At 73.4% G+C, this 56,211-nt stretch carries 49 protein-coding genes (1 of these 49 running past the window's edge); 29 read left to right on the forward strand and 20 right to left on the reverse strand.

All coding sequences use genetic code 11. The annotated features are described in order from the left end of the window. The 3 genes from ACN28G_RS02600 to ACN28G_RS02610 form a co-directional block, all read left to right on the forward strand. Positions 1-672: the 3' portion of a hypothetical protein gene (locus ACN28G_RS02600; RefSeq protein ID WP_421478305.1), read on the forward strand. The gene continues 72 nt to the left of window position 1, outside the view; only the last 672 of its 744 coding nucleotides appear in the window; its start codon lies off the left edge, out of view; it ends in the stop codon at positions 670-672. Positions 673-964: 292 nt separating this feature from the next. Further along, positions 965-1,621: a DUF6642 family protein gene (locus ACN28G_RS02605; RefSeq protein ID WP_091435065.1), complete on the forward strand. Its 657-nt coding sequence runs from the start codon at positions 965-967 to the stop codon at positions 1,619-1,621. 63 nt (positions 1,622-1,684) lie between these two features. After that, positions 1,685-2,149 (forward strand): PPOX class F420-dependent oxidoreductase, encoded by a 465-nt coding sequence (locus ACN28G_RS02610; RefSeq protein ID WP_421478306.1) that lies wholly within the window; start codon positions 1,685-1,687, stop codon positions 2,147-2,149. A gap of 136 nt (positions 2,150-2,285) precedes the next feature. On the opposite strand, the gene ACN28G_RS02615 is transcribed toward ACN28G_RS02610, so the two are convergent. The 3 genes from ACN28G_RS02615 to ACN28G_RS02625 all read right to left on the reverse strand — a co-directional run bounded on the left by ACN28G_RS02615 (position 2,286) and on the right by ACN28G_RS02625 (position 5,822). Continuing rightward, a complete protein-coding gene (locus tag ACN28G_RS02615) occupies positions 2,286-3,713 on the reverse strand; it encodes a M28 family peptidase (RefSeq protein ID WP_421478307.1) in 1,428 nt (475 codons plus the stop codon). A 125-nt stretch (positions 3,714-3,838) separates the two neighbouring features. Next, complete coding sequence (locus tag ACN28G_RS02620; protein ID WP_421478308.1) at positions 3,839-4,480, reverse strand: NAD(P)-dependent oxidoreductase; 642 nt, start codon at positions 4,478-4,480, stop codon at positions 3,839-3,841. 109 nt (positions 4,481-4,589) lie between these two features. Then, entirely contained in the window at positions 4,590-5,822 is a 1,233-nt protein-coding gene (locus ACN28G_RS02625; protein WP_421478309.1) for a serine hydrolase domain-containing protein, read from the reverse strand. Between the two features lie 83 nt (positions 5,823-5,905). Between ACN28G_RS02625 and ACN28G_RS02630 the strand changes: the two genes are divergently transcribed. After that, positions 5,906-6,514 carry a pentapeptide repeat-containing protein gene (locus ACN28G_RS02630; protein ID WP_091435075.1) on the forward strand — a complete coding sequence of 203 codons (609 nt, stop codon included), beginning with the start codon at positions 5,906-5,908 and terminating at the stop codon, positions 6,512-6,514. Positions 6,515-6,539: 25 nt separating this feature from the next. On the opposite strand, the gene ACN28G_RS02635 is transcribed toward ACN28G_RS02630, so the two are convergent. Further along, a complete protein-coding gene (locus ACN28G_RS02635) occupies positions 6,540-9,320 on the reverse strand; it encodes a hypothetical protein (RefSeq protein WP_421478310.1) in 2,781 nt (926 codons plus the stop codon). A gap of 553 nt (positions 9,321-9,873) precedes the next feature. Here ACN28G_RS02635 and ACN28G_RS02640 point away from each other — a divergent pair. Both ACN28G_RS02640 and ACN28G_RS02645 read left to right on the forward strand, forming a co-directional pair. Continuing rightward, positions 9,874-10,665 (forward strand): hypothetical protein, encoded by a 792-nt coding sequence (locus ACN28G_RS02640; RefSeq protein WP_421478311.1) that lies wholly within the window; start codon positions 9,874-9,876, stop codon positions 10,663-10,665. Positions 10,666-10,793: 128 nt separating this feature from the next. Then, positions 10,794-11,099 (forward strand): hypothetical protein, encoded by a 306-nt coding sequence (locus tag ACN28G_RS02645; protein WP_091446035.1) that lies wholly within the window; start codon positions 10,794-10,796, stop codon positions 11,097-11,099. A gap of 24 nt (positions 11,100-11,123) precedes the next feature. Here the strand turns inward: ACN28G_RS02645 and ACN28G_RS02650 are convergent, their stop codons facing one another. Continuing rightward, positions 11,124-11,834, reverse strand: coding sequence for an MIP/aquaporin family protein (locus tag ACN28G_RS02650; protein WP_091435079.1), 711 nt, complete (start codon positions 11,832-11,834; stop codon positions 11,124-11,126). Positions 11,835-12,005: 171 nt separating this feature from the next. Here ACN28G_RS02650 and ACN28G_RS02655 point away from each other — a divergent pair, with 171 nt between their 5' ends. Both ACN28G_RS02655 and ACN28G_RS02660 read left to right on the forward strand, forming a co-directional pair. Beyond that, complete coding sequence (locus ACN28G_RS02655; protein ID WP_091435081.1) at positions 12,006-12,287, forward strand: adhesin; 282 nt, start codon at positions 12,006-12,008, stop codon at positions 12,285-12,287. Positions 12,288-12,450: 163 nt separating this feature from the next. Then, positions 12,451-13,338 carry a sulfotransferase domain-containing protein gene (locus tag ACN28G_RS02660; protein ID WP_421478312.1) on the forward strand — a complete coding sequence of 296 codons (888 nt, stop codon included), beginning with the start codon at positions 12,451-12,453 and terminating at the stop codon, positions 13,336-13,338. Positions 13,339-13,419: 81 nt separating this feature from the next. Here the strand turns inward: ACN28G_RS02660 and ACN28G_RS02665 are convergent, their stop codons facing one another. From ACN28G_RS02665 to ACN28G_RS02675, 3 genes are all read right to left on the reverse strand, one after another. Next, entirely contained in the window at positions 13,420-13,977 is a 558-nt protein-coding gene (locus tag ACN28G_RS02665; protein ID WP_421478313.1) for a PepSY domain-containing protein, read from the reverse strand. 91 nt (positions 13,978-14,068) lie between these two features. After that, positions 14,069-15,385 carry a sensor histidine kinase gene (locus tag ACN28G_RS02670; RefSeq protein WP_421478314.1) on the reverse strand — a complete coding sequence of 439 codons (1,317 nt, stop codon included), beginning with the start codon at positions 15,383-15,385 and terminating at the stop codon, positions 14,069-14,071. Continuing rightward, positions 15,382-16,077 (reverse strand): response regulator transcription factor, encoded by a 696-nt coding sequence (locus tag ACN28G_RS02675; protein ID WP_091435092.1) that lies wholly within the window; start codon positions 16,075-16,077, stop codon positions 15,382-15,384. The genes ACN28G_RS02670 and ACN28G_RS02675 overlap by 4 nt, the downstream gene beginning before the upstream one ends. A 102-nt stretch (positions 16,078-16,179) precedes the next feature. On the opposite strand from ACN28G_RS02675, the gene ACN28G_RS02680 reads away from it, so the two are divergent. From ACN28G_RS02680 to ACN28G_RS02700, 5 genes are all read left to right on the forward strand, one after another. Then, the gene (locus tag ACN28G_RS02680; protein ID WP_421478315.1) at positions 16,180-16,722 is read left to right on the forward strand and encodes a septum formation initiator; all 543 of its coding nucleotides are present in this window, start codon (positions 16,180-16,182) and stop codon (positions 16,720-16,722) included. A gap of 53 nt (positions 16,723-16,775) precedes the next feature. Then, entirely contained in the window at positions 16,776-17,657 is an 882-nt protein-coding gene (locus tag ACN28G_RS02685) for a hypothetical protein (protein ID WP_421478316.1), read from the forward strand. A gap of 210 nt (positions 17,658-17,867) precedes the next feature. After that, positions 17,868-18,260: a cupin domain-containing protein gene (locus ACN28G_RS02690; RefSeq protein WP_091435099.1), complete on the forward strand. Its 393-nt coding sequence runs from the start codon at positions 17,868-17,870 to the stop codon at positions 18,258-18,260. A 39-nt stretch (positions 18,261-18,299) separates the two neighbouring features. Continuing rightward, on the forward strand, positions 18,300-20,084 hold the full coding sequence (locus tag ACN28G_RS02695) for a glycoside hydrolase family 15 protein (protein WP_421478317.1): 1,785 nt from the start codon (positions 18,300-18,302) through the stop codon (positions 20,082-20,084). Positions 20,085-20,143: 59 nt separating this feature from the next. Beyond that, the gene (locus tag ACN28G_RS02700) at positions 20,144-20,929 is read left to right on the forward strand and encodes an aldo/keto reductase (protein WP_421478318.1); all 786 of its coding nucleotides are present in this window, start codon (positions 20,144-20,146) and stop codon (positions 20,927-20,929) included. Positions 20,930-20,989: 60 nt separating this feature from the next. Here the strand turns inward: ACN28G_RS02700 and ACN28G_RS02705 are convergent, their stop codons facing one another. Continuing rightward, entirely contained in the window at positions 20,990-22,117 is a 1,128-nt protein-coding gene (locus ACN28G_RS02705) for a GH12 family glycosyl hydrolase domain-containing protein (RefSeq protein WP_091435105.1), read from the reverse strand. Positions 22,118-22,397: 280 nt separating this feature from the next. Here ACN28G_RS02705 and ACN28G_RS02710 point away from each other — a divergent pair, with 280 nt between their 5' ends. Next, positions 22,398-23,519, forward strand: a complete 1,122-nt coding sequence (locus ACN28G_RS02710; RefSeq protein ID WP_421478319.1) for an FAD-dependent monooxygenase — start codon at positions 22,398-22,400, stop codon at positions 23,517-23,519. Positions 23,520-23,659: 140 nt separating this feature from the next. Next, complete coding sequence (gene ctaD, locus ACN28G_RS02715; protein WP_091435109.1) at positions 23,660-25,420, forward strand: cytochrome c oxidase subunit I; 1,761 nt, start codon at positions 23,660-23,662, stop codon at positions 25,418-25,420. A gap of 65 nt (positions 25,421-25,485) precedes the next feature. On the opposite strand, the gene ACN28G_RS02720 is transcribed toward ctaD, so the two are convergent. From ACN28G_RS02720 to ACN28G_RS02735, 4 genes are all read right to left on the reverse strand, one after another. Then, the gene (locus ACN28G_RS02720; RefSeq protein WP_421478320.1) at positions 25,486-27,039 is read right to left on the reverse strand and encodes a hypothetical protein; all 1,554 of its coding nucleotides are present in this window, start codon (positions 27,037-27,039) and stop codon (positions 25,486-25,488) included. 186 nt (positions 27,040-27,225) lie between these two features. After that, entirely contained in the window at positions 27,226-28,443 is a 1,218-nt protein-coding gene (locus tag ACN28G_RS02725) for an MFS transporter (protein ID WP_421478321.1), read from the reverse strand. A gap of 64 nt (positions 28,444-28,507) precedes the next feature. Beyond that, positions 28,508-29,089 carry an isochorismatase family protein gene (locus ACN28G_RS02730; RefSeq protein WP_091435115.1) on the reverse strand — a complete coding sequence of 194 codons (582 nt, stop codon included), beginning with the start codon at positions 29,087-29,089 and terminating at the stop codon, positions 28,508-28,510. Positions 29,090-29,132: 43 nt separating this feature from the next. Next, positions 29,133-30,419, reverse strand: a complete 1,287-nt coding sequence (locus ACN28G_RS02735) for a nicotinate phosphoribosyltransferase (RefSeq protein WP_091435117.1) — start codon at positions 30,417-30,419, stop codon at positions 29,133-29,135. A gap of 184 nt (positions 30,420-30,603) precedes the next feature. Here ACN28G_RS02735 and clpS point away from each other — a divergent pair, with 184 nt between their 5' ends. Together clpS and ACN28G_RS02745 are read left to right on the forward strand one after the other, a co-directional pair. Continuing rightward, positions 30,604-30,894: an ATP-dependent Clp protease adapter ClpS gene (clpS, locus tag ACN28G_RS02740; RefSeq protein WP_421478322.1), complete on the forward strand. Its 291-nt coding sequence runs from the start codon at positions 30,604-30,606 to the stop codon at positions 30,892-30,894. A gap of 2 nt (positions 30,895-30,896) precedes the next feature. Further along, positions 30,897-31,391: a DUF2017 domain-containing protein gene (locus tag ACN28G_RS02745; RefSeq protein WP_175440742.1), complete on the forward strand. Its 495-nt coding sequence runs from the start codon at positions 30,897-30,899 to the stop codon at positions 31,389-31,391. 122 nt (positions 31,392-31,513) lie between these two features. Here the strand turns inward: ACN28G_RS02745 and ACN28G_RS02750 are convergent, their stop codons facing one another. Then, complete coding sequence (locus ACN28G_RS02750) at positions 31,514-32,383, reverse strand: aldo/keto reductase (RefSeq protein ID WP_091435119.1); 870 nt, start codon at positions 32,381-32,383, stop codon at positions 31,514-31,516. Positions 32,384-32,535: 152 nt separating this feature from the next. Between ACN28G_RS02750 and ACN28G_RS02755 the strand changes: the two genes are divergently transcribed. The 7 genes from ACN28G_RS02755 to ACN28G_RS02785 all read left to right on the forward strand — a co-directional run bounded on the left by ACN28G_RS02755 (position 32,536) and on the right by ACN28G_RS02785 (position 39,684). Further along, on the forward strand, positions 32,536-33,024 hold the full coding sequence (locus ACN28G_RS02755) for a Mov34/MPN/PAD-1 family protein (RefSeq protein ID WP_091435121.1): 489 nt from the start codon (positions 32,536-32,538) through the stop codon (positions 33,022-33,024). A gap of 64 nt (positions 33,025-33,088) precedes the next feature. Further along, entirely contained in the window at positions 33,089-33,463 is a 375-nt protein-coding gene (locus tag ACN28G_RS02760; RefSeq protein WP_091435124.1) for a MoaD family protein, read from the forward strand. 12 nt (positions 33,464-33,475) lie between these two features. Continuing rightward, on the forward strand, positions 33,476-34,441 hold the full coding sequence (locus ACN28G_RS02765; RefSeq protein WP_091435126.1) for a PLP-dependent cysteine synthase family protein: 966 nt from the start codon (positions 33,476-33,478) through the stop codon (positions 34,439-34,441). Between the two features lie 252 nt (positions 34,442-34,693). Next, positions 34,694-35,440, forward strand: a complete 747-nt coding sequence (locus ACN28G_RS02770) for an MBL fold metallo-hydrolase (protein WP_091446042.1) — start codon at positions 34,694-34,696, stop codon at positions 35,438-35,440. Positions 35,441-35,488: 48 nt separating this feature from the next. Next, positions 35,489-36,217, forward strand: coding sequence for a ribonuclease PH (gene rph / locus ACN28G_RS02775; protein ID WP_091435130.1), 729 nt, complete (start codon positions 35,489-35,491; stop codon positions 36,215-36,217). After that, positions 36,214-36,831, forward strand: coding sequence for an RdgB/HAM1 family non-canonical purine NTP pyrophosphatase (gene rdgB, locus ACN28G_RS02780; RefSeq protein ID WP_091435131.1), 618 nt, complete (start codon positions 36,214-36,216; stop codon positions 36,829-36,831). The genes rph and rdgB overlap by 4 nt, the downstream gene beginning before the upstream one ends. Before the next feature lie 810 nt (positions 36,832-37,641). After that, positions 37,642-39,684, forward strand: coding sequence for a glycosyltransferase family 39 protein (locus ACN28G_RS02785; RefSeq protein WP_421478323.1), 2,043 nt, complete (start codon positions 37,642-37,644; stop codon positions 39,682-39,684). A 151-nt stretch (positions 39,685-39,835) separates the two neighbouring features. Here ACN28G_RS02785 and hutH read toward each other — a convergent pair whose 3' ends face one another. From hutH to ACN28G_RS02815, 6 genes are all read right to left on the reverse strand, one after another. Beyond that, positions 39,836-41,377 carry a histidine ammonia-lyase gene (hutH, locus tag ACN28G_RS02790; RefSeq protein ID WP_421478324.1) on the reverse strand — a complete coding sequence of 514 codons (1,542 nt, stop codon included), beginning with the start codon at positions 41,375-41,377 and terminating at the stop codon, positions 39,836-39,838. Further along, positions 41,374-42,567 (reverse strand): imidazolonepropionase, encoded by a 1,194-nt coding sequence (hutI, locus tag ACN28G_RS02795; protein ID WP_421478325.1) that lies wholly within the window; start codon positions 42,565-42,567, stop codon positions 41,374-41,376. Before hutI ends, hutH begins: the two co-directional genes overlap by 4 nt. A 232-nt stretch (positions 42,568-42,799) precedes the next feature. Beyond that, positions 42,800-44,263, reverse strand: coding sequence for a formimidoylglutamate deiminase (locus ACN28G_RS02800; RefSeq protein ID WP_421480848.1), 1,464 nt, complete (start codon positions 44,261-44,263; stop codon positions 42,800-42,802). A 2-nt stretch (positions 44,264-44,265) separates the two neighbouring features. Then, the gene (locus ACN28G_RS02805; RefSeq protein WP_421478326.1) at positions 44,266-45,483 is read right to left on the reverse strand and encodes an allantoate amidohydrolase; all 1,218 of its coding nucleotides are present in this window, start codon (positions 45,481-45,483) and stop codon (positions 44,266-44,268) included. An 11-nt stretch (positions 45,484-45,494) separates the two neighbouring features. Continuing rightward, on the reverse strand, positions 45,495-47,138 hold the full coding sequence (hutU, locus tag ACN28G_RS02810) for a urocanate hydratase (protein WP_421478327.1): 1,644 nt from the start codon (positions 47,136-47,138) through the stop codon (positions 45,495-45,497). Positions 47,139-47,150: 12 nt separating this feature from the next. Then, positions 47,151-48,002 carry a MurR/RpiR family transcriptional regulator gene (locus tag ACN28G_RS02815; RefSeq protein ID WP_421478328.1) on the reverse strand — a complete coding sequence of 284 codons (852 nt, stop codon included), beginning with the start codon at positions 48,000-48,002 and terminating at the stop codon, positions 47,151-47,153. 755 nt (positions 48,003-48,757) lie between these two features. On the opposite strand from ACN28G_RS02815, the gene ACN28G_RS02820 reads away from it, so the two are divergent. Genes ACN28G_RS02820 through ACN28G_RS02840 form a run of 5 tightly spaced genes read left to right on the forward strand, consistent with a single transcriptional unit; the run spans position 48,758 to position 55,150 of the window. After that, positions 48,758-50,155 carry a hypothetical protein gene (locus ACN28G_RS02820; protein WP_421478329.1) on the forward strand — a complete coding sequence of 466 codons (1,398 nt, stop codon included), beginning with the start codon at positions 48,758-48,760 and terminating at the stop codon, positions 50,153-50,155. Between the two features lie 6 nt (positions 50,156-50,161). Then, the gene (locus ACN28G_RS02825; protein ID WP_421478330.1) at positions 50,162-51,355 is read left to right on the forward strand and encodes a glycosyltransferase; all 1,194 of its coding nucleotides are present in this window, start codon (positions 50,162-50,164) and stop codon (positions 51,353-51,355) included. Then, positions 51,342-52,523 (forward strand): glycosyltransferase, encoded by a 1,182-nt coding sequence (locus ACN28G_RS02830; protein ID WP_421478331.1) that lies wholly within the window; start codon positions 51,342-51,344, stop codon positions 52,521-52,523. Before ACN28G_RS02825 ends, ACN28G_RS02830 begins: the two co-directional genes overlap by 14 nt. A 6-nt stretch (positions 52,524-52,529) precedes the next feature. Then, on the forward strand, positions 52,530-53,690 hold the full coding sequence (locus ACN28G_RS02835; RefSeq protein WP_421478332.1) for a glycosyltransferase family 4 protein: 1,161 nt from the start codon (positions 52,530-52,532) through the stop codon (positions 53,688-53,690). 8 nt (positions 53,691-53,698) lie between these two features. Next, the gene (locus ACN28G_RS02840; protein ID WP_421478333.1) at positions 53,699-55,150 is read left to right on the forward strand and encodes a hypothetical protein; all 1,452 of its coding nucleotides are present in this window, start codon (positions 53,699-53,701) and stop codon (positions 55,148-55,150) included. Positions 55,151-56,211 lie beyond the last annotated feature (1,061 nt).

Here is a 56,211-nt window from a genome sequence, read left to right on the forward strand (position 1 = left end):
ACCCCCGAGGATGTCCGGCTCGCGGTCCGGGCGGTGGTGGTGCACACCGCCGAGGAGTGGCCGACCGGACCGCTGTGCCGCAACGACGGCGCGTCGTACCCGTGCCGGTTGCACCGCTGGGGACGGCGGGTGCTGGAGACGCACGGGCTCAACGAACGTCAGATCGACGCGTTGATCCGGCACGGCAACCCGTTCGTGCACGTACCGTTCCCGTTCCTGGTGAACGGCCCGTCGACGGCGCGTACCTCGACGGTCCCGGCCCGCCCCGGCATGGCCCCGCCGCCGCGTCCCGGCTCCGCGCCGCCACGTCCCGGCTCCGCGCCGCCACGCCTCGGCTCCGCGCCGCCGCGTCCCGGGGCGATGACCGCGCGCACGGGCTCCATGCCCCCGCGTTCCGGCTCCATGCCCCCGCGTGGCGGGTCCGTGCCGGCACGCAGCGCGTCCGCAGCCCCGCGTGGTGGTGTCGTGCCGCCGCGTGGCGGGTCTGTTCCGCCTCGGCCCGGTACCGCCCTGGGCCGGGACGGCCGGCCGGCGCCAACCTCGTACCAGACGCGTGGCCAGGTCGGGTCGCGAGCCGCCACGACCCCAGCGCGGCCCGTGACCCGGTCCGGCGTCCCCGGCCGGCCGGTGGCACCCCCCGCCACCGCGCCGCGCTGGCCCCGGGCGAGCTGAGCGGTGCGGCTCCGCGCCCTGGGGAGGTGACCGACGCCGGTCGGAGGCGGGACCCCCAACCCGCCCCCGGCCGGCGTCGGCGTACCCGGTGGTGACCGTGCCGGCGGCCCCCGCGCTGCCGCTGTCCGCTGGCGGCGGCCCCCGCGCCGCCGCTGTCTGCCGGTGGACGTCGTGCGCTGGCCGGCGTCGTGAGCTGGCCGAAAACCGCCAACGGGCGCACTCTGGCTGATGTCGCCACCGATGTCCGGCCCGGTAACCTCAGCGCCGGGCCGGCGAACGGGGGAGGTGGGCCGTGGCGCGCGGAGGGGTGTTCTGCGTCGAGGGACAGTGGCACCGCGACCTGAACGAACGGGGCTCGGTCCTGCCCACCCTGGAGCTGCTCGAACGACTCGGCAAGATCCGGTTCATCCACAAGGACGCGGCCACCCGCGACGAGCTGTTCTACTTCCTGGACCGGTGGCTGCTCAAGCAGTACGCGGACTACCGGGTCGGGTTCTTCGCCATGCACGGTGAGCCGAGCCGGCTCTGCCTGACCGACTGGGACTCCGTCGAGCTGGCCGACGTGGCCGAGCGGATGGCCGGCCGGTGTGACGGGCGGCGGCTGTACTTCGGCAGTTGTTCGGTGCTGCGCGCCTCGGACGCCACGCTGCGGGACTTCCTGGCGGTGACCGGAGCGGCGCTGATCTGCGGCTTCACCCGCGAGGTCGACTGGGTCGAGTCGGCCGCCTTCGAGACGGTGCTGCTCGACGTGCTGGCCAACGGTCAACGGCACAACGCCGCCGAGTTGCGGATGGGATCGGCGCACTGGGCGCCGCTGGCGTCGTACCTCGGCTTTCGGGTGATCTATGCCAACGGCCGGGCCTGGCGGCCGACCGCCCGGCCCCGGGTGCCCGCCCAACCGGCACCCGCGCCCGCCGCGGCCCGCGCGCCCCGGCCCCGCCGGGCCTGACGCCCGCGTCGCCGCTTCGGCGGTGGTGCGTGGCGGGCTGATCAGCGCTGGTAGGAATGTGGGATGGCACGCCGCATCGCAACCAACGTCCGAGCGGACCGGGAAACGCTTGTCGAGTTCGTCCGTACCCGGCACCGGGTGGTGCTGATGACCACCCGCGCCGACGGACGGCCGCAGTCCTCACCGGTGTCGGCCGGGGTCGACGCCGAGGGGCGGCTGGTGATCTCCACCTACCCGGAGCGGGCCAAGGTCCGCAACGTCCGTCGCGACCCGCGGGTCTCGGTCTGCGTGCTCTCCGACGACTGGGACGGCCCGTGGGTGCAGCTCGACGGTACCGCCGAGGTGCTCGACCTGCCGGAGGCCCTCGAACCGCTGGTGGAGTACTTCCGGTCGATCTCCGGCGAGCACCCGGACTGGGACGAGTACCGGCGGGCCATGGTCCGGCAGGGCAAGTCGCTGATCCGGGTGAGCATCGACGGGTGGGGGCCGATCGCCACCGGCGGTTTCCCGGCCCGGCTCGCCGACTGAGTCCGCGGCGCGAGCGGCACCCCCGCGCGGTCGCGGCGCTTTCCGATCGCGGCGCGGCGGTCCCCGCGGTCCGGGGTGTTTGGAGGGGCCCCCTGCTATACAGAAAGCGTTAACAGGGGGCCCTTCCTTACACCGGTCAGGCGGGTTTGGCGGTGGCGAAGGTGGCGGCGCCGATCAGCTCCAGGGAGACCTGCAGGCGCTCCAGGCTGATGTTCTTCTCGATGGTGTCCTCCGGGCTGTGGTACGGCGGCTCCAGCAGCGCCGGCGACTCCTCACCCCGCCAGGAGAAGTTGGCGCTGGCGATGCCGACCTCCTGGAAGGACTGGTGGTCGCTGGAGCCCCGCTGGGTGACCGGCGAGATCTGCGGCACGTAGCCGAGCCGGTTCGCCGCCGCGGTGACCTCGCTGGTGGCCCGGTTGTCCTGCCCGTCGAAGGAGAGCAGCCAGTACCGGGTGGCCGGGTCCCAGCTGGTGGCGACCATGTCGTTGTTGTAGACCGCCAGGAAGCGGTCCCGCTCGGTCTGCGGCAGCTGCCGGACGTAGTACCGGGAGCCGATCAGGCCCTGCTCCTCGGAGCCCCAGAGGGCGAACCGGATGGTCGCCTCCAGCGGCACGTTCTTGAGCACCCGGGCCAGCTCCAGCGCCAGGACCGTGCCGGAGCCGTCGTCGTTGGCACCGGGCGCGCCGATGACCGTGTCGTAGTGGGCGCAGACCATCACCACCGGACCGTTCGCGCCGGAGGAGCCGACCCGCTCGCCGATCACGTTGTTCGAGATCAGGTTCCGGTGCGCGGTGGTGTTGATCACCAGGACCAGCCGCTGGGCGGCGACCAGCTCGCGGAGCCGGTGCTTCTGCGCCTGGGCGACGCCGACCACCGGAATCGGCACCGGCGTGCTGGCCGAGCCGGGCAGGGTGGGGGAGAAGGCCGAGGCCCGGCGAGGGGCGACCGCGTCGGCGGGCAGGAAGACCACGGCTGCGGCTCCCTTGGCGACGGCGGTGGCCACCAGCTGCTCCCGCTGGGCGGCGACGTAGTCGACGAGGACGATCCGCCCGGCGGCGTCGGCCGGGTAGTTCTCCGGTGCGCCCGCGCCGACGTCGATGACCTGGCCCCGGGCCTTGGTGTCCAGGGCCGCCTGCGGGGAGGCCCCGGCCTGCCAGCAGAGGTCCCAGGGCAGGCGGGTGGGGGAGCTCAGCTCGGCAAGGAACTTGTCCGCCACCGGGAACGGCTGGAGGGTCGTGTCGTAGCCCATCCGGTCGAGGGTGCGGGCGATGAAGTCGGCGGCCCTCCGCTCCGAGGCGGTCCCACCGATCCGGGGACCGATCTTCTCGCTGAGCGTGAAGAGGTCGTTGACCGCCCGATTCGCCGAGGCCTGCCGGACGATCCGACGGTCCTCCGGGGTCAGGGTGGGCAGGTTCACCGCACCGGGGCGCTGGTCGTCGGTGGCCCAGGCGGGCAGCGGCAGCGCGACGGTGGCGGCGGCGCCACCGAGGGCGACGGCCAGTACGCGGCGGCGGTTGAGGGGGGCGGGGGAAGAGGTGCTGAGCTGACCGTCCGGTGTGGTCAAGGGTCCTCCTGGTTCGGGGGCTGGACCCGGCACCGTCATGCGGTGGCCCGGGTCACATGCGACCGAACCTATCTCGCCTATGCTCCCTTCTCAAGATCGGTTGTGAGTCAGTTTCGCAGGTCAGCTCAGTACGCGGCGGTGAAACGCCGGTTGGTGAAGGCGGGTTTCTCGATCTCGTCGAGGATCGCCACCGCCAGATCCTCGTAGCTGAGCACCGAGCGACCCGCGGCGTCGACCACCGGCTGGTCGGTGCCGGTCCGGTAACGACCGGTGCGCGCGCCGGGGTGGAACTCCAACGGCGGCGGCGAGACGTAGGTCCAGCTCACCCCGTCGGCACCGGCCCGGTAGAAGTCCAGCGCGTCGGCCTGACCCCGCGCCGACTCGCGGTACTCGTCGGGAAACTCCGGATCGTCGAGGAACCGCCGCCCGTCCGGGTCGAGCAGGGTCGACCCGCCTCCGACATGGATGATCCGCGGCGGATCCGGCAGCTCACGGAGCACCTCGACAAGCGTCCGGGCGGCGTCCAACCACAACCCTCGTTCCCCGCCGCCGACCGCCACCACCAGCACGTCGGCCTCCGGCGCAAGTTCGCGTACGCTGCGCGCGCTGGTGGCGTCACCGGTGACCACCCGTACCCCGGCCGGCAGGTAGGAGACGGCCTCCGGGCGGCGTACCGCGGCGGTGACCCGGTGCCCCCGGCGGACCGCCTCGGCGGTGATCCTCGACCCGGCGGTGCCACCGGCACCGAACACCACGATGTCGCTCATGCCCTCAGGCTAGGGAGCCACCACGCCGGTCGTCGCCGGAACGCCGCCGGCTCAGTCGATCAGGCCGGAAGGTCACCGGCTCAGTCGACCGGGCCGGAACAGCACCGGCTCAGTCGATCAGGGCGGAGTAGATCAGTTGCCGCAGTTGGGCGCGGAGCGGCCAGGTGCTGGAGGGCATCAGCTGGGTGAAGAGCAGCGCGGTGAGCTCCTCGGCCGGGTCGACGAGGAACGCCGTGCTGGCCACCCCGCCCCAGTGGTACTCGCCGGCACTGCTGGGCAGCAGGCTGCGTACCGGGTCCTCCAGGACGGCGAATCCGAGCCCGAAGCCGACCCCCTCGAAGTTGCTCTCGGCGAAACCGCCGACGGAGAGCGCGGCCAGGTCCCGCCCGCCCGGCAGGTGGTTGCGGGTCATGAAGCGGACCGTGCGCGGCCCGAGCAGGCGTACCCCGTCCAGCTCGCCGCCGCGCAGCAGCAGCTGGGTGAAGCGGTGGTAGTCGGCGGCGGTGCTGACCAGGCCGGCACCGCCGGAGAGCAGCACCGGCTGCTGCCGGACCGCCGCGCCGAACCGCTCGTGGCGCACCGCCCGACCGGTGGCCGGATCCGGTACGTAGAGCGCGGCCAGCCGTTCGGCGTCGGACTCCTGGACCCACCAGTGGGTGTCGGTCATGCCCAGCGGGCCGAAGATCCGGTCGGTGAAGAACGCGTCGAGGCTCTGCCCGGAGACCACCTCGACCAGCCGGCCGAGCACGTCGGTGGCGACCGAGTAGCCCCAGGCCGTACCGGGCTGGAAGAGCAGCGGGAACTCGCCGAACACGGCGCAGGCCCCGGCCAGGTCGACCCCGGGCGGCGGCAGCAGGTCGTAGCCGGCCGCCCGGTACAGGCCGTCGACCACCGAGGTCTGCATGAAGCCGTACGTCAGCCCGGCGGTGTGGGTGAGCAGGTGCCAGACCCGGATCGGCTCGGTCGCCGGCACCGTGTACGGCTTGAGCACCGACCCCTTGGAGTAGACCCGCATGTCGGCGAACTCGGGCAGCCAGCGGCTGATCTCGTCGGTCAGCTCGAACCGGCCGGACTCCCAGAGCATCATCGCCGCCACCGAGGTGATCGGCTTGGTCATCGAGTAGATCCGCCAGAGGGTGTCCGCGCCCACCGGCGCACCCGCCTCGACGTCGCGCATCCCGTACGTCGAGCTGTGCGCGATCTCGCCGCGCCGGGTGACCACGATCTGCCAGCCGGGGAGCCGCCCGTCGTCGACGTACCTGCCGAAGTGCTCGTCGATCCGCGCCAGCCGGGCGGGGTCGAAGCCGATCAGGTCCGGGTCGGTCGTCCGTGTCACGCTCACCTGTCGAACCTACTAGCCGGTACGTCCGACCCGGAAGTGTCCTGCGCGCCACCGGTGTCGGTGGGCCTGGCTAGGCTCGGCGGATGCCGCAACCATCCGGGGAGGGCCCGACCGAGGGGGTCACCTTCCGGCACGACGACTGGTACGCCGAGGAGCTGGTGGACCGGCACTTCACCCGCTGCGAGTTCCACTCGGTCGACCTGACCGAGGCGGTCACCCGGGGCGCGACCTTCACCGAGTGCGTCTTCGGGGCGGTACGGTTCAACGCCTCCCGGCACACCGACTCGGCCTTCACCCGCTGCGCCTTCGTCCGGTGCAACCTGTTCGAGGCCGAGTTCACCGGCTGCAAACTGGTCGGCAGCACCTTCGAGCAGTGCGACCTGCGGCCGTTGCGGGTCGACGGCGGGGACTGGTCCTTCGTCGCCCTGCCCCGGGCGGACCTGCGCGGGGTGACCCTCACCGGGGTACGGATGCGCGAGGTCGACCTGACCGGCGCGGACCTGACCGGCGCCACCGTCACCCGGGTCGACCTCTCCGCCGCCCAGCTGCAGGGCAGCCAGCTCACCGGGGCGGACCTGCGCGGCAGCGACCTGACCGGCCTCGACCCGACGACGGTACGCCGGGCCGGCGCGCTCATCGACGTGAACCAGGCGGTGCTGTTGGCCCAGGCCCTCGGCTTCGAGCTCCGCTGAGCAGCCGCCCCGAACGGGTACGGGTTCAGGGTTCGGTCTGCTCCTCCTCCGGCACGATGCTTTCGATCGCCAGGTCGGTGCCGTCCAGGATCTCGATCACCTGCTGCCACAACTGGGCGCGTTCCATGCAGAGCGCGGCGAAGTACTTCGGCTCGAAGCGTCGGTCCTCGACGTCCGCGGTGCGGGTCAACTTGTCACTGGCGTCAGACACCCGGATCGCCGACTCGGCCAGCAGGGAACCCAGCACCTTCAGCCGGTAGTCGATCTGTTCGACCCATTCCCGGACCAGTCGGTCGACCTTCCGGGTGGGATCCGGCTCGTCGTCGGGGATCCGTTCCACCCTGGGCAGCACCAGGTCCTCGTAGGGCGGCACCGGGGGCGGGAAATGGTGGTCGGCGGTGCGGATCAGCTCGACCGCCTCGGTGACCGCGCGGGAAAACCGGGCCCGGTGTTCCCAGAACCGGGCCCGGTCCTGCACCAGCTCCGCCACCACCGTCCAGGTCTCGGCATCCACCCGGATCCAGCCCAGCACCTCGTGCAGGAACGTCGGCGGGCCGTCGAAGCGTCGTTGGTGCCACTTGCGTTCCAGCAGGCGGGCCCCTTCACAGAGCAGTTTCTTCGTGTACGCGACGATCCGTACCTCGGTGACGTCCTCCGGGAGCAGAGTGATCGGCTTCATCGGCTGGTAGACGTCCTGTTGGAAGAAGCGGAACTGCGGCTCGTTGCGCAGCCGCTCCAGGTCCGGGTCGCTGCTGGCGATCCAGGTGCGTAGCCGGGAGGCGACCCCGGACTCGGTGTCGGACTGCACGGCCAGCCGCCCGGCCGTCCCGCTCTGCGTGCCGATCAGGCTGGCCCGCAGGTTCTGCACCGCCAGGAAGGTCAACGCCTCGGCCTCCGCACCCGGCTGGGTTTCCGGTAGGCAGATACCGCGTTCCTGATCCGACCGTCGGTAGGTCCACTTGGGGTGGCCGCAGAGAGCGTGGGCGTAACACACCGCCGCCCCGTAGTAGTCGAGATAGCGGAGCCGGACCAGCGGATTCCACCGCCGCTGGGCGCGGCGTACCGCCTGCTCCAGCAGGTCGGGGTCGGTCGGCCAGCCGACCGCCAGGCCCTGCCGGGCGCGTAGCCGTCGCCATCCGATCCACCAGGTGCTGAGGCAACCGACGGCGTCCAGTTGGTCCCGGGCGATGGCCTGCACCGCCGCCGCGCCGCGATCGTTCCTCAGCGACTCCGCCACTCTCAGCGGGATCCAGACGTCGCGCATCAGCCGGACCTGTCGCCGGGTTGCGTCCCGACCGGCGCCGGGTACCAACAGGGCAACCGGCAGGTCCTCGTAGAGCCGTTGGAACTCCTGCCAGGCGGCGAGCCGCAGCAGCAGCCGGGCACCCTCGGGGGTGCTGAGTCGTTGCCGGACCTCGCTCTTGGCCTGGTCGTGGTCGGGCGGGTTGGCGCAGGAGAGCACCGCCGGCCAGTACCGCTCGGCCAGCGCGGCACAGAGCCGTTGCCGGGCCTGGTCCCGGACGAGCCACCGCCGGGTACCGATCGGCTCGGTCGAGAAGAGTTCGGTCACCACCCGTTCGGAGAAGCCGAGGGCCCGGGCGTACTGGAAGCGCAGCTTCAACCACTCGGGATGCCGGCGCACCAGGCGCACGGTCGACCAGGTGTAGCGCATCCAGTGCCGCCAGCGGTCCCGCTTGCGGCTCCACAGCGCACCGGTGTACCTGCCGTCCAGCTCGACGACGGCCAGCGCGCCCTGGTAGGTCTGCAGGGCGTCGAGGAAGAGGCCCATGTCCTCCTGCACGCTGGCCACCATCAGCCGGATGTCGATGTTGAACGGGTCGAGCCGCAGCGCCTCCCGGTAGAAGAAGAGTGCCTCGTCCAGCTTCCGGTCGTCGTGCCGCTTCTTGGCCTCGCTGTAGGTCTCGAAGAGCTCCGCCGGCATGTCCCGCCCACGCCAGCTACGCCACGGAGCGGTGTCGGCCAACCGGGTCGCCGGCAGAATCTTCGCCATCGCCCAGTACGCGGCCCGGCAGGTGGCGTCCTCCCAGCTCCTGCCCCACTCGGTGGTGGTCGCGCTGGCGTTGCCGCCGGGCCCGGCGAACGAGGTGACCGTGACCGACAGGCCGTAACGGGGCTCCTGCCGGCGGACCTGCAGGGTCCCCTTGACCTGGAAGCCCCGGGTCGGCCAGAGGCGGGCGAGGCTGGTGGTGACGAAGATCGGCAGGTTGGACTGGTTCTGGTTGTCGGCGAGCACGTCGAAGAAGCCCTGCGGTGGCGGGTTGGCCGGTCCGGCGTACGGCGGGTACACCCCGGTCTCGGCGAGCTGCCGGCAGAACCGGCTCCGCAGGTAGGTCCCCCGTCCCCTGAGGGCCTCACAGCTACCGTCCACCGCCGCGTCACCACCGTCGGCCGCAGCGCCGCCCACCGCGTCGCGGGTGCGGCCGGCCCGGTCGGGCTCCTCGCCGGGCAGGAAGCCGATCTCGAACTCCCGTACGTCGATCGGGCCGGGCCGGTACACCATCATGTTCCGGGCGTACCGCCGCCAGGCGAGGAAGCAGAACAGGGCGAGCAGGGCCAACCCGAGCCGCTGCCAGGACGGGGTGCCGCCACCGAAGAGCGTGCCCGCCGCGCCGCGCAGCAGACTCTCCGCGACCACGCCGCCCGGCTGCCACCACCGGGTCTGATCCGGAACCGGCAGCATCCGCGTGCGGCCGAGGGTGGTGAGGCCAACAAACAGGGCCAGCGAGAGGAGCACGGCGAGGGTGCCTGACTCCGCGACCTGGGGCAACGGCAGTTGAGCCGGCACGGTAGCCCCTTGCACGGGCCGCTGGGGAGAGCGCTCGTCCCAGGAAGCCGGCCGGTCCAGCGCGCAGACCGATCGTCGGTACGGGTTCGACATGCCCCCTCCCGGCTCGCTGTAAAAACGCTTCTGAGCTGCGGTTTCAAGCTATCGGCAGCCGGCCTGGCGGGACGTGAAAGTGGCCGACGCGCTTCCTGGTTTCGCGGCCCCCGACGACGAACCGATGACCGATCAGTGACAAAATCGTTCGGTTTCCTCTGGCGTCTGGGTCGATCCGATGAAAACGTGGGAGCGCACACACTCCGGGCAGGCTGTTCCAGATTGGCCGGGACGCAACTGGCGGTGAGTGGAGGTCGGGTTGGCGGAGACGGACCAGGGCCGGACCAGGTCGACCGGGGGTGCCGGACGGCGGGCGGTTCAACCGACCGGGGGTGCCGGACGGCGGGCGGCTCCATCGACAGGTGGTGCCCGCCGGTCCACGTCCCGGTCGACCCGGAGCGCCGAGCGGCGGACGGCTCGGAGTCGGCAGCGTCGGCTGTGGGCGGTCGAGGGGCTGACCGTGGTGGTGTGCCTGGTCGGGCTGGTCGCGTACCTCGGTCGGGAGGCGGGCCCGGAGCCGGAGACCCGGCCGGCGGGCCCCGAGGACGCGCTCGGGGTGGAACGCCCGGCCTCCGCCGGCCGACCCGCCGCCGTCGAGCCCGCCGTGGTCTCACCCGGCCTGAACCCCCGGGCCCGGCCCGCCCCGGACCCGACGCCCAGCGCCACCCCCAGCGCTCCCGCGAGCGCCGCCGTCGCGCCCGCGGCGCAGAAACCGGTGTTGGCGATCTCCCGGGTGGAGGTGCCGGCCATCGTCGACCTGACCGACGCCGGGGCGCGGGACTGGATCCACTGGGGGGCGCGCGGCGCGGAGTCCACGGTACGCAAGCGGGCGGTGCCGCCGTCCCTGGTCGACGCCGGTGGTCGGGGTGACCGCGCGGGGCACGACACCAACCCGGAGCGGTTCGTCTGGCGGGACGGGGCCGAGATGGCCGACCAGAGCGGCACGTCCAACGGGGTGCACACCTGCGGGGCCGGTAACGGGTTCACCCTCGCCGTGGCGGGCGACGGCGAGGTCCGTACCGTGCGGCTCTTCGTCGGGGTGTGGATGGCGCGGGGTCAGCTGGCGGCCCGGCTGGCCGACGGCACCACCGCCACCGTCGCCTTCGAGGATCCGCACACCGAGCACACCGCCGCGTTCGACGTCCGGTTCCGGGCGCCGGCCGGGCAGCGGCTGACGCTCTCCTGGGTCGCCGAACGCGCGTTCAACCCCGAGTGCGGCAGCGTCAGCCTCCAGGCGGCAGCCCTGCGCTGAGCTGCCGCCGGGCACCCCCGCCGGGGTGCCGGGCCGGACTGGTCGGGACAGTTTGTCCGTCACTGCGGGTACGCATAGGCGTACTTTCGGTTGGTCCGATTCGACCATCCTCTGTGGAGGAACCCCTGATGAGTCGCAGTGCCGTCCGTTCCGCCCAGCCCGCCGGTGATGTCCTGCGGGAGATCCCGTTACCGCCGTACGTCACGGGTGAGGACGCGCAGTTCGCCGTCCGGGCGGTGGTGGTGCACGCGCCGCGGCGCTGGTCGGGCGGGACGGTCTGCCGCAACGACGCCAATCCCTTTCCGTGCCGGTTGCACCGGTGGGGGCGGCGGGTGCTGGCGCTGCGCGGACTGCCCCCGGCGGCGATCGACGCCCTGATCGAGCGGGGTGACCCGGCCGCGCCGGTGCCGCCCGCCCTGCCGCCCGGCGCCTGAGGCGGCGGGCGGGCCGACGGTGGGTCAGGACCGAGCCGGCTTCTCCGGTCCGCCCCAGTGGTGCGGGTTGCGGTGGATGACAAGCGGCGCCACCAGGGCGGCCAGCGCCCCGCCGAGCAGCGGGAAGACGATGAACAGCCAGAGCTGCCGCAGCGCCGTGCCACCTTCGAAGACCGCTGGCCCGAAGGACCGGGCCGGGTTCACCGACGCGCCGTCCAGGGTGATGCCTACCAGGTTGACCGCGGCGAGGGCCAGGCCGATCGCCAGGCCGGCGAAGCCGGCGTGCTCCGCCCTGCTGGTCACCACCAGGACGACCAGCACGAACAGGAAGGTCAGGACGACCTCCAGCAGCATCGCGCCGCCCCGGTTGATGCTCGCGCCGTACCCGGTGGTGCCGAGTGCCCCGGTCTGGTCCACCACCCCGCCCCACCGGGTCAACCCCCAGAGGAAGAACGCGGCCACCGTGGCCCCGGCGAACTGGGCGATCCAGTAGGCCACCGCCCCGATCGCGGAGATCTTGCCGGAGAGCAGCACTCCGAGGGTGACCGCCGGGTTGACGTGACTGCCGGAGAGCGGCCCGATCGTGTAGACCAGCGCGAGAATGATGAACCCGAAGGCGAGGGCGACCACCACCACGCCGCCCTGTACCCGGGCCGCTATCGCGCTGCCGACCCCGAAGAAGACCAGCAGCAGGGTGCCGATGAACTCGGCGACGTACCGTCGGGCATCGTCCATGCCCTCAGCTTATGAACATATCGCGGCTAAATGTGGCAAATGGCCGTTAGATGCGGTGGCCCTGGTCTGCTTTGCATGGATAAGGCCGACTCGCCGGGGTAAGACCCGTGCGCGGGCCGCTGTACCGGCCTGGGTACGTGACCGACCCGAGAAGCCATGAGGAGTCTCCACATGCTGACCATGACCGACAACGCCGTGCTCGTGATCCGTGACCTCGCCGCCCAGCAGGACGTCAGTGCGGACGGTGGACTGCGGATCGCCGCCGACGCCGAGGCCGGGTCGCTCACCATCGAGCTGGTGCCGGAGCCGGTGCGGGGTGACCAGGTGGTGGACAGCTCCGGTGCCCGGATCTTCCTCGACTCCGACGCCGCCGAGCTGCTCAACGACACCTCGGTCGACGCCGTCGTGGACGACGACGGCGTGGTGCAGTTCGGCTTCGCCGAGCGCGGCTGACCGCCTCTTTCCGCAACGCTCGCCCGGGTCGGGTGGGCCGGCCGGACCGGACCTGACCGGCCGGGTCGGCCCACCCGGCCCTGAGCCAGGCGAGGCTGGGTCACCCACCGCGCCGGGCCGAAATCGCTGTGCTGTCGCCACCCGCTCGCCGTAGCATCGCCGGATGTCTGCCGCGCCCTTCCGCTACCGCTCGCCGGACGAGGACAGCGCCCGATGGCTCGACTTCCCGTTCCGGGACGGCGACATCGTGATCAGCACCCGTTCCAAGAGCGGGACGACCTGGCTGCAGATGATCTGCGCGCTGCTGGTGCTGCGTACCCCGGAGTTGCCGGCACCGTTGTCGCGGCTCTCGCCCTGGCTGGACTGGCTGGTCGAGCCGACCGGGGAGGTCTTCGCCCGGCTGGCCGCGCAGCGGCACCGGCGGTTCGTCAAGACCCACACCCCACTGGACGGGTTGCCGCTCGATCCCCGGGTGACCTACGTGGTGGTCGGCCGGCACCCGCTCGACCTGGCGGTCTCGCTGTACCACCAGACGGGCAACCTGAACCGGCAGCGGCTGCGCGAGCTGACGGGGGAACCGGCACCGGCCGGGCCGCCGCGCGCCGCCACACCGGTCGGCGACTGGTTGGCGGAGTGGATCGACCGACAGCCAGATCCCCGTACCGAGTTGGACTCGCTGCCCGGGGTGCTGTGGCATCTCGGCGACGCCTGGCAACGGCGCGGCCAGCCCAACGTGGTCCTGGTGCACTACGCCGACCTGCTGGCCGACCTGCCCGGGCAGATGCGCCGGCTGGCCGACCGGCTGGGCCTCGTCGTACCCGACGAGCAGTGGCCCGCGCTGGTCGAGGCGGCGACCTTCACCCGGATGCGCGAGCGGGCCGACCGGCTCGCCCCGGACCCGGTCGGGGTACTCAGGAGCCGGGACGCCTTCTTCCGGCACGGTGGGTCCGGCCAGGGGCAGGCCCTGCTCGACGACGCCGCCCTCGCCCGCTACCGGGCCCGGGTCGCGGGCCTCGCACCGCCGGACCTGACTGCCTGGCTGCACCGCTGAACCGCCACGGCGGCGCGGACGGTTGACCGACGGAGGGCCCCACCGCGGTCGCGGTGGGGCCCTCCGGCAGGGGAAGACTGATCAGTCGTCGTCCCGGTCGTCGTCGTCATCGTCGTCCCGATCGTCGTCCCGGTCGTGGTCCCGGTCGTCGTCGACCGGCTCCTTCTCGGCCTTGACCACCGAGCCGTTCTCCCGGTCCACGTCGATCTCGTGCTCGGTGTCGCCGTTGACGATCTCCACGCTCCAGACCGGGCGGCCGTTCTCCCGCTCGGACTCGGTCTCGGTGATCCGGCCCCCGCCGGCGGCGGCCAGGGCGATCTCGCCGGCCCGCTCGCGGCTGATCTCGGCGGCCCCGGCGGGCGCGCCGGTCGAGCCGGTACCCGTGGGTGCCGGGGTGGTGGCGGTCGGGTCGGCGCTGCCGCCGGTCGGCGGGACGGCCGGGGCCGACGTGGGGTCGGCCGGGACGGTCGTGGGGTCGGCCGGGGCGGCCGGGGCGGTCGTCGCGTCGTCCGGGGTGGGGGCGGCGACCAGGGTGGTGCCGGTGGTCCGCTGCGTCTCACCGGCGGCGATCCCGCCGAGGGCCACGCCGGTGACCGTCAGCACGGCCGTTCCGCCGACCGCGGCCAGTACCAGAGCCATGCGCTTCATCGTGTCGATCCTTTCCTCGGTTGCTGGAGAAAGGATCCGTCCCGGGCGGATAGCGGCGCGCTGTCCGACTGCTAAGGCCGGGTTAAGACCGGCCGGGGTCGCCCGTCGGGGGTGCGTCGGCGGCGTCGCGAGGCGGGCCGAGTCGCAGCACCACCCGGGCCCCACCGTCGGGCCGGGCGTTGCCCACCTCCAGCGATCCACCGCTGGCCTGGGCTGCCTGCCGGACGATGTCCAGGCCGAGACCGGTCGAGCCGCCGTGGCTGGCCCCCCGGCGCACGGTGCCGGCCGGCATCCCCGGCCCCTCGTCGGCGACGGTCAGCAGCACCTGGCCCGGCGTGGAGCTGAGCCGCACCGTGAACGGGGTGCCGTCCGGGGTGTGCGCGAAGACGTTGCCGAGCAGCGCGTCCACCGCCGCCGCCAGCTCGTCGGCGGGCACTCCCACCGGCAGTGGCCCCTCGGCCAGGTCCAGGGTGACCGCGCGGCCGGTGTCCTCGGCCAGCACCGACCAGAAGGCCACCCGGTCGGCCACCACCGCCGCCGCGTCGCAGGCCGCCACCTCGGCGGTCGGGGTACGCCAGCGGGCCTGCCGGATCAGGCCGGTGACCGCCCGTTCCAGGCCGTCGACGGCGGCGGTGACCCGGGCGGTGTCCTGCGGGTCACGCAGCGACTCGGCCTCCAGGCGCAACGCGGTGAGCGGGGTACGCAACCGGTGCGACAGGTCGGCGACCTGCTCGCGTTCCTCGCGCAGCAGCACCTGGATCCGGCCGGCCAGATGGTTGAGCGCCCCGGCCACCTCGCGCAGCTCGGCCGGCCCGGCCGGGGCCACCCGGGCGTCGAGTTCGGCGTTGGCCAGCCGGTGCGACACCGTGGACAGGTCGGTGATCGAGCGCACCAGGGTACGGGCCAGCCGGTCGGCGACGGCCAGCGCGACCAGCACCAGCACCGACCCCAGCAGGGCGAGCACCAGCCAGGACCGGGTCACGCCGGCGGTCAGCTCACCGGCGGGCACAACGGTCCGGATGACGCCGGTGCCGTCCGGCCGGCCCTGCACCGCGATGACCACCTCGCGACCACCGTCGAACTCCGCGGTGAGGCTCTGCCCCCGAGCGGCCAGGGCCACCGCCGGGGTACGCGGCGCGGGCGCACCGAGGACCGTACCGTCGGGCAGGAAGACGCTTACCGCCCGGCCGGACTCGGCGACGAGCTGCTCCACGGTCAACCGGATGGTGTCGGTGTCGGCCGTACCGACCACCGTCACCAGCCCCTGCGCGTCGGCGGTGGCCCGGACCGTCGCCCGGTCGGCGGTGACGTCGCGCACCAGCAGGGCCAGCGGCACCAGGAAGGCAGCCAGCACCAGGACGCTCACCGCCGCCGCCAGCAGGGCCAGCCGGCCCCTCACCGGTCCGCCTCCGGGTCGGCCAGCCGCACCCCGACGCCCCGGACGGTGTGCAGGTAGCGCGGCTGCTGGGCGTTCTCGCCGAGTTTGCGCCGCAACCAGGACAGGTGGACGTCGACGGTCTTGTCCGCGCCGCCGTACGGGATCTGCCAGACCTCGGTCAGCAGCTCCCGCTTGGTGACCACCTGACCGGGTCGGCCGGCCAGGTGGTGCAGGAGGTCGAACTCGCGCGGGGTCAGCTCGACGACGGCGCCGTCCAGGGTCACCTGCCGGGAGCGGGGGTCGATGCGCAGCCCGCCGAGCGCGATGGTCGGGTCCTCGGTGTCGGCGGCGGCCGGGCCCCGGCGCAGCACCGCCCGTACCCGGGCGTCGAGCTGGGCGGCGGTGAACGGCTTCACCAGGTAGTCGTCGGCGCCCGCGTCGAGCACCCGGACGATCTCCGTCTCGTCGTCCCGGGCAGTGGCCACGATCACCGGTACCGCGCTGACCGCCCGCAGCATCCGTAGCAGCTCCCGGCCGTCCAGGTCGGGCAGGCCGAGGTCGAGCACGACCAGGTCGGGCCGGTCGTCGAGGGCCGAGCGCAGCCCGTCCATGGCGGTGGAGGTGGCGGCCACCGCGTGGCCGCGTTCCCGTAACGCGCGGACCAGCGGGGTACGGATGGTCAGGTCGTCCTCGACGAGCAGCAGGCGGGCCACAGGTGGCAGGCTAGCCGGCCGAGCGGCCCGGACCGCCGTCCTTAACCCTCTCTTATCCCCGGGCCAGCCCGGCGGCAACCTCGCGTCGGGGATAGTCGGTGCATGCGCCGTCGCACTCTCCTCGCCGTACTCGGGTGGCTGGCGACCGCCGTCGTGGCCACCGGCATCGGGCTGGGCGCGATCCGGCTGGTAGGTGAGGGCATCACCGGTACCCCGGGCGGGGTGCTCAGCCAGGAGCAGATCGAGCGGTCACTGGCCTCCCCGCCGCCGTCCGCCCCGGCCGTTCCGCCGGGCACCACCGCACCGGGCACCACCGCAGGACCGGGCACCACCGCAGCACCGGGCACCGCAGGGCCGGGCACCGCAGGGCCGGGCGAACCGGCCACGGCCACCCCCGCACCGTCGGTGACCCCCGCCGGCATTCGTCGGGTCTTTTCGGTGACCGGCGGCTCGGCGGTCGCCGAGTGCCGCGCCGGCGAGGTACGGCTGGTCTCCTGGGCCCCGGCCCAGGGCTACCGGGTAAGCGACGTCGAGCAGGGGCCGGACGACGACGTCGAGGTGACCTTCAGCGGCCCCGACGGAGAACACGAACTGACCCTGCGCTGCGCCGGCAGCGAGCCGGTGGTCGCCCCCGACGACGACTGACCGCCGATGTCGGTCCACTGTGGCACTCTCCTGCGATGCGTTCCCGTCACTGGTTGACAGTCCTTCTTCTCGTCGCCGGCGTGCTGTCGGCCGTCCACCTGGTCGGCGTGCTCACCACGTCGCCGCTGCTGCCCTCGGCCGAGGTGCTCGCCTGGGTCGCCCTGGCCGGGGTGGCGCTGGTGGCGGGTGCTTCGGCGAGCTGGCCGGTGCGGCTGGCGCTGCTGGCCGTGCCGCTGGGCCTGGCCGTCCCGGCGGCCGTCGCCTACCTGCGTCACTTCGTGGCCGAGTGGAACGGCGAGGCCGGTGGGTACGGCTTCGTCGGGTACACGCCGCTCGGCCCGTTGCAGCCGGCCTGGGCCGAGCGGTGGTGGTTCCTGGTGCCCGGTGTGGTCGGCTGCGTCGCCGTGGCGGTCCTGGTCCGCGCGCTGTCCGGGGCTCACGATGGTTCGCCGAACCGGGTGGACCGGATTCTCGCGGCGGTGCTCGCCGGGGGGTTCGTGGCCGGTTGCTACTACGACCTGACCTACCGGTGGTCCGCGTGGGAGAACTGGACGGTGGGTGGTTTCCTCGGCACGGCCCTGCCGCCGGTGCTGCTGGCCGGGGTGCTCCTGGGGCTGGGCCTGACCATCCTGGTGCGGGTCGGGGCGCGCACCCTGGCGGTGGGCACGGCGCTGCTCGCCCTCACCCTGCTGGGCGGTGCGTGGCAGGTGGGCCGACGTGGCCGCAGCGGCGGTGGGGACGGGCCGGAGGAGGTGTTCCTGATGCCCGAGCACGGCTCGCTGTTGTCCCTGATGCCCGAGTTCACCTCGCTTGCTGTGCCTCCGGCGGTGCTGTCGTTCGCTCAGCTGGTCGCGGCGGCGGCGCTCCTGGTCGGTTGCCGGCGGGTCGTCCTGGCCCGGAAACGGGCGCACGGCGGCGTTAGACCTGGCTCGTGACCCGGGTCGTAACGTCGCCGCGCTCCGGCCGTCTCCCACCTGCGCAGCCCAACGGCGGTACGTCGGCGGGGACCTGGCTCGACCGGCACCGTGATGCCGGTCGGCAGTCTCGATCCCCGCTCCGTGCGGATTCAAACCCCGAATCCACGCGACCTTCCACCATCTGCGATTCCCGGCGTGGACCGGTTCTGAAGCGGGTATGAGCGCGGCATGGAACATTTCACTATCGCGACCGTCGCCGAGAAGAGCCCGGACTTCCGGCGGGTGCTCTGGACCGGGGAGAAGACCCAGCTGGTGATCATGACGATCCCCCCGGGTGGGGAGATCGGCGAGGAGGTCCACGAGGGCATCGACCAGATCCTGACCTTCGTCAGCGGCACCGGCGAGGCCAGGGTGGGCCGGGCGAAGAAGGAGGTCGCCCAGGGCGACCTGGTGGTGGTGCCGGCCGGCACCAAGCACAACTTCGTCAACACCGGGCCGAACCCGCTGGTCCTCTACACCGTGTACGGCCCGCCGGAGCACGCCGACCAGGCGGTGCACCGGACCAAGGAGGAGGCCGACAAGGCCGAGGAGGCCGGCGAGGACGAGCCGCCCACCTCCTGAAGCGGGTGAACCCGCCCCGGGGCTGGGTACCCGGGGCGGGTGCAGCAGCCGCCGATCGCCGACTACGGGTTCCTCTCCGACTGCCGGTCGGGGGCCCTGGTCAGCCGGGACGGCTCGGTCGACTGGTGGTGCCCCGGCCGGTTCGACGGGCCTGCGGTCCTCAGCCGGCTCCTGGACGCCGACGCCGGGCACTGGCGGCTCGCGCCGACGGTCGCCAGCCGGGTCGAGCGGGCGTACCGCCCCGGCACGCTGGTGCTGCGTACCGTCCACCACACCACGCAGGGCCGGGTGGCGGTCACCGACGCGTTGGCCGCCGAGCCGGGTGCCCGGGGGCACGAGTTGGGCCGCAACTCCCCGGCGGTGCTGCTGCGGGTCGTCGAGGGACTGGCCGGTCGGGTCCCGATGCGGCTGGATCTCGCGCCCCGACCGGAGTACGGGCTGCTCACCCCGTACCTGCACGAGCAGCCGGACGGATCGGTGCTGGCCGCCGCCGGTCCGGTCACCCTGGCGCTGCGCGGCGGTGCCGGCCCGCTGCGGGTGACCGGCGACCGGATCCGGCAGGACTTCACCGTCGCGGCGGGCGAGGTGGTCGCCTTCGACCTGGCGTACGCCCCGACCTACGGCCCGCCCCCGACCAGGCTCGATCCGGTGGCGGCGCTGGCCGACACCACGGCCGCCTGGGAGGCCTTCCGGGAGACCCACCGGTACGACGGCCACTACGCCGACCTGGTCCGGCACAGCGCCACGGTGCTGACCGGCCTGACGTACGCCCCCAGCGGCGCGGTCGCCGCGGCGTCGACCACCTCGCTGCCGGAGCGGATCGGCGGGGACCTCAACTACGACTACCGCTACTGCTGGCTGCGTGACTTCGCGGGCACGATGCGGGCGTTCTGGGTGGCGGCCTGTCCCGAGGAGGCGGACCGCCTCTTCGCCTGGGCGGCCCGTTCCATCGGCCGGGTCGGTGCCGGCCCGGTGCCGGTGCTCTTCGGGCTGGAGGGCGAGCGTGACCTCACCGAGTACGACTGCGGGCACCTGCGCGGGTACGCCGACAGCCGACCGGTGCGCATCGGCAACGCCGCCTGGCGGCAGCGGCAGTTGGACGTGCCCGGTGAGGTCGTCCTGGCGGTGTGGCGGTTCCACGACTACCTTGGCGAGACCTTCGACACCGAGCTGCGGGAGATGGTCGTCGGGCTGGCCGAGCAGGTGGCCGCGACCTGGCGGCTGCCGGACCAGGGGATGTGGGAGACCCGGGGTGCGCCGCGGCACCACCTGTCGTCGAAGGTCTTCTGCTGGGTGGCGTTGGACCGGGCGGTGCGGCTGGCACCCCGGTTGGGCGGGCGGGCCGACCCGGTGCGCTGGGCGGCGATCCGCGACGAGATCCGGGCGACCGTGCTGCGGGAGGGTTTCCACGACCGGGTCGGCGCGTACACCGGGTGGTTCGGCTCGATGGACCTGGACGCCTCGGCCCTGCTGTTGCCGTTGGTGGGTTTCCTGCCCGCCGACGATCCGCGGATGCGGGCCACGATCGCGGCGGTGGAGCGGGAGCTGGGTGCCGGCGACGGGCTGGTCCGGCGCTGGCCCACCGATCCGGCCGGGTTCCTGGTCTGCTCCTTCTGGCTGGTCGAGTGCCTGGTGCTGGCCGGGGAGCCGGAGCGGGGGCGGGCGTTGTTCGAGCGGGCGGTCACCCACGTCAACGACGTCGGTCTGCTCAGTGAGCAGGTCGACCCGGTCACCGGCGCGCAGCTCGGCAACACCCCGCAGGCGCTGTCCCACATCGGTCTGATCAGCGCGGCGTGGCGGCTGACCGAGCCGGGGACGGCCTGAGGACCGTCGGTGGCGCACCGGGTGGGGATGGACCTGGCGATCGAGGGTAGAAGTCCGGCATGACCTCTCTCGACCAGCCCACCGTCGCCCTCGCCGGCGACGTACGGATGCCCCTGCTCGGCTTCGGCACCTGGCAGGCCACCGGCCAGGCCGGCTACGACGCGGTGCGGGCCGCCCTCGACGCCGGCTACCGGCACGTCGACACCGCCACCATGTACGGCAACGAGCAGGAGGTGGGCCGGGCGGTCCGGGACAGCGGGCTGGCGCGGGAGGACGTCTTCGTCACCACCAAGCTGCCGCCGGAGCGGGTCGGCCGGGAACGGGAGACCATCGAGGCGAGCCTGCGCGCCCTCGGCCTGTCCCACGTCGACCTCTGGCTGATCCACTGGCCACCGTCGGGAGCCGACGGCAGCGTGCCGGTCTGGCGGGAGCTGCTGGCCGCCCGCGACGACGGTCTGACCCGGGCGGTCGGGGTGAGCAACTACGACACCGCCGGGCTCGACGAGCTGACCGAGGCCACCGGCCAGACCCCGGCGGTCAACCAGATCCGCTGGAGCCCGTCGTTGTACGACGCGCGGCGGCACGCCGAGCACCGGGAGCGGGGCGTCGTGCTGGAGGGGTACAGCCCGTTCAAGTCCACCGACCTGGCCGATCCGGTGCTGGTGCGGATCGCCGCCGCGCACGACGTGTCGCCGGCCCAGGTGGTGCTCCGCTGGCACCTCGACCACGAGATCGTGGTCATTCCGAAGTCGGTGACCCCGGAGCGGATCCGCGCCAACGCCGACATCTTCTCGTTCTCGCTGACCGCGCAGGAGATGGGCGAGATCGACGCGCTGGGCGGCTGACCGAGCACGGTGCGGCGGGCGTGGCCGGAAGGCCACGCCCGCCTGTCGTGCCGCCGCGGGTCAGGACCGCGAGCAGGCCGTGCCGTTGAGCGAGAAACTGGTCGGGGACGAGTACGCCCCGCTCAGCGTCCCCTGGTAGCCGAAGCTGGCGGTGCCGCCCGGCGCGATCGTGCCGTTGTGGCTGATGTTGCGGGCGGTCACCGTGGACCCGCTCTGGCTCACCGTGGCGTTCCAGGCGTTGCTCACCTGCTGTCCCGAGGGCAGCGGGTAGGTCAGGGTCCAACCGTTGATGGTGCTGGTGCCGTTGTTGGTGATCTGCACGTCGGCGGTGAAGCCGTTGTTCCACGAGCTGGCGGTGTACTTCACCGCGCAGCCCGCCGAGCCGCCCGGCGGGTTGGTGGGTCCGGTGGTCGGGTTGGGGTTGTTGCCGCCGCCGTTGACGCTTGCCGAGAAGTCGTTGACGGCCAGACCGGCGCCGCCCTGCCACGGCTCGAAACCGGCCTGGATGCTGGTCAGGTACCAACTGTTGGTGATCGCACCCCGGTTGCGGGTGTCGTTGATGAAGGCCAGCAGGTTGAGGTTGGCGCTGCTGATCGCCGACGGGGCGACGTACGAGATGACGTTGTTGCCGCCGTTGTTGCCCCGCCAGACCTCCCAGTTGCGCCCGTCGATGGTGGCGTTGCCGACCGGGGAGCCGATCGGCTGGATCGAGCCCTGCCGGTTGAGCCAGATCATGATCTCCATCTGGTTCACCCCGTCCCGCTTGGGGCTGGGGTCGAGCCAGATGTCGTACGAGGCGTTGTAGGTGGCCCCGCTGACGTACCGGTAGTTGATGCTGCTGTTGGCGCTGCTGATCTGGCTTACCTGCATCGGCAGGTTGGTGCCGGGGGAGCAGTTGGTGTAGTGGCAGCCCAGGAAGACCGACGGGTACGCGGTGGGCGCCCCGTTGGTCGGGCTGCTGCCGTTCTGGGTGGTGATCGAGAAGCCGCGGTCGGTGACGTTGATGCACTGCTGGGCGGTGGTGCCCCAGCGGTTGTTCTGCACCACGTACCGGTTCTGGATCACGGTGGAGCCGAACTGCTCACAGATCTGGGTGTCGGCCGACGCGCTGCCGCCGAGGGCGACGGCGACGATCGTGCCGGCGGCGGTCAGGCCGATGGCGGCAAGTGCCCGCAGGGTCCGTCTCATGGTGCTCCTTGGTCCTTCGTGGTGGGGATGCCGGCCCGGGGTACGCGCGGGAGCGCTCCCAAATTCATCGTCACATTTACATGTCTGAAACTACTGCGCAACCGGTCGGCAGGGGAAAGCGCATGCCTCGGCCGCCCCGGCCGGTCGTCAGGTGGGATCGGGCGGAATCGACGCATTCACTCCTCGGCGACTCGCCGGGAAACCGGCCCTGGTGTGCGTCGATCGCACCGAGTAGTGTCTTGCCTCCGACGCGTCCCACCCCCCGGAGGCGTACCCCACGATGGGTGGTTTCCCCCTGCGCATCCTCATCGTCGGCGCGGGCATCGCCGGCCTTGCCGTGGCCCGGGCGCTGCGGATGGTGGGCCTACGACCCGACGTCACCGAGAAGCTGCCGCCTGCCGGGTACGCCGACAGCGGCCTCTACCTGCCGGGCAACGCGGCCCGCGCGCTGCGTCGCCTCGGCCTGGACGGTCCGGTACGTCCGCTCGGGCAGCTCATCCACCGGCAACGGTTCCTCGACGTCGCCGGCGACCCGCTCTGTGAGGTGCACCTCGGTGCCCTCTGGGCCGGGGTGGGCGAGTGCCGCGCCCTGCCCCGCGCCGAGCTGCACCGGGTGCTGCTCACCGGTGCCGGCGGTGAGGTCCGGTACGGCGTCGAGGTCGGCGGGATCGAACTGCTGCCCGACGGGGTCGGGGTCACCTTCACCGACGGCGGCACCGCCGAGTACGACCTGCTGATCGGCGCGGACGGGTCGGGCTCGTCGATCCGGTCCATCGCCGCCCTGGGCGGTCCGGCCCGGCCGGCCGGTCAGGTGGTCTACCGGGGTGTGGTCCGGGGTGGCCCCCGGATCACCGAGTGGACCGCCCTGCTCGGCCAGCGGGCCAGCTTCCTGGTGATGCCGATCGGGGGCGGGCGGCTGTACTGCTACGCCGACGAGGCCGGCACCGAACTGCCGGCCGACCCCGGGGCCCGGCTGCGGGAGCTCTTCGAGCCCTACGGCTCGCCGGTGCCGAAGTTGCTCGACGCCCTCGACGAGGTGTGCGCGGAGCGTACCGACGAGGTGGACCTGGGCCGCTGGTCACACGGCCGGGTGGTGCTGGTCGGCGACGCCGCGCACGCCACCGCGCCGACCCTGTCCCAGGGCGCGGCGATGGCCCTGGAGGACGCCGTGGTGCTCGCCGAGTCGCTCTCCGGCACCGCGTCGGCCACCGCCGGTGGCGTCGAGGCGGCCCTGGCCCGGTACGAGAGCCGACGTCGGCCGCGTACCCGGTGGGTGCGGGACCGGACCCGGGACCGTAACCGGACCCGCGACGTCTCGCCGGCGCTGCGGGATCCGCTGCTCCGCGGTCGCGGCGGGCGGATCTTCGGCGAGCACTACCGACTGCTGGTGGACCCGCTGTGACCGGTGCCGGCGCGCGCCGTGTCGTGGCCCGCCCCCCGACCGGCTGTTCCGACCTGCTGGGGACTATCCTCCATGCGGATGACGGCTCGCAGATCACCAGCGCGTAGCCGAGCGGGACAACCGAGAACCGGAGGCCATTCGTGACCACCGTTGCACCCAAGCCGGTCGTGACCCGGCCCTGGCCGGTCCGAGAGCCGGTCAAGGGGTCGGCCCTCGCGCGGCTGCTGCGGTCCACGGACGCGAAGCAGATCGGGATCATGTACATGATCACGGCGTTCGTGTTCTTCATGATCGGCGGCGTGATGGCCCTGGTCATGCGGGCCGAGCTGGCCGTACCCGGCATGCAGATCGTGTCGCCGGAGCAGTACAACCAGCTCTTCACCATGCACGGCACGATCATGTTGCTCTTCTTCGCGACGCCTATCGTGTTCGCCTTCGCGAACTACATCGTGCCGATCCAGGTCGGCGCGCCGGACGTCTCCTTCCCCCGGCTGAACAGCTTCGCCTACTGGCTGTACCTGTTCGGCGGCACGATCGCGATGGGTGGCTTCCTCACCCCCGGTGGCGCCGCCGACTTCGGCTGGTTCGCGTACGCGCCGTTGAGCAGCGTCGAGCACTCGCCGGGCGTGGGCGCCAACATGTGGATCGTCGGCCTGGCCATCTCCGGTCTGGGCACCATCCTCGGCGCGGTGAACATGATCACCACGATCCTGACCCTGCGCGCCCCCGGCATGACCATGTTCCGGATGCCGATCTTCACCTGGAACATCCTGGTCACCAGCCTGCTGGTGATCCTGGTCTTCCCGCTGCTGGCCGCCGCGCTCTTCGCGCTCGCCGCGGACCGCATCCTCGGCGCCCACGTGTACTCCCCGGAGACCGGCGGGCCTATGCTCTGGCAGCACCTGTTCTGGTTCTTCGGCCACCCCGAGGTGTACATCGTCGCGCTGCCGTTCTTCGGCATCATCAGCGAGGTCATCCCGGTCTTCTCCCGCAAGCCGATCTTCGGCTACAAGGGTCTGGTCGCCGCGACCATCGCCATCGCCGCCCTGTCGATGAGCGTCTGGGCGCACCACATGTTCGCCACCGGTCAGGTACTGCTGCCGTTCTTCAGCTTCCTGAGCTTCCTGATCGCGGTGCCCACCGGGATGAAGTTCTTCAACTGGATCGGCACCATGTGGCGCGGCCAGATCAGCTTCGAGACGCCCATGCTCTGGGCGATCGGCTTCCTGGTGACGTTCCTCTTCGGTGGCCTGACCGGCGTGCTGCTGGCCAGCCCGCCGCTGGACTTCCACGTCTCGGACTCGTACTTCGTCGTCGCGCACTTCCACTACGTGCTCTTCGGCACCATCGTCTTCGCCGTCTTCTCCGGCATCTACTTCTGGTTCCCGAAGATGTTCGGCCGGATGCTCGACGAGCGCCTCGGCAAGGTGCACTTCTGGCTGACCATGGTCGGCTTCCACACCACCTTCCTGGTGCAGCACTGGCTCGGCAACGAGGGCATGCCCCGGCGGTACGCCGACTACCTGCCCGGTGACGGCTTCACCACGCTGAACATCATCTCCACCATCGGCGCGTTCATCACCGGTATCTCCACGCTGCCGTTCATCTACAACTGCTGGAAGTCGTACAAGGCCGGCCCGGTGGTCGAGGTCGAGGACCCGTGGGGCCACGGCAACTCGCTGGAGTGGGCGACCAGCTCGCCGCCGCCGCTGCGCAACTTCGACAAGATGCCCCGGATCCGTTCCGAGCGGCCGGCGTTCGACTACAAGTTCCCCGAGCTGGCCGCCGGTGGCCAGTCGCTGGCCGGCCCGCCCGAGGGCGGTGCCAAGCCGCTGACCAGTGAGGTCAACGGTGGTGCCAGCTACCAGGAGGACACCTCGGCGGACCTCGACCAGCGCTGACCGACCGCCGTACGACGGGCGCCGCACCCATCCGGGTACGGCGCCCGTCGCCGTCTGCGTCGGGCTCAGCCGGACCGGCCCAGGCTGACCAGTACCGCGTTGCGGTACAGCAGCAGCGGCTCGCCGGTGCCGTCCAGCCGGACCAGCATGATCTGGCTGCCGAGGGCGCGCGCCCGGGTGCCCCCGCCCGGCTGCAGCGACACCAGCAGGTGTCCGCCGTCCGGGGTGGGCAGCAGGTGCGACACCACCTGGTCGGGGCCCGCCCCGGTCGACAACTCGGTCTCCCGGCCGTCCGCGCCGCGGGCCATCAGCCGGTCGTTGCGGAGGCCACCGGCACCGTCGTCGAGCCGGTGGAGCAGCCGGCCGTCCGGTAAGGCCGGGCCGGGCCGGGCACCGGCGCGGGCGGCCACGACCCGACCCCGCGCGTCCAGGCTCAGCACCTGCCCACCCGGCGCGAGGGTGATCGCGCCGTCGGCTACCCGGGCGGCGTCGGCCTCGAACCGTTGCACCTGGCCGCCGTCCCCGACAGCCGAGGCCCCCGTCAGCCGGGCCGCCGCCAGGTCGACGCTCCACAACCGGACCGGCCGGACCTGCCGCGGCTGCGGGCCGACCAGCTCGGCCAGTAGGGCGTGGTCGCCGGTCACCAGCGCCGTCAGATATCCGGCGGGACGGCCCGCCCCCGTCACCTGGCGTACGTCGCCGCTGGCGAGGTCCAGGATCACGATGCGGTACCCCTCGGCCGGCTGGACGACCAGGGCGCGGGTGCCGTCCGGGGTGAAGGCGACGTGGCCGACCGGGGCGAGCAGGTCCCGCACGGTCCCCTCCAGGCCGATCAGGCTCAACCGGCGCTGCCCGTCGACGATCCGCAGGTGGGCGAAACCGGCCGGGCCGACCGCGCCGTCCGGCTCACCCCGGGCCAGCTCGACCCCGGTCGACCTGGTTGCACCGGTACGGGTGTCGACCACGCTCACCCGCCGGGTGCCGGTCTCGGTGACGAACAGGTGCCGGCCGTCGGCGGTGGCGCCGAACGGCGTACCGGCGACGGTGACCGGTGGGCTCGGTACCCCGGTGCTCAGGTCGACCGCGCCCCACTGCCCGGTGTGGCTGACCGACCAGAGCAGGCCACCGGTCGACCCGGCGTGGCAGCGGGCCTCCACGGCGGGCTGCCGGACCTGCCCGTCGGCGCGTACCACCAGGCACCGGTTGCCGGTGACGGCCAGCCCGGCACCGACCGGGGTGACCGTGCGTACCGAGCTGTGGTCGGGCAGTTCGGTGTCGCGTACCCGGCCGTCGGCGACGAAGGCGTCCCGGGGGTCCTCGGCCAGCCCCCGGGCCACGGTCAGGCCCAGCGGATCGCCGAGTGCCACCTCGACGTGCCGGCGCGTCGGCGCCACCCCGGTCAGCTCGGCGCCGAACCGCTCGACCTGGTACAACCCGTGCAGGTCGGACCGCCGGTCGTCGGCCACCGAACCGAGCAGGACGGCCGGACCCAGGCCGGTGACCTCGGCGGGCAGCTCGCCCACCCGGACCGGGCCGCGGTCCTCCGCCGGCCCGGAGCAAGCCACCACCCCACCCACCCCGACCGCCAGGAACACCGCCACCACACCTCTGCCACGCATGACGGACATGGTGCTGGTTGCCGGCAACCCCGTCCACCGGAGCAGCGAACCGGCGGGCCCGTTGACCCCCATGGGCGGGCCGGTGGGTCGCGTTGGGTGGGCCGGTGGGTCGCGTGGGGCGGGCCGGGCGGGTCGCGCTGGGTGGGGCAGACGGCTCAGCGGGTCGCGGTGGGTGGGGCAGACGGCTCAGTGGGTCGCGGCGAGGGCGTCGGTCTTCTCATCCGCCACCGGCGGACCGGTCCGGCGGCGGCGCAGCTCCACCGGCAGGACGACGAGCGCGACGAGCAGGCCGATCCCGCCGGTCACCACGAAGCCCCACGGCGGCGAGGTGCGGTCGATGACCAGCCCGGCCAGGGGCGCGCCGACGGCGATGCCGACCGTCACCGCCGAACCCTGCAGCCCCATCGCCTCACCCCGCACCTCCGCCGGGGCGAGCCGGCTGACCAGGTCGGAGGTGGCGGCCAGGGTGGGCGCGCAGAGCAGCCCGGCCGGGATCAACGCCAGGCAGAGCAACCACCAGTACCCCCCGCCGAGCCCCACCGGAATGGTGCAGAGGCTCAGCGCGGCCAGCAACGCCAGCGGCGAGAAGGACCGGCTGACCGCGCCGTAGGCGAAGCCGCCGACCAGCGAGGCGACCGCCCAGACCGCCAGGACCAGACCGGTCCAGCCGACCGCACCACTCTCGCGCAGCACGGCGACCACCGCGACGTCGGTACCCCCGAGGACCAGGGTGGCGGCGGCGCTGACGGCGAAGACGGCGAGCAGGCGGGGGGTCAGCCACTGCCGGCGGGGCACCCGGCGGGCCGGCGCGGCCGTCTCGCCGGCGCTGCGGATCGGCGGGTTGAGCAGCCAGAGCAGGATGCCGGAGGCGACCAGCCCGGCACCGACGAACCAGAGCGTGCTCCGGGCCGAGATCGTGGTGGCCGCCGCGACGGCCAGCGCCGGGCCGATCATGAACGACAGCTCGGTGGACATCGAGTCCAGCGCGTACGCCGGGCGGCGGCCCTCGGGCGGCACGAGCGCGGCGATCGACTGGCGGATCACCGAGAAGATCGGCAGGGCCAGCAGCCCGGCGACGAACGCCGTCACGAGCAGCACCGGGTAGGGCAGGGCCGGTGCGGTGGACCAGAACAACGCCTCGGCGACCGTGGTGAGGGCCAGCACCGGGCGCAGACCGTGCCTGTCGATCAACCGGCCCAGCAGTGGGTTGCCGACCGCCGCCCCGACCGTGATCGCCGCACCCACCAGCCCGGCCGCGCCGTAGCCGCGGCCGAGGTCCAGCACCACGTAGAAGGTGAGGGTCACGCCGGTGGCGGTGATCGGCACCCGGGCGAGCACCGACACCGCCAGCAGCGACCGGAGACCGGGCAGGGCGAGTGCCTCCCGGTAAGGCTTTATGTTCATCGTGGTCCGTACCTCCGGGCGACATCTTCGACCCCGGGTGCGACAGACACCACTCAATTGTCGGTTAAGCGCTGCGGATCACAGGCGCCCCGCGCATGGTCACCCCGGCGCCCTCCATCGCCCGCAGGGCCACGTCGGTGGTGGCCGGTGCCACGGCGGCGGTCAGGTCGAGCAGCACGGTGGTGGCGAACCCCTCCCGGGCCGCGTCCAGGGCGGTGGCCCGGACGCAGTGGTCGGTGGCGATCCCCACCACGTCGACCCGGTCCACGTCGCGTCGCCGCAGCCAGTCCGCCAGGCCCTCGCCGTCGGCCGCGTGCCCCTCGAAACCGGAGTACGCCGCGGCGTACTCGCCCTTGTGGAAGACCGCCTCCACCCGCCCGGTGTGCAGCTCCGGATGGAACTCGGAGCCGGCGGTGCCGACCACGCAGTGCCGGGGCCAGGAGTCGATGAAGTCCGGATCGTCGCTGAAGTGGGAGCCGGGGTCGACGTGGTAGTCCTTGGTCGCCACCACGTGGTCCCAACGGTCCGGCTCGGCGGCGAGCAGCCGGGAGATCCCGGCCGCCACCCCGGCCCCGCCGGTCACCGCGAGGGAACCGCCCTCGCAGAAGTCGTTCTGCACGTCCACGATGATCAACGCACTACCCATCGGATGTTCCTTCCACGTTCGCGGGGGTCAGCTCACGGGTATGTCAGCTCGTGGGTACGACCGTCACCGGGACCGCCGGATCACCGGCGGAGAGCTTCAGCCCCTCCCAGGGGATGGAGATCAGGCACTGCCGCAGGTGCTCGCGGGACTCGTCAAGCGACACCGGCTCGGCGGGCTCGCCACCGGCGACGTACGTGCGCTGCAGCAGCCGGTCGTTGGGCTGCCGGTCCGGCACGCCCTGCGGCACGACGACCTCCTCGGTGGCGGTGCCGGTCGGCTTGTGCCGCCGGACGGCCACCTTACGTCCGCCGATCGTCGACTTGTGCTCGGACCGCTTCACCACCGGCCGTCCCTCGACCTCGACCAGCTTGTAGACCAGGCTGGCGGTGGGCGCGCCGGAGCCGGTGACCACCGAGGTGCCGGCGCCGTACATGTCCACCGGCTCGGCGGCGAGCGCGGCGATGGCGTACTCGTCGAGGTCACCCGAGACGATGATCTTGGTCTCGGTGGCACCCAGCGAGTCCAGCAGCTCGCGGGACTGGTGGGCGATGACCGCCAGGTCACCGGAGTCGATCCGGACCGCCCGCAGCTGCGGCCCGGCCACCTCGATCGCGTTGCGGATGCCCTGGCTGATGTCGTACGTGTCGACCAGCAGCGTGGTGTCCCGGCCCAGCGAGGCGACCTGCGAGGCGAACGCGGTCTTCTCGTCGGTGTGCAGCAGGGTGAAGGCGTGCGCGGCGGTGCCCGCGGTGGGGATGCCGTAGCGCCGGCCGGCGGCGAGGTTGGAGGTGAACCGGAACCCGGCCAGGTAGGCGGAGCGGGCGGCGGCCACCGCGGCCTCCTCGTGTGCCCGGCGGGAGCCCATCTCGATAAGTGCCCGGCCCCGGGCGGCGGTGACCATGCGGGCCGCCGCGGCGGCCACCGCGCAGTCGTGGTTGAGCACCGACAGCACCAGCGTCTCCAGCACCACGCACTCGGCGAACCCGCCGGAGACGGTGAGGATCGGGGAGCCGGGGAAGAACAGCTCCCCCTCGGCGTACCCCTCGATGTCGCCGGTGAAGCGGTAACCGGCCAGCCAGGCGGCAGCAGCCTCGTCGACCACCCCGGTGCGGCGCAGGAAGTCGATCTCGTCGGCGTCGAAGCGGAAGTCCCGGATCAGCTCGATCAGGCGGGCCGTGCCGGCGACCACGCCGTAGCGCCGGCCGGTGGGCAGGCGGCGGCTGAACACCTCGAAGACGCAGGGCCGGTCGGCGGTGCCGTCCCGCAACGCGGCGCTGACCATGGTCAGCTCGTAGTGGTCGGTCAGCAGCGCGGGGCGAAAGGTGCTCACGTACCCCAGCCTAGAGTTCCTCCGGTCGTCGTGCCGACCGGGCTGCGTACGGGTGGTCGTGCTGGTCAGGGCCCTGCCAGCGGCGTCGGGCGGGGAGCACCGGGCGGTCGCGCACGGTGCTGGTCCGCTCCCGCCCGGCGTTCCGGTTCATCGGTTCGTCACTTCCGGTGGCACGATGGGGGGCATGGCGGCTCCACAGGTTGCACCGGTCGAGACGACGGACACCGAAGAGGTGCCCGCTTCCGGCCGGCCATGGGTGACGATCGTCTGGGATGACCCGGTCAACCTGATGACGTACGTCACCTGGGTTTTCCAGAAGCTCTTCGGATACAGCCGGGAGAGGGCCGAGCAACTGATGTTGGACGTGCACCACAAGGGGCGGGCGGTGGTCTCCAGCGGGGCCCGGGAACGGATGGAGCACGACGCGGCGCAACTGCACGCGTACGGCCTGTGGGCGACGGTGGAGCGCGCGTGAGCATGTTCCGTCGCCGGGAGGACCGCTACGTGGCGACCTTCGCCGTGGACGAGGTGCGGGTGCTGCGCAAGGTGGCCTCGGAGGTGGTCGGCCTGCTCACCGACGGCTTCGACCACACCGACCCGGTCGTCGGCCGGCTCTTCCCCGAGGCGTACCCGGACGACCCGTCCGGCGCGGAGGAGTTCCGCCGGTACACCGAGGGGGACCTCAAGACGGCCAAGATCGACCAGGCCGGGGCGATCCTCGCCGCGCTGCCCGACGAGGCCGGTGGGGAGGTACGCCTGGACGCCGAGGCCGCCGAGGCGTGGCTGCGGGCGCTGAACGACGCCCGGCTGGCGATGGGCGTCCGGCTGGAGATCAAGGACGGCACCGACCTGGGCGAGGAACTGGACGAGGCGGTCGCCACCGACCCCAGCTCCTCCCGGGTGTTCCAGCTCTCCGTCTACGCCTACCTCGGCTACCTCCAGGAATCCCTCCTCCTGGCCCTCATCGACTAGCTGTGTGTGTAAGGAAGGGCCCCCTGTTAACGCTATCGGTAGAGAAGGGCACCCTTCTCACCAGCGGGCGTTAACAAGGGGCCCTTCCTTCGCGCGGGGTGGGGGGTCGCGTGGGGTGGGCGTCAGGTGGGGGAGACGGCGTTGAGGGCGGCCAGTTCCTGCTCGTCGAGGGTCAGGTCAGCGGCGGCGGCGGAGTCCCTGATCGTTTCGGGGCGGCTCGCGCCGGGGATCGGCACCACCACCGGTGCCAGGGACAGTTGCCAGGCCAGGCAGACCTGCTGCGGGCTGACCCCGCGCGCCTCGGCGATCTCGGCGAACGGACGGAACCGCCCGCCCAGGTCCCCGGCGCGGCCGATGCCGCCCAGCGGCGACCAGGGCAGGAACGCCAGCCCCAGCTCCGCGCAGAGGCGCAACTCCTTCTCGCTGCTGCGGAACTCCGGGGAGAACTGGTTCTGTACGGCGGTCAGCCGGTCGCCGAGGATCTCGTGGGCCTGCCGGATCTGGTCCGGGTCGGCGTTGGAGATGCCGGCCTGCCGGATCTTGCCGGCGTCGGCCAGTTCCCGCAGCGCGCCGATCGACTCGGCCCACGGCACCCGGGGGTCCGGCCGGTGGTACTGGTACAGCCCGATGGCCTCGACGCCCAGGCGGGCCAGGGAGGCGTCGCAGGCGGCCCGCAGGTAGTCGGGGGAGCCGTTCTGGGCCCACTCCGAGCCGCCGGGGCGGGTGTGGCCGCCCTTCGTGGCGACCAGCACCGCCGAGGTGTCCCCGCCGTAGCTGGCCAGCGCGCGGGCGATCAGCGACTCGTTGTGCCCGAAGTCGTCGGAGCCCAGCGAGTACGCGTCGGCGGTGTCGATGAGCGTGACGCCGGCGTCCAGCGCGGCGTGGATGGTCCGGATCGAACGCTCGGTGTCCGGCCGGCCGGTGACCGACATCGGCATCCCGCCGAGTCCGATCGCGCCTACCTGCACCGAACCGAGGCGACGTTGCTGCATGGGGAACTCCTTCGCTTTTGCCGCTGTCTCCGGCATTCGTACCCCTTCGTGGGCGGTGGAAAAATCAACCCGCGCCGAAATTCCGTCCGCCCGGTGGGAAGGTGACGGCGCCCACGTCGGGCTGCGGCCCGACAGGCGTTAGGCTGGTTCACGTGCTGAGCATCGACCGGTCGATCGTCGAGGCGATCGTCGCCCACGCCCGTCGGGACCATCCCGACGAGGCCTGTGGTGTGGTCGCCGGACCCGCCGGCAGTGACACCCCGACCCGGCACATCCCGATGGACAACGCCGCCCGGTCGATGACGTTCTACGAGTTCGACTCGATGGAGCAGCTGCGGGTCTGGCGGGAGATGGACGACCGGGACGAGGAACCCCTCGTGATCTATCACTCGCACACCGCCACCGAGGCCTACCCGTCCCGGACGGACGTCTCGTTCGCCGGTGAGCCGGGAGCGCACTACCTGCTGGTCTCCACCCGGGAGCCCGACGCCGAGGAGATCCGCTCGTTCCGGATCGTCGACGGCGTGGTCACCGAGGAGCCGGTCCGGATCGTGGACGCCCCGGTGGACCCGCACGCCGTCCAGTCCTACATGTTCGGGCAGAGCCCGGCGACGGTCGACTACGAGTGTTCCGACCGCTGATCACCCAGCGCCGGCCCACCTGTTCCCGTCATCCAGGCACACCCGATCGAGGAGTTTCCACATCATGGCCATCGAGGTTCGCATCCCCACCATCCTGCGCAGCCACACCGGCGGCGCGAAGGTCGTCGAGGGCACCGGGGACACCCTGGGCGACCTGCTCACCGACCTGGACTCCCGGCACGCCGGGCTGCGGGGCCGGCTGGTCACCGAGGCCGGCGCGCTGCACCGGTTCGTCAACGTCTACGTCAACGACGAGGACGTCCGGTTCCTCGGCGCGCTGGACACCAAGCTCTCCGACGGTGACAGCGTCACCATCCTGCCCGCGGTGGCCGGCGGCGCGTTCGGGTTCGCCGCGGCGGCCGCGATCGCCTCGCACAGCGCGGCGGCACTCGCCGCCCGGCACGGCGTCGACAGCCGGCGCGTCACCGTCACCCGCTGACGGGCGGTCGCCATGGCCAGGTACGACAGCCTGCTCGACGCCTGCGGCGGTACGCCCCTGATCGGGCTGCCCCGGCTCTCGCCGACGGTGCCCGAGGGGGCGCCGCCGGTGCGGCTCTGGGCCAAGCTGGAGGACCGCAACCCGACCGGCAGCATCAAGGACCGGGCGGCGTTGTTCATGGTCCGCGCCGCCGAGGAGGCCGGCCGGCTCCGTCCGGGTGACACGATCCTGGAGCCGACCAGCGGCAACACCGGCATCTCGCTGGCCATGGTGGCGAAGCTGCGCGGCTACCGGTTGGTCTGCGTCATGCCGGAGAACGTCTCCACCGAGCGGGTGCAACTACTCCGGATGTACGGCGCTGAGATCATCTTCTCGCCGGCGGCCGGTGGCTCCAACCAGGCCGTGGCCACCGCCAAGCAGATCTCGGTGGAACACCCCGACTGGGTGATGCTCTTCCAGTACGGCAATGAGGCCAACGCGCGGGCCCACTACGAGACCACCGGCCCGGAGCTGCTGCGGGACCTGCCCTCGATCACCCACTTCGTGGCCGGTCTGGGCACCACCGGGACCCTGATGGGCACCGGGCGGTACCTGCGGGAGAAGGTCGAGGCGATCCAGATCGTCGCGGCCGAGCCCCGGTACGGCGAGTTGGTCTACGGCCTGCGCAACATCGACGAGGGGTACGTCCCGGAGCTGTACGACGCCACCGTGCTGTCCCGGCGGTTCTCCGTCGGCACCCGGGACGCGGTGCTGCGTACCCGGCAGTTGGTGGAGGTGGAGGGAATCTTCGCCGGCTTCTCCACCGGGGCGATCCTGCACGCGGCGTTGGCCGTGGCGCACGAGGCGGTCCGCGACGGCCGCCGGGCCGACGTGGCCTTCGTGGTCTGCGACGGTGGCTGGAAGTACCTCTCCACCGGGGCCTACGGCGGCACGTTGGCCGACGCCGAGGAGGCCCTGGAGGGTCAGCTCTGGGCGTGAGTGTCCGCAGCCCCGGCCCGGCGTTCAACCGGGCCGGGGCTGTTCACTCTTCGTGTTGATGATCTCGTTTCAGCGTGACGCCAAGGGGCGTTCGGCCCGGCTGGGTGTCACGTTGGCGACAACTTGCACGAGATGATTCGTGCCCCGCTCACGTCGGCGTAGGCTGCCCAGCGTGGCGTACGCGTCGGTAAAGATCATCGGTGGGTGCAGGGCCGGTGCGGTGACTACGGCGCGTGGCAGTGGGACAACCGGATGCGCCTGACCGTCCTGGGTTGCGCGGGTAGTTTTCCCGGCCCCGACTCCCCCTGTTCGGCGTATCTGGTCGAGGCCGACGGCTTCCGGTTACTTGTCGACTTCGGCTCCGGGGCGCTGTCCACCCTCCAGCGGTACGTGGGGCTGCACGCGGTGGACGCCATCCTCCTCACCCACCTGCACTGCGACCACATCCTCGACGCCGCGTCGTACATCGTGGTCCGCCGGTACGCGCCGGACGGACCGTACCCCGCCCTGCCGGTGTACGCCCCCTCGGGCGCGCCGGACCGGCTTTCCGCCGCGTACGGGCAGACGGACACCACCATCGACGACGTGTACCAGTTCTACGGCCTCCAGCCCGGCACCTTCCCGATCGGGCCGTTCAGCGTCACCGTCGACCGGGTCAACCACCCGATCGAAACGTACGGGGTACGGCTGGAGCACGAGGGGCGGGTGCTCTGCTACTCCTCCGACACCGCGCCCTGTGAGGCGCTGCTGCGGCTGGCGCAGGACGCCGACGTGTTCCTCTGCGAGGCCAGCTACCTCGACGGCGTCGACAACCCACCCGATCTGCACCTGACCGGGCGGGAGGCCGGCGAGGCGGCGACCAAGGCCGGGGTCGGCCGGTTGCTCCTGACCCACCTGGTGGTGGCCTGGGGCAGCGAGGCGCACACGCTGGACTCGGCCACCGCCGCGTTCCCCGGCCCCCTTGAGGTGGTCCGCCCCGGCGCCAGCTACGACATCTGACCCGGCCCCGGGCACCGGGCGGTGCCGCCACCGCAATAGGGTGCAGGGATGGCGCGACCTGACGGGCGACTGCCCGACCAACTCCGACCGGTGACCCTGACCAGAGGATGGAGCTCCCATCCGGAGGGTTCGGTGCTCGTGGAGTTCGGCGGGACCCGGGTGCTCTGCACGGCCAGCGTCACCGAGGGGGTGCCCCGCTGGCGGCGCGGCTCCGGGCTGGGCTGGGTGACCGCCGAGTACGCGATGCTGCCCCGGGCCACCAACACCCGCTCGGACCGGGAGAGCGTCAAGGGCCGCATCGGTGGCCGTACCCACGAGATCTCCCGCCTGATCGGTCGCAGCCTGCGGGCCAGCATCGACCTGAAGGCGCTCGGCGAGAACTCGATCGTGCTCGACTGCGACGTGCTCCAGGCCGACGGCGGCACCCGGACCGCGGCGATCACCGGCGCCTACGTGGCGCTGCACGACGCGGTCGGTTGGCTGGCCGCGCGCAAGGCGCTGGCCGGCAAGCCGGAGAAGGTGATGCACCGGTCGGTCGCCGCGGTCAGCGTGGGCGTGGTCGCCGGCGAGGCCCGGCTGGACCTCAACTACACCGAGGACGTGGCCGCCGAGGTCGACATGAACGTGGTCTGCACCGACGGTGGGGACTTCGTCGAGGTGCAGGGGACCGGCGAGGCGGGGGTCTTCGCCCGGGACCAGCTCGACGCGCTGCTCGACCTGGGCACCGCAGGTTGCCTGGAACTCGCCGAGGCCCAGCGGAAGGCTCTCACGTCATGAACAAGGTGCTGCTCGCCACCCGTAACCAGAAGAAGCTGATCGAGCTGCAGCGGATCCTCGACGGCGCCCTCGGCGCGCACCGGGTCGCCCTGCTCGGCCTGAACGACGTGGACGACTACCCGGAGCTGCCGGAGAGCGGCCTCACCTTCGGCGAGAACGCGCTGATCAAGGCGCGGGAGGGGTGCCGGCGGACCGGTCTGCCCACCATCGCCGACGACTCGGGGCTCGCGGTGGACGCCCTCAGCGGGATGCCGGGGGTGTTCAGCGCCCGGTGGGCCGGTCGGCACGGCGACGACCAGGCCAACCTGCAACTGGTCCTGGACCAGATCGCCGACCTGCCGGACGAACACCGGGGCGCCTCCTTCGTCTGCACCGTCGCGCTGGTGCTGCCCGGTGGCAAGGAGCACCTGGTTGACGGCCGCCAGGCCGGCCGGTTGCTGCGCGCGCCGCGCGGTGACGGTGGCTTCGGGTACGACCCGATCTTCCTCGGCGACGGGCAGAAGCACACCAATGCCGAGCTGACCCCGGCGGAGAAGGACGCCATCAGCCACCGGGGCAAGGCGCTGCGGGAGCTGGCGAAGTTGGTGGCGAAGGTGCTACCCCCGGTGAGCTGAGGCGCGGATCCGACCGGAGAACCGAACCACCTGGTACCGGCTTGCCCTGCTTGCGGGCCGTGGGGCATCTGTAGGGCAGGCCGGGGGCGCTTGGAAAGGAAGCCCCGAGGGCCTCTTTTTCCCATCACCCGGCCTGTTGCCGACGCCTCCACTCGGCCTGTTGCCGACGCCTTCACCCGGCCTGTTGCCGACGCCTCCACTCGGCCTGTTGCCGTCGCCACGCCGGCCCGGCGGAACGGGCGGGGGCAAGGTGGTTCGGTTTCCCGGTCACCACAACCAACTCTGACCCGTCACGCCCCCGCTCACCGCCCCCTCCTGCGCGGCCGAGGCACCTCGCCCTCTCCGTACCCGAGCGGGGTGTAGATCTTGGACACTTACCGTCCAAATAGAACGGTAAGTGTCCAAGATTCACTTCCGGGGGTCGCTTCGGCGGGGCGGGGGGTGGTGGGGGTTGGTGGGGGGATGGGCCGCTTTGTGCCGTTATTGCGGTTGCGAGGTGTCTGCGCCAGAAGGGGCGACTTGGGGCCCCGGAGGTGTGTGTTCTTCCAGGATCGTTCATCGGAGATCGACTCGAAAGGTCAGGCGGCCCACTGCCCCCCACGTAGTGCGTTCACGCGGTAGCCTGCTGTCACTGCGGCAAACCAGGACGTCCACAGTGGTCTTTGCTGACGCGTCCGAGGTGTGCCTGCTCGTCCGATGATCCGGCGGTGGGTGTCCCGCCTGAGCTTTCGAGGTGCAGCAGAGATGGTTGACCCGGCCTCCGCCGACCGTCCACATCAGAGCCGCGACTCCGACGGGACAGCCGCCCCGATGGGGAACCAGCCCGCCCCGACGACCGGCCATCCCGCCGCTCCGGCGGCGGACCAACCGACCGGCCATCCCGCCGCCCCGACGGCGGACCAACCGATCGGCCAGCCCACCGCTCCGACGGCGGACCAGTCCGTGCCGCCGACCGGCCATTCCAGCGCTCCGCCGACCGGCCAGTCCAGCGGCCCGGCGGCCGGCCAGTCCAGCGGCCCGGCGGCCGGCCAGTCCAGCGGCCCGGCGGCCGGCCGGCCCGGCGACGCGGCGGCCGATCAGGTCACCACTCCGGTGGCCGGCCGGGCCGGTCGGTCGTTGGCGCTGCGGGCCGGCCGGTCCCTGACGGTGTCGAAGAGCGACGGGGCGTCGCAGGTGCCGGCCGAAGGGACCCCCGTGACCAGGGCCGACCGGCTGGCCCGCTGGGCGGTGCCGCTGGTCCCCGCCGTGGTGGCCCTGCTCGTCGTGCTCTACGACATCGACCGTCGCCAACTCTGGCGGGACGAGGTCTCCACCTGGTTGGCGTCCACCATGTCCGTCGCCGACCTGCAGCGGATGATCGAGAAGAGCGACGTCGTCATCGCGCCCTACTACCTGCTGATGCACGGCTGGCTCGCGGTGTTCGGCGACTCGCCGGTGGCCCTGCGGCTGCCCTCGGTGCTGGGGATGGCGGCCACCGCCGCGCTGACCGCGATGATCGGCCGGAAGCTGTTCGACGTACCGGTGGGGCTCTGCGCGGGGTTGATCGTCGCGGTCCTGCCGACCGTCTCCCGTTTCGGCCAGGAGGCGCGGCCCTACGCGCTGGCCACCGCCGCCGCCGTGTTGGCGACCCTGCTGTTCCTCCGGGCGGTCGAGCGGCCGTCGTGGTTGCGCTGGCTCGGGTACGCCCTGACGGTGGTCCTGATCGGTCTGTTGCACCTGGTCGCGCTCCTGGTGCTGCTGCCCCATCTCGCCTACCTGCTGGGTCGGCGCCAGGGCGGGGCCGGCCTCGGCCCGTGGGCGCTGGCAGCCTCGCTCGGTCTGCTGCCGGTGCTGCCGCTGGTCTGGCTCGGCTCCAGTCAGGCCGGGCAGGTCTCCTGGATCCAGCCGGCCACCTGGGAGAGCACCATCGACGAGATCGCCGAGGTCACCGGCAGCGTTCCGGTCGGCGCGCTGCTGATCGGGCTGGCCCTGCTCGGCTGCGCGCTGCTGGGCCGGGCGGGTCTGCTGCTCGGCACCTGGGCCGTGGGCCCCTTCCTCGTGCTGCTGCTCATCTCCCCGCTGACGGCCCTGCTCCTGCACCGGTACGTGCTGTTCACGCTGCCGGCCTGGGCCCTGCTGGCGGTCGCGGCGGTCGCCCGTTCCGTCGCCGCGGCCCGGTCGGTCGAGTCGCCCTGGTCGGCCAGGCCGGGCCGGTCGGCCGAGCCACCCTGGTCGGCCACCTCGGCCTCGTCGGCCACGTCGGCCACGTCGGCCACCTCGGCCACGTCGGCCGCCTCGGTCACGTCGGCCACGTCGGCCGAGTCGCCCTGGTCGGCCGAGTCGCCCTGGTCGGCTGAGCCGGACTGGCCGGACCAGCCGGCCCGGTCGGCGCAGCCGTCCCGTCGTCTCCGGTACCTCGCCCCGGCGGCGCTGGTCGTGCTCTGTGTGGCCTTCGGCCTACCCGCCCACGGTCAGGAGCGGCAGATCGTGGTGGAGGGGGAGCCGGACCTTCGGGGAGCGGTCCGGGTGATCGCCGCCGAGATCGCCGCCGGTGACCGGTTGGCGATCAACTCCCGGTTTCCCAACCGGATGCAGGAGGGGTTGGACTACCACTTCCACCGGGTCGGGCGGAAGAGCCCACCCACCGTCTTCACCGCCAACCCGGGGGCCAGACCCACCTACCCCCGACAGTGTCGCAACGCCAACAACTGCCTGTCGTCGGTGCAGCGGCTCTGGCTGATCAGCACGTCACGGACGGAGGACCCACGGGACGCCATGCATCCGTCACTGGCTGGGCCGATGCGCGAGGAGTTCGCCCCGATCCGGATCGTCGAGCTGACCAACGTGACGGTCTCCCTCTGGCAGGCCCGTTGACCGGCCCGGCGTCCCTACGAGGGCCCGCCCCGTCGGTGCTGGCGGGACGCCCCACCGTCGTCCCGGTGCGAGCGGCGGTGATGGTGCGCTGGCTCGGTGCTGCCTCGACGTCCGCAGTTGGCCTTCGGGCCGACGCCGCCGAAGGAAAGACTCAATCCAGCGTCCCGACTTCCCGCTCGATGGCGGCCCGCAGGTCGGGACCGCGTACCACCTGCCGGGCCGCCTCCAGTAGCGGGGCGAGGAAGACGTCCGGGCCCGGCTCGCCCAGCACCCCGCCGAGCGCGGCCAGCGCCGCCCGCCCGGCCGGCGACGGGGCCAGCGGGGCGCGCAGTTGCAGACCGCGTACGGCGGCCAGCAGCTCGACCGCGAGCAGGCTGGTCAGGTTGTCCAGCACGGTCCGCAGCTTCTTGGTCGCCGCCCAGCCCATCGAGACGTGGTCCTCCTGCATGCCGCTGGTGGGCAGCGAGTCGACCGAGGCGGGAGCGGCCAGCCGCCGGTTCTCCGCGACGATGCCGGCGGCGGTGTACTGGGCGATCATCAGCCCGGAGTTCACCCCGGCGTCGGGGGAGAGGAACGCCGGCAGGTCCCGGTTGCGGGTCACGTCCAGCAGCCGGTCCACCCGCCGCTCGGCGATCGCCCCCACCTCGGCGGCGGCGATGGCCAGGTAGTCGGCGGCGAAGCCGAGCGGCGCACCGTGGAAGTTCCCGGTCGACTCGACCCGGCCCTCCGGCAGCACCACCGGGTTGTCCACCACGGAGCGCAGCTCCCGGTCGGCCACCGTACGGACGAAGTCCAGGGTGTCCCGGGCCGCCCCGGCCACCTGCGGCGCACACCGCATCGAGTACGCGTCCTGCACGGCGTGCGCCAGGTCGTCGCGGTGCGAGTCCATCACCCGGGAGTCCTGCAGCAGCCGGTGGATGTTCGCCGCCGAGACCGCCTGCCCGGGATGCGGTCGGATGGCGTGCAGCTCCGGCAGGAAAGGCCGCTCCGAACCGAGCATCGCCTCGACGGCCAGGGCGGCGGTGACGTCGGCCATGGTGAACAGGTGCGCCGCGTCGTGGCCGGCCAGCAGCAGCATGCCGAGCATCCCGTCGGTGCCGTTGATCAGCGCCAGCCCCTCCTTGGCGGCCAGCTCGACCGGGGCGAGCCCGGCGGCGCGCAGCGCATCGGCGGCGTCGATCCGTTCACCTGCCGGACCGAGCACCCAGCCCTCGCCGAGCAGCGCCAGCGCGCAGTGCGCCAACGGGGCCAGGTCGCCGGAGGCCCCGAGCGAGCCGTGCTCCGGCACCCACGGGGTGATCCCGTGGTTGAGCAGGTCGACCAGGGCCTCGGCGACCAGCGGTCGGACCCCGGAGCGGCCCAGCGCCAGCGACCGTACCCGCAGCAGCATCATCGCCCGGACCACCTCGCGCGGCATCGGCGCGCCCACCCCGGCGGCATGTGAGCGGATCAGCGCGTGCTGCAGCTCGGCCCGGCGTTGCGGGGCGACGAAGGTGTTCGCCAGCGCGCCGAAGCCGGTGGAGACCCCGTACACCGGGCGGCCGGCGGCCTCGATGCCGTCCACGATGGCCCGGCTGGTCGCCATCGCGGCGGTCGTGGCCGGATCGAGGACCACCGTGGCGTCGCCGCGGGCCACGGCGAGCACGTCGGCGGCCGAGACTCCGGTGGGGTGGATGGTGACGTGCGTGTTCATCGTGGGACTCCGTCGTGCAGGACCTGGCGGACCAACGGGACACCGGGCCGGTAGGCCAGGTGCAGGTGCGAGGGGGCGTCGAGGATCATCAGGTCGGCCCGGGCGCCGGGGCGCAGCACCCCGACGTCGGTGCGGCGCAGCGCCCGCGCGCCACCGGCGGTCGCCGCCCACACCGCCTCCGCCGGGGTCATGCCCATCTCGCGTACGGCCAGCGCCATGCAGAACGGCATCGACGAGGTGTACGACGAGCCGGGGTTGCAGTCGGTGGCCAACGCGACGGTGATCCCCGCGTCGAGCAGCCGCCGGGCGTCCGGGTAGGGCGACCGGGTGGAGAACTCGGCCCCCGGCAGCAGGGTCGCCACGGTGGTGGTGCCGGTGCGGTCCGGCCCGGCGGTCGAGGCGAGCGCGTCGACGTCGGCGTCGGTCAGGTGGGTGCAGTGGTCGACGCTGGCCGCGCCCAGCTCCACCCCGAGCCGTACCCCGGGTCCGGGGCCGAGCTGGTTGGCGTGCAGCCGGACGCCCAGCCCGGCGGCCTGCCCGCAGGTGAGGATCGCCCGGGCGTGGTCGGCGTCGAAGGCGCCCCGCTCGCAGAACACGTCGATCCAGCGGGCGTACGGCGCGGCGGCGCGCAGCATCGGCCCGCACACCAGCCCGACGTAGTCGTCCGGGCGGTCGGCGTACTCGGTGGGGACCACGTGTGCGCCGAGGAAGGTGGTCTCCCCGGTCACCTCGCCGGCGATGCGCAGCGACCGGACCTCGTCGGCGACCGTGAGGCCGTACCCACTCTTGATCTCGATGGTGGTGGTGCCCTGGCGCAGCGCCTCCGCGCGCAGCCGGCGCACGGTGGCCCGGAGTTCGTCGTCGCCGGCCGCCCGGGTCGCGCCCACGGTGGTCCGGATGCCGCCGCCGGTGTACGGGCGGCCGGCCATCCGGGCGGCGAACTCGACGGCCCGGTCCCCGGCGAAGACCAGGTGCGCGTGGCTGTCCACGAAGCCGGGCAGCACGGCGGCCCCCTCGGCGTCGATCCGGTGGTCGGCGGCGGGCGCGTCCCGGGCCGGCCCGATCCAGACCACCCGGCCCGCCTCGACCAGCAGCGCCGCGTTCCGGCGGATGCCGAGTGGGCCACCGGTACCGCTGTCGGCCACGTTGGTGACCAGCTCACCGATCCGGTCGACCAGCAGGCTGCTCATCGCCCGCCCCCCTCGCCCGTCGCCCGGCCCGGGCCGACGGGCCCGGTCGCTCTGCGGGCCGGCCCGGGCCCGGTCGCTCTGCGGGCCGGCCTGGTCCCGGTCGCTCTGCGGGCCGGCCTGGTCCCGGTCGCTCTGCGGGCCGGCCCGGTCCCGGTCGCTCTGCGGGCCGGCCCGGTCCCGGTGGCCGGCGGGGCCGGCCTGTTCGCGGCCGGCCGGGCCGGCGTACCCGCGGTCATCCGGTCACCTCGGCGATGGCGGCGGAGAGCTCGCGCGGCACGTCGACGTGCAGGTGGCGGCCGTCGGCGACCACCGGCCGGCCGTCGACAAGCACGTGGGTGACGTCCGCCGCGCCCGCGGCGAAGAACACCCCGACCGGGGGTACGCCGGCGGTACGGACGCTGTCCAAACTGACCGTGACCAGGTCGGCGCGCCTGCCCACGGCGATCTGCCCGGCGTCGGTCCAGCCCAGCGCGGCGTGCCCGGCGGCGCTGGCCGCCCGCAGCAGCGCGGCGGCCGGGAAGTGGCCCCGACGGCGGGTCCGCAGCCGCTCGTCCAGCTCCATCGCCCGGGCCTCCTCGAACGGGTCGACGACCGCGTGGCTGTCACTGCCCAGGCTCAGCGTGATGCCGGCGTCGACCATCCGGCTGACCGGTCCGATCCCGTCGGCCAGGTCCCGTTCGGTGGTGGGGCAGAGGCAGACGCCGGTGCCGGACTCGCCGAGCAGGGTCAGGTCACCGCTGGTCAGGTGGGTGGCGTGGACGGCGGTCACGGTGGGTCCGAGCACCCCGTGCCGGGCCAGCAACCCGGTCGGGGTCAGCCCGTGCACCGCCCGGCAGGCGTCGTTCTCGGCCGGCTGCTCGGAGAGGTGCACGTGCAGCGGCGCGCCCCGTTCGCGGGCCCAGGTCGCGACCGTGCCGAGCTGTGCGGCCGGCACCGCCCGTACCGAGTGCACCGCCGCCCCCAGCCGGGCGTGCCCGGCTGACCCGGCCGGACCGGGTCCGTCACCGGCGGCTGACCCGGCCGGACCGGGTCCGTCACCGGCAGCGGCCCCGGCCGGACCGGCGGCGTCGGGGGGCGCGGTGGTGCGGGTGGCCAGCGGGTGGGTCGAGAGACGGGCGGCCCAGCGGTCGGCGTCGCCGTCGCCGAACCGGCGCTGCACCCCGGCCAGCGGTGCCCCGTCGACGTCGGCGGTCAGGTAGCAGGCGTCCAGCAGGGTGATCCGGATGCCGGCCTGCGCGGCGGCCTCGACAAGCGCCGTGCCCATCGCGTTCGGATCGGCGTACGGGGTGCCGTCCGGGCCGTGGTGCAGGTAGTGGAACTCGCCCACGCAGGTGATCCCGGCCAGCGCCAGCTCGGCGTAGACCGCCCGGGCCAGCGCCAGGTAGCGCTCCGGGTCGAGGCGGGCGGCCACCGCGTACATCTGGTCGCGCCAGGTCCAGAAGTCACCCCGGCCACCGTGGGTACGCCCGCGCAGCGCCCGGTGGAAGGCGTGCGAGTGGGTGTCGGCCAGCCCCGGCAGGGTGAGCCCGGGCAGTCGGACCGCGTCGGCGTACACCTCGACCCCGGTGGTCAGGCCGCCGTCGCCGGTCAGCCGGGTGACCCCGGTGATCCGGCCGTCGGCGGTCTCGATCAGCACGTCGGGGGTGGGTTCGGCCCGGTCGGGCAGCCAGGCGTACTCGGCGAGCCAGCGGGTCACGGTCATCGGGTCAGCTCCGTCAGGACCCGGGCCAGGGCGGTGACCCCGGCGGCGCAGTCGGCGTCGGTGGCGGTCTCGGCCGGGGAGTGGGACACCCCGGTCGGGTTGCGGACGAAGAGCATCGCCGTGGGCAGGTGCCCGGCGAGCACCCCGGCGTCGTGGCCGGCCGCGGTGGGCAGCACCGGGGCGGCCAGCAGCCGGGCCAGTCGGGTACCCAGGCGGTCGTCGAAGGTGACCAGCGGGGTGGCCGACTCCTCGGTCACCCGTACCTCGGTGCCGTCGCGGCGGGCCCGCTCGGCGGCCTTGGCGGCGACCGCCTCGACCAGCGCGTCCAGGGTCTCCTGGTCGGCGGCGCGGGCGTCCAACCAGCCGGTCACCGTCGACGGGACGGCGTTGGTGGCGTTCGGCTCGACCCGGACCCGGCCGACGGTGGCGTGCGCGCCGCGCAGCCGGGCCTCCTTGTTCGCCGCGAGCACGGTGAACGCGTAGGTGAGCATCGGGTCGCGGCGGTCGGCCATCCGGGTCGTACCGGCGTGGTTGGCCTCGCCGTGGACGTCGAAGCGCCACCGGCCGTGCGGCCAGATCGCCTCGGCGACCGCGACCGGCGCGTCCCGCTCGACGAGCGCCCGGCCCTGCTCCACGTGCAGCTCCACGAAGGACGAGAAGCCGGCCAGCAGGTCGGGTCGGGCCCCGACCGGCGTTTGGCCCAGCGCCTCGGCGAAGCTCACCCCGGCCGCGTCGCGCAGCCCGGCCGCGCGGTCGACCTCGATCGCCCCGGTGAGCAGCCTCGACCCCAGACACGGTACGCCGAACCGGGCCCCCTCCTCCTCGACGAAGGCGGCCACCACCACCGGCCGGGTGGGGGTGACCCCGGCGGCGCGCAGCTCGTCGACGGCGAGGAACGCGCTGACGATGCCGAGCGGACCGTCGTACCCGCCGCCGTGCGGCACCGAGTCGAAGTGGCTGCCAACGAGCACCGCGTCGGCGGCGTCCGGGTCACCCCAGCGGGCGAGCAGGTTGCCGTTGCCGTCCTCGGTGACCGCCAGCCCCCGCCGCCGGGCCTGCTCTCGGAACCAGTCCCGCAACGCCAGCTCGGCCGCGCCGAGGGCGTACCGCAGGTACCCGCCGCTGCCCGGGTCCCGCCCGATCGCCGCGATCTCGTCCCACAACACACGGAACCTGTAAGGAAGGGACCCTTCCACAACAGAATGCGATAACAAGGGGCCCTTCCTTACTCCGCCATGGGGATGCGGACGTCGGGGTGGGGGGCCGGGTAGCCGGCGTCGACGTGGCGGATCACGCCCATCGCCGGGTCGTTGGTGAGTACCCGTTCGATCTTCTGGCCGGCCAGCGCGGTGCCGTCGGCGACGCAGACCTGCCCGGCGTGCAGGGACCGGCCGATGCCTACCCCGCCGCCGTGGTGCAGGGAGACCCAGGACGCCCCGCTTGCGGTGTTGACCAGGGCGTTGAGCAGCGGCCAGTCGGCGATCGCGTCGGAGCCGTCGGCCATCGCCTCGGTCTCCCGGTACGGGCTGGCCACGCTGCCGCAGTCCAGGTGGTCGCGGCCGATGACCACCGGCGCGGAGAGTTCACCCGAGGCGACCATCTCGTTGAAGCGCACCCCCGCCCGGTCCCGTTCGCCGTAGCCCAGCCAGCAGATCCGGGCGGGCAGCCCCTGGAACGCGACCCGCTCTCCGGCCAGCCGGATCCACCGGGCCAGGGACTCGTTCTCCGGAAACAACTCCAGCACCGCCCGGTCGGTGGCGGCGATGTCGGCCGGATCCCCGGAGAGCGCCGCCCACCGGAACGGCCCCTTGCCCTCGCAGAACAACGGCCGGATGTACGCTGGCACGAAGCCGGGAAAGTCGAAGGCCCGCTGGTACCCGCCGAGCTGCGCCTCGCCCCGGATCGAGTTGCCGTAGTCGAAGACCTCGGCGCCGGCGTCGAGGAAGCCGACCATCGCCTCGACGTGTTTCGCCATCGAGGCCCGCGCCCGGTCGGTGTACCCGGTCGGGTCGGCCGCGGCGAGGTCCCGGGCGTCGGCAAGCTCCACTCCCTCCGGCAGGTACGACAGCGGGTCGTGGGCGCTGGTCTGGTCGGTGACGATGTCGATCTCCACGCCTCGGCGCAGCAGCTCGGGGAAGACGGTGGCCGCGTTGCCGACCACGCCGACGCTGAGCGCCCGGCGGTCCCGTCTCGCGGCCGACGCCCGCGCCACCGCGTCGTCGAGGGAGTCGGCGACCTCGTCGAGGTACCGGTCGCGTACCCGGCGGTCCAGCCGGCTCCGGTCGACGTCGACGATCAGGCAGACGCCACCGTTCATGGTGACCGCGAGGGGCTGGGCCCCGCCCATCCCGCCGCAGCCGGCGGTCAGCGTCAGCGTGCCGGCCAGCGAGCCGGCCGGCCCGTCTCCGGTCAGCTTCGCGGCTACCGCGGCGAACGTCTCGTAGGTGCCCTGCAGGATGCCCTGGGTGCCGATGTAGATCCACGATCCGGCGGTCATCTGCCCGTACATGGTCAACCCGAGCGACTCCAGCCGGCGGAACTCCGGCCAGGTGGCCCAGTCACCGACCAGGTTGGAGTTGGCCAGCAGCACCCGGGGCGCCCACTCGTGGGTGCGCAGCACGCCCACCGGCCGGCCGGACTGGACCAGCATCGTCTCGTCGTCGCGCAGCCCGGTCAGCGTCCGCACCAGGGCGTGGTAGGACGGCCAGTCCCGGGCCGCCCGCCCGGTGCCGCCGTACACGACCAGGTCGTCGGGGCGTTCGGCCACCTCGGGGTCGAGGTTGTTCATCAGCATCCGCAGCGCGGCCTCCTGCGGCCACCCCCGGGCGGTACGCGTGCTGCCACGCGCGGCGCGGACGGGCTCGGGCATGTCGGGCTCCTCTCAGCTGACGAACAACTGGCGGCGGGCGGCGGAGACCTCGAACGCCTCCAGCCGGCGTTGGGTCTCGGCCGGTGCGGCGTCGCAGAGCGCCTGGAGCAGCACCATGGCCAGGGTCATCGGGGCGGTGTGCAGGTCGAAGACGAGTCCGGTGCCGACCCCGGCGGGCAGCACCAGGTCGGCGTGGTCGGTGGCGGGGCTGACCGGGGAGTCGGTGACCGCCACGATGGTCAGGCCGGCCGACCGGGCCTCGCGAAGCGCCTCGAAGGTCTCCCTGGGGTATCGCGGCAGGACCAGCGCCAGCAGGGCGCTCGCCCCGGCGTCGGCGGCCCGTTCCAGCCGGTCGGTGAGCAGGCTGCCGCCGGTGTCGAGCACCCGCACGTCCGGGTGCACCTTGGCGGCGAAGTAGGCGAAGTACGCCGCCAGCGGCGCGGCGGCCCGCAGGCCCAGCACCGGCAGGGGCCGGCTGGCGGCGAGCAGCCGACCGGCCTCGGCGATCCGGTCGGGGTCGGCGAGTTGGCCGGCGAGCCGGTCCAGGTTGCCGATCTCGGCGCGTACCGCCTGTTGCAGTTGGTTGCCGGTCCCACCGGGCCGGCCGGTCGGGCCTGCGGTCAGCTCGCGCAGCCGGCGACGCAGCGCCGGGTACCCGTCGTGGCCGAGGGCGGTGGCGAACCGGGTCACCGAGGGCTGGCTGACCCCGGCCAGCTCGGCGACCTCGGCGGCCGACAGGTAGCCGACCGACGGGGCGTGCTGGACCAGGCAGTGCGCGATGCGCCGCTGGGTGGGGGTGAGCCGGACCCCCTCGAACAGGCCGAGGACCCGCTCGGTGGTCGCGCTGACGGCTCCGTCATTCATGCCGAGACTCTATGCATGAAAACTTTCACCCGGCAAGTGGTCGGGCCGTCCTGGCATCAACTGGGGGGTGGGTGCGTCAGGTGGACGCGTGCGTGCGGCTCGGGTGTGCCGTCCGTTGTGGCGGCTGGCCAACCGGGGGTCCCGATCAGCTCTCCACCGCGGAGCCCCACTGATGTCTCGTCGCCCCACGCCTGCCGACCCGTCGATCGGTGATCGCATTCGGGCCCGTCGCAAGCTTTGGGGAGGTCTGTGGTCGCCATGGCGACCACAGACCTCCCCAAAGCGGTATGCGGATCGTGCGCGGCCATGGTGAGGCCATCTGTCTGCTGCTTGACCTTCGAGAGGGGGTGCCGGCTGGCCCGGGCGGCAGCGGTACGCCGTGACATCGTCCAGTCGCTTTCCGGGCGGCGGTGACGGGCGATGAGCAAGGCGGTGACCGAACTGGTGTCCCTGGTCGGTGCGTAGTCGCACGCGACGTACCACTTTCCCGTACGACCGCTTTGGGTGGTCTGTCGTGTACCTGTCCTATGGCGGTTGATCGCCTCAACCTGTAGTTGCTGGCGCGATTGTTTGATGGCTTTTGGTGTTCGTCGGCAGTGGCGCCCGCACCGGACCCCGACGATCCACCGCAGCCCGGCTGACCGCCGACGGCCTCCGGGCCGACCGCCACGCCGCCGGCCTGCGGCCCGAAGTCATCGACGGTGGGTCTGCGCTCTGTACTATCCGCACGGCGGGGGCGAGCAGGAGGAGTGGGCATGCAGCCGGACGTTCCGTACAGGTTCACCGAGGCGGTGGGGGAGTGTCCGGTCGGCCGGGCCTGGTCCGCAGTGGACCAGCAGGGGCAACCGGTGACCGTGGTGGTGCTGGAGGGTCCGGCGGCGGCCGACCAGGGCTGGCGGGAGGCGTTCGCGAACGCGGCGACCACCCTCGGCCACACGGCCGGCGGCCACCAGTACGTTCGGGCCGACTTCTACGCGGCCCAACCCTGGGTGGCGTACCCGGCAGCGGCCGGCGCCGCGCCGCAGCGGCTCTTCCACAGCCTCGGCATGGACTACCAGCCGGCCACCCGGCCCGGCTCGACCGTCGGACCCGGTTCGACCGTCGGACCCGGTTCGACCGTAGGGCCCGGTTCGACCGCCGTGCCGGCCCAGCCGGTCGGCAGCCCGGCCGAGCCGGTCTCCGGCGGGCCCACCCCGGTCGCCGCGCAAACCCAGCGGGTCTCCGGCGCTGCGGTCGCCCAGCAGGTCTCCGGATCACCCCAGCCCGTCTCCGGTGCCGTGCACGCCCAGCCGGTCTCCGCTGCACCGACCCCCGTCTCCGGATCACCCCAGCCGGTCTCCGGCTCACCCGGGCCCGTGTACGGGGCAGGTCAGCCGGTCTCCGGGGCACCACAGCCGCCGTGGGCGACGTCGCCCCAGCCGGTCTCAGGTCAGCCGGTCTCGCCGGCCGAGGCCACCGGGATCAGCTCCGCGCCGCCGGACTCGTTCAGCGCGCCGGGGCGGCGGATCGCACCGGTCCCCCCGGCCCCGCCCAGCCGTACCGGTCGGTGGATCGCCGTCGTGGCGCTGGCGGCGGTGCTCGCCGCCGCGGGCGGGGTCCTGGTCGGACGCAGCCTCGACGGTGCCGGCTCCGAGGCCCGGCCGGCCCCGTCGGCGACCGCCCCGGACGCCTTCGCGGCGAACCAGCTCGCCATCAACCGGACCAAGTTCGACGGTGACCTCGCGCCGCTGGCCGAGCCGTGGCTGGCCCGGATGGGCGGCTGCGCGGTGGACACCGAGGTCGGCGGCCCCAAGCTGCCGGCGGACGAGCAACGCCACGTCTTCTGCCGGTACGGCGGGCTCTCGCTGCACTTCGGACTCTTCGAGTCGGTCGAGGCCCGGAACGCGGCGCGGGCCTACCGCCAGCAGCTGAACCTGGCCGGTGGCTCGCTGGCCCCGGGCCTGCGCGAGGCCACCCGGACCACCGGCGGGGTCACCGGCGCCGGCGGCAGCTACATCGAGTACGCCTTCAAGGGCGAGGACGAGCGGACCATTTGTGGCCTGTGGTGGGACCGTGACGAGGGGCTCGGCGCGCTCTACCTGGAGACGCTCTGCGAGGCCGGGCTCGGGGGCAACTGGGACGCCCTGCGGGACCTGTGGCGGCGGACCAGCTGAGCCACGATGACGTCGACCGACCGCGCCACCCCCGCGTCGTCCGCCGAGCCTGCCGGTGCTTCCGCTTCCGCCGAGCGTGCCGGCGGGTCGCCGGCCAACAGCGGCACCCCGCTGCTGGCCGGGCGGCCGGTGGCCCTGGTGCACGAGTGGTTCAGCGCCGCCGGGGGCTCGGAGAACGTCTTCCTCGCCCTCGGTGACCTGCTGCCGCACGCCGACCGGTACGTGCTCTGGGCCGAGCCGGACGTGCCCCGGGACCGGCTGCGGCTGCGCGAGTCGTGGTTGGCCCGTACGCCGCTGCGGCGCAGCAAGGCGCTGGCGTTGCCGTTCCTGCCGTTCGCCTGGCATCTCGGCCGGCCCGGCGGCTACGAGGTGGTGCTCTCGTCCAGTCACGCCTTCGGGCACACGGCCCGCTTCGGCCCGCCCGAGCAGACCCGGCACCTCAGCTACGTCCACTCGCCCGCCCGGTACCTGTGGAGCCCCGACTTCGACGGACGGGGCGCGGGCCGGCTGCTCGGCGGGCCCCGGCGGGTGCTGCGGGCGGCGGATGTCCGGTTCAGCCGGCACGTGCACGCCTACGCGGCGAACTCGGTGGAGGTGCGTGACCGGATCCGCCGGTACTGGCGGCGGGACGCGGTGGTCGTCCACCCGCCGGTCGACGTGGACTTCTTCGCCGCCGCGCCGCCGGCGCAGCGCGACCAGCCCCGGGATCACCTGCTCGGGGTGGGTCGGTGGATCCCGTACAAGAACTTCGACCTGATGATCGCGATCGCCGCCGATGCGGGCCTGCCGCTGGTGCTCGCCGGGGGCGGCCCGGAGGAGGCCCGGTTGCGTCGGCTGGCGGCCACGGTGGACGTACCGGTGACGTTCGAGTCGCGGCCGGACCGGGCGCGGCTGCGGGAGCTGTACTGGGGTGCCCGCGCGTTGCTCTTCCCCGCCCACGAGGATTTCGGCATCATCCCGGTCGAGGCGCAGGCCTGCGGCACGCCGGTGGTCGGGCTGCGCGCCGGGGGCCTGCTGGAGACCGTGGTCGACGGCGAGACGGGCTTCCTGGTGGACTCCCGGGAGCCGGCCCGGCACGCCGCTGCGGTGCGCCGCGTCGGTGACCTCTCCGCCGACCGGGTACGCCGGCACGCCACCGCCTTCGGTGCGGACCGGTTCGCGACCCGGATGGCCGGCTGGGTGGCCGATGCCTGCCGTTGACACCACCGTCGTCGAGTGCAGCGGCGTCGGCGACGGCGGGATCACCCGGGTCCTCACCGAGATCGTCCGGCACTGGCCCGGCCCGCACCGGCTGCGGGTGGTGGCCGCGCCGCCGGGCTGGTCGGCCCCGGCGACCGGGCCGGGCGTCACGGTGGAGGTGCTCAGCCACCAGGGCGGCGGCCGGGCCCGGACGATCGCGGCGGCCACGGCCGGCCTGCGCGCGGCCACCGGCCGGGCCGACGGGACGACCCGGGTGCTGTCGTTGAGCCCGTCGCTGGCGGTCCGGGGCAGCCGGCTGCCGGTCACCACCGTCCTGCACGACCTGGCGTTCCGGCTCTGGCCGCACGGCCTCTCCGCCCCGGTCCGGCAGTACCGGCGGGTCAGCTACGCCACCGCGATCGGCCGCTCCGCCCGCCTGCTCTGCGTCAGCGCCCGTACCCGGCACGACCTCTTCGGACTGTACGGCGTGCCGGCCGACCGGACGGCCCTCTGGCAGCCCGGCAGCAGCCTCGACCCGCCCACCGGCGGGTTGCCCGCCCCGCTGGCCGCCGCCGACCGGCCGTACCTGGTGGTGGCCGGGCACGCCGCGCACAAGGGCGTGGAGATCGCCGTCGAGGCCCTGCCCGAGCTGCCCGGGTACCTGCTCGCGGTGCTCACCGGCGGGCAGCGGTTCCCGCACCACACCGCCGCCGTCGCCCGGTCCGCCGCCGCCGACCGGGTGGTGCTGCTGGACCGGCTCACCGACGACGGGTACGCCGCCACCCTCGCCGGGGCCGCCGCGCTGCTCATGCCGAGCCACTTTGAGGGGTACGGCCTGCCGGCGGTCGAGGCGCTGCGGCTCGGTACCCCGGTGGTCGTCTCCCCGGACCCGGCGCTGCACGAGGCGACCGGCGGCCGGGCGGCCCGGATGCTCACCTGGACGCCGCAGGCGCTGGTGGCGGCGGTGGCCGAGGCGACCAGCCGGCCCGTGCCCACGGTGGTGGCCGGGAGGACCGGCCCGCTCGCGCCAGCGGTGGCCGAGCCCACCGGCCGGCCCGCGGCGGTGGTCGAGCCCACCGGCCGGCCCGCGCCGGTGGTCGGACCGGTCGGGCGGAGCTGGGCCGAGGCCACCGCGCACCTGGTCGAGCTGCTCGCCGACGCCGCACCGGCGACCCCGGACGGGAGGTGACAGCGGGTGCGGATCGCCCAGGTGCATGCCGGCTTCGCCGTCGCCGGTGGCGCGGAACGGTACGTCCGTGACCTGTCCCGGACGCTCACCGAGCGGGGCCACCAGGTACGGGTGTTCAGCCGGACCCCCGACCCCCGGTGCCCGCAGGACCACCCGGTCGGCGAACGCCGCTCCGCCCGGCTGGCCCGGCGGCTGCCCCGGCTGGCCAAGCTCTGCACCCACTTGGGCGACCTGGTCGACCCGACCGGCCTCGACCCGGCCGACCTGGGTGACTTCGACCCCGACGTGGTGCACCTGCACAACTGGCAGGGGCTGGGGATCCGGCCGGTGGCCCGGCTGTCGCGAGCCTGGCCGACCTGCCACTCGGTGCACGACCACGCGGTCCTCGACCCCAACAACGCCCTCGGCAACCTCGGCCGCTCCGCCGCCCTGGACGCCCTGCTACGGCTACGGTCCCGCTGGGTGCTGTACCAGCTTCGGCACAGCACCCTGCTGTTCCCCTCGGAACGGACCCGCCGCCGGGTACTGGGCAGCGCGCCCGTAGCCCGACCGGCCAACCGGCTGCTGCCGCTGGCCGTGCCGACGCCGGCCGGCCCCCGCGACTGGCCGCCGGGCCGCCGCGACACCTTCCTGTACCTCGGGGCGCTGGACCGGCACAAGGGGGTGGACCTGCTGCTGGACGCCTGGGCGGAGGTCGACGCCGAGGTGGGCGGCACACTCCTGGTCGGCGGGGACGGCCCGCTGCGTGCCGAGGTGCGCCACGCCGCCGACCGGTCGTCCTCGGTGCGGTACCTCGGCTACCTGGACGACGCGGGCAAGCGCGCCGCGTTCCTGGCCGCCGGCTGGCTGGTCTTCCCCAGTCAGGGTGCGGAGACCTTCGGCCTGGTCTGCGCGGAGGCGCTGCGGGCCGGACGGCCGGTGCTCGCCAGCGAGGTGGCCCGCCCGCCGATGGCCGGCGACGGCTCGCTGCGGGTCTTCCGGACCCGCGCCGAGCTGGCGGCGCTGCTGCGCCGGGCCGCCCGGATGCCCGACGACGAGTACGCGACGATGGCCGCCTCGGCCGCCGCCGACGGCCGCCACCTCGACTGGGACCGGCACGTCGACGCGGTCCTGGCCGCCTACCGGTCGGCCGGCCCCCTCCCGAGACCGACGAGCCACCCGAGGTGACCCGGCGCATGTCCCCCGATCCCGCCACCCCCGCCAGCGGGCCACCCGCCGCCGAGGCCGCCACCTCCGACCCCGCTGCCGGCGGGCCGCCCGCCGCCCGGCCCGCCGACGGGCCTCCTGCCGTCCCGGCGCAGGTCGGTGCGGCTGCGGTGCGGGCCGGCACGTCCGCGCGGGACCGCAGGGGCCGCGCCACGCTTGTCGCCCTCGGGTACGTGCTGGTCGTGCTCAACGCCCCGCTGGGCCTCTGGATGATCGGCCTGGAAGGGCTGGTCGGTGCCGCCTTCGGTGGCCGGGAGTACGTGCTCAGCGTCTCCGCCACCGCCGTGGTCTGCGTGCTGTTCGCGCTCGCCTGCTGGCACGGCCGGTGGAGCCGCGCCCAGCTCCGGGCGGCCGGGGCGGTGCTGCTGGTGCTGACCGTCTGGAGCCTGATCGGTGTCGCACACCACGGGCTGGCCCAGACCCTGGTCGGGGTCCGGCTCACCCTGGTCCCGTTGCTGCTGCTGGTGGTGCTGACCGCGCTGCGGCGCGACCAGCTGGAGACCGTGCTGACCATGCTGTCCTGGCTGCTGGTGGCGAACGCGGTGGCGGCGGTCGGTGAACTGCTGGTCGGGCCGGCCCGGCTGGTGCGCTGGGGTTTTGAGGAGGACCGGGCGGTCCGCTACATCGGAGACACCTTCCGGGTACCGGGGCTCACCGAGTTCAACGGTGAGCTGGGCATCCTGGCCGGCGCGTTCCTGCTCGGCTACGTGGCCCTGTGGTTGACCCGCGACGCCCGCCCGACCCGCCGGACCTGGCACGCCGGTGGGGTGGCCGCCGTGCTCTGCCTGGCGTTGAGCACCAGTCGTTCCGGGGCGCTGCTGGTGGTCGCCGGGGTGCTCGGCGCGGTACTGCTGGACCGCTCCGGTGGGGCCGCCGGGCGGCGGCGGGCCCGGCTGGTGGGCCTGGGCGTGGTCGGCTGCGTGGCGGTGGGTTTCGTGGCCGTCGGGGCCACCGGGGCCCGGAGCCTCTTCGAACGCTTCGACGTCTGGGCCGGGCTGCTCGGTGGCGGCGTGCCGCCCTGGGGGCTGGGCGTCGGCGGGGTCGGTGCGGCCACCACGTCCCGGGTGACCAGCAGCGCACAGGTCTTCGTGGACAACCAGTTCGTCAGCGTCGGCCTGCAGTACGGGCTCTGGGCGATGGTCGTGCTGCTCGCCGGGGTCGGCTACGGCCTGCTGCGGCTGCGGCGGCGCTCCGCCACCCGTACCGGAACGGTGGTGCACCTGGCGGTGCTGGCCGGGTTGGCCGCCGCGGCGATGGTGATCGAGGCGTGGGAGTACCCGGGCGCGATGCTGTGCCTGGCCGCGTTCGTGGCGTACGGGCTGCGCCTGGACGGCCCGGTGCCCGGCGGACCGGTCCGGCCGAGCCTGACCCGCTGGCCGGGGCTGGACCGGCCGGTGGCCCCCGGCGAGCGACGGGACTGACCGGTGCGCCCGCTGGTCGCCGTCGCGGCGCGGTTGCAGGGCTCGCAGGTGTCGGTGCAGGCGCTCACCCGACTGGGCAGCGTCTACGTCTTCCTGCTGGCGTCCTGGGCGGACAGCGGCCGGCTGGCGGTGGTGGCCCTGCAGGGCGCGCTGCTGGCCATCCCGTACACGCTGATGGAGGCCCTGCTGGGCCGCCCCCTGTCGGCCGGCCTGGTGCCTGGCGGCTGGCAGCTGCGCAGCTGGGCGTGGCGGGTAACCGCCGCGGTGGTCGCGCCGGTGGCCGTGGTGGGTTACCTCTGCGCCACGGTGGCACTCCCGCAGACCGGCCCGGTCGACCGGCTGGTGCTGCTCGTCCCGGTGCTGCTGCAGCTGCCGTTGGAGGCGCTGTTCTGGGTCACCACCCGGACCGGAGGCGTCCGGTGGGCCAACCTGATTCCACAGGCCACCGCCGTCGGCACCCTGCTCGCCGGGGTCGTCTTCGTCGTGCTCGACCTGCGGCTCGACGTGGTCGCGGTGCCGGCCCAGCTCGCCGTGCTGGGCTGGGTGTTGCTGCGCCGGCCGGCGGTCGTACCCGGGCAGGTGCGGCCGCCGGTGGCGCGGGCGCTGCGGCTCGGTGCGGTCTACTGCGTGGCGGCGGCGGTCGACCTGGCCTACACGGTGAGCCTGCCGGCGGTGGCCGGCGCGGTGGTCGGGCCCGCCGCCCTGGTCGTGCTGCGCGGCCTGGACCTGCTCTTCGGGCCGTTCCACGTGGCGCTCTCGGCCAGCGTCCGTCAGGACGTGGTGGCCGGCCGGGCCGCCCGCTGGCGGACCGGGGCCCGGGCGTTGACCATGGTGAGCCTGGCCGGCGTCGGCGTGGTGGTGCTCGCCAGCGGCTCCCTGCGGGCGGTGGTCGCCGACGAGTTGGCCACCGTCGCGGTCGGCGTACTCGCCCTGTACTGCGCCTACAAGGCGCTGCTGGCCGGGGCGACCTGGCTCTCCACCCGGCACATGATCTGGGCGCCGCCACGGCGGTACCTGGTCTCGGCCGTCGGCTCCCGGGTGATCGCCTTCGGGGGTCTGGC

It is taken from the genome of Micromonospora sp. WMMA1923, assembly GCF_049179195.1.
GTDB classification, from domain to species: domain Bacteria; phylum Actinomycetota; class Actinomycetes; order Mycobacteriales; family Micromonosporaceae; genus Micromonospora; species Micromonospora yangpuensis.

What these genes read in the sequence shown, in the direction of transcription:
- ACN28G_RS02610 (WP_421478306.1), top strand. Translation starts at nt 1,685, where the DNA reads ATGGCACGCCGCATCGCAACCAACGTCCGAGCGGACCGGGAAACGCTT.
- ACN28G_RS02620 (WP_421478308.1), bottom strand. Translation starts at nt 4,480, where the DNA reads ATGAGCGACATCGTGGTGTTCGGTGCCGGTGGCACCGCCGGGTCGAGG.
- ACN28G_RS02630 (WP_091435075.1), top strand. Translation starts at nt 5,906, where the DNA reads ATGCCGCAACCATCCGGGGAGGGCCCGACCGAGGGGGTCACCTTCCGG.
- ACN28G_RS02645 (WP_091446035.1), top strand. Translation starts at nt 10,794, where the DNA reads ATGAGTCGCAGTGCCGTCCGTTCCGCCCAGCCCGCCGGTGATGTCCTG.
- ACN28G_RS02650 (WP_091435079.1), bottom strand. Translation starts at nt 11,834, where the DNA reads ATGGACGATGCCCGACGGTACGTCGCCGAGTTCATCGGCACCCTGCTG.
- ACN28G_RS02655 (WP_091435081.1), top strand. Translation starts at nt 12,006, where the DNA reads ATGCTGACCATGACCGACAACGCCGTGCTCGTGATCCGTGACCTCGCC.
- ACN28G_RS02660 (WP_421478312.1), top strand. Translation starts at nt 12,451, where the DNA reads ATGTCTGCCGCGCCCTTCCGCTACCGCTCGCCGGACGAGGACAGCGCC.
- ACN28G_RS02665 (WP_421478313.1), bottom strand. Translation starts at nt 13,977, where the DNA reads ATGGCTCTGGTACTGGCCGCGGTCGGCGGAACGGCCGTGCTGACGGTC.
- ACN28G_RS02680 (WP_421478315.1), top strand. Translation starts at nt 16,180, where the DNA reads ATGCGCCGTCGCACTCTCCTCGCCGTACTCGGGTGGCTGGCGACCGCC.
- ACN28G_RS02690 (WP_091435099.1), top strand. Translation starts at nt 17,868, where the DNA reads ATGGAACATTTCACTATCGCGACCGTCGCCGAGAAGAGCCCGGACTTC.
- ACN28G_RS02700 (WP_421478318.1), top strand. Translation starts at nt 20,144, where the DNA reads ATGACCTCTCTCGACCAGCCCACCGTCGCCCTCGCCGGCGACGTACGG.
- ACN28G_RS02705 (WP_091435105.1), bottom strand. Translation starts at nt 22,117, where the DNA reads ATGAGACGGACCCTGCGGGCACTTGCCGCCATCGGCCTGACCGCCGCC.
- ACN28G_RS02710 (WP_421478319.1), top strand. Translation starts at nt 22,398, where the DNA reads ATGGGTGGTTTCCCCCTGCGCATCCTCATCGTCGGCGCGGGCATCGCC.
- ACN28G_RS02720 (WP_421478320.1), bottom strand. Translation starts at nt 27,039, where the DNA reads ATGCGTGGCAGAGGTGTGGTGGCGGTGTTCCTGGCGGTCGGGGTGGGT.
- ACN28G_RS02725 (WP_421478321.1), bottom strand. Translation starts at nt 28,443, where the DNA reads ATGAACATAAAGCCTTACCGGGAGGCACTCGCCCTGCCCGGTCTCCGG.
- ACN28G_RS02730 (WP_091435115.1), bottom strand. Translation starts at nt 29,089, where the DNA reads ATGGGTAGTGCGTTGATCATCGTGGACGTGCAGAACGACTTCTGCGAG.
- clpS (WP_421478322.1), top strand. Translation starts at nt 30,604, where the DNA reads ATGGCGGCTCCACAGGTTGCACCGGTCGAGACGACGGACACCGAAGAG.
- ACN28G_RS02745 (WP_175440742.1), top strand. Translation starts at nt 30,897, where the DNA reads ATGTTCCGTCGCCGGGAGGACCGCTACGTGGCGACCTTCGCCGTGGAC.
- ACN28G_RS02750 (WP_091435119.1), bottom strand. Translation starts at nt 32,383, where the DNA reads ATGCAGCAACGTCGCCTCGGTTCGGTGCAGGTAGGCGCGATCGGACTC.
- ACN28G_RS02760 (WP_091435124.1), top strand. Translation starts at nt 33,089, where the DNA reads ATGGCCATCGAGGTTCGCATCCCCACCATCCTGCGCAGCCACACCGGC.
- ACN28G_RS02765 (WP_091435126.1), top strand. Translation starts at nt 33,476, where the DNA reads ATGGCCAGGTACGACAGCCTGCTCGACGCCTGCGGCGGTACGCCCCTG.
- ACN28G_RS02770 (WP_091446042.1), top strand. Translation starts at nt 34,694, where the DNA reads ATGCGCCTGACCGTCCTGGGTTGCGCGGGTAGTTTTCCCGGCCCCGAC.
- rph (WP_091435130.1), top strand. Translation starts at nt 35,489, where the DNA reads ATGGCGCGACCTGACGGGCGACTGCCCGACCAACTCCGACCGGTGACC.
- rdgB (WP_091435131.1), top strand. Translation starts at nt 36,214, where the DNA reads ATGAACAAGGTGCTGCTCGCCACCCGTAACCAGAAGAAGCTGATCGAG.
- ACN28G_RS02785 (WP_421478323.1), top strand. Translation starts at nt 37,642, where the DNA reads ATGGGGAACCAGCCCGCCCCGACGACCGGCCATCCCGCCGCTCCGGCG.
- hutH (WP_421478324.1), bottom strand. Translation starts at nt 41,377, where the DNA reads ATGAACACGCACGTCACCATCCACCCCACCGGAGTCTCGGCCGCCGAC.
- hutI (WP_421478325.1), bottom strand. Translation starts at nt 42,567, where the DNA reads ATGAGCAGCCTGCTGGTCGACCGGATCGGTGAGCTGGTCACCAACGTG.
- hutU (WP_421478327.1), bottom strand. Translation starts at nt 47,138, where the DNA reads ATGCCCGAGCCCGTCCGCGCCGCGCGTGGCAGCACGCGTACCGCCCGG.
- ACN28G_RS02815 (WP_421478328.1), bottom strand. Translation starts at nt 48,002, where the DNA reads ATGAATGACGGAGCCGTCAGCGCGACCACCGAGCGGGTCCTCGGCCTG.
- ACN28G_RS02820 (WP_421478329.1), top strand. Translation starts at nt 48,758, where the DNA reads ATGCAGCCGGACGTTCCGTACAGGTTCACCGAGGCGGTGGGGGAGTGT.
- ACN28G_RS02825 (WP_421478330.1), top strand. Translation starts at nt 50,162, where the DNA reads ATGACGTCGACCGACCGCGCCACCCCCGCGTCGTCCGCCGAGCCTGCC.
- ACN28G_RS02830 (WP_421478331.1), top strand. Translation starts at nt 51,342, where the DNA reads ATGCCTGCCGTTGACACCACCGTCGTCGAGTGCAGCGGCGTCGGCGAC.
- ACN28G_RS02840 (WP_421478333.1), top strand. Translation starts at nt 53,699, where the DNA reads ATGTCCCCCGATCCCGCCACCCCCGCCAGCGGGCCACCCGCCGCCGAG.